The following is a 57,671-nucleotide window of genomic DNA, read 5'->3' on the forward strand; positions in this document are numbered from 1 at the left end:
GGAATATCAATGTAGCCGCGCTCCATCGCTACCGAAACAACATTTACCATACTGCGTCCAAGCAGGCAAAGCTTACGATGTGTTTTCTTTGAGGAATGGACAATTTGCTGAACCCGATTAATATTGGACGCGAAAGTAGAAATAATAATTTTTTGTTCAGCTTTCATAAAAGCTTCTTCGATATGCCCGCCTACTAGCATTTCTGAAGGAGTTAATCCAGGACGCTCTGCATTGGTACTTTCGGAAACAAGCGCGAGAACACCTTGATTCCCAATTTCGGCCATCTTGTGGATGTCTGAATACTGCTTATTGACTGGAGTTAAATCAAATTTGAAATCGCCTGTATGTACAACATTTCCTTCTGGCGTATGAAAAACCACACCTAAGCAGTCGGGGATACTATGACTGATACGGAAAAAGGTCGTAGTCATTTGCCCAAATTCAAGTTTTGACTCTGAATCAATTGGAATCAGCTTTGTGTCGCGCAGAAGCTTATGCTCATCTAATTTTAATTCAATCAACCCTAATGTAAAACGAGTACCGTAGATAGGCACATTTAATTTCTTTAAAAAGTAAGGAATTCCACCGATATGATCTTCGTGTCCGTGTGTCACGATTAAGGCACGGATATTTTCTTTGTTTTCTTCCAGGTACGCTATATCAGGGATGATTAAATCAATGCCTAATAAACTTTCATCAGGAAATTTTCCGCCGCAGTCAATGACAACTATATCATCGCCATACTGAACCACATACATATTTTTTCCTATTTCATTAATTCCACCTAAGGCAAAAATGGATAAAGTATTTTCGTTCATATTGAATCGCCCCTCTAAAGAATAAGTACTATTAGTATTTCCTTCTTTTGTGCAATAAAATGTATGAAAAAAGTTAATAGGTTTATTTTCGGAAGGGTAAAGTATTCATTATCAAAGGAATCGGGAAGAAGTGAGGAAGTTCATATGGCTGATAAAATTACACAAGCAATGACGAAAGAAATGAAAAGATTAACTGAACAACAAATAATCGGAATGACATTTACAAAAAACTTCCGCTCAGCTACAGCGGAAGAGTGGTATGTTTTTTTGCCTGGTTATCATGACCCGCGGACTGGCGGAGCTGTGGGAAAAGTAATCGTTCATTACAATCTCTATGGAAATCGAGATGTCTTCATCAATACGACCATCATCTTGGATGACCCTGCTCTATTTCAGCCGGAGCTGTCTCCGCTTGTATATGCGATTGCAGATGAAATAGTAAATCGAATCGTCGGTTATGCAGATACATTATTGTCTGTCCATGCTGGTGAAAATTCTTATGATGCTGAGTATAAACAATAGATATTGAGAAACTTTTTACCTTTTTTATTTAATTTAAGATAACCTGTCCTTCTTATCTGCTTTGCTGCATATATTAGAGCAAGCAAAGTGTTTAGGAGGAAAAATATGTTTCAATTTTTAGAAAAGGCAATTATTGGGATGGCATTACTGCGAATGCTCTCTGGCAGTATAGAAATTTTCGTTGCTTTTTTGTTTTTGAAATATAATGATATTGAAAAAGCGCTTATGATAAATAGCTCACTTGCGTTAATTGGCCCGATTATCTTAATTATTACAACTACCATTGGTTTAGTTGGAATAGCAGATAAAATTTCATTCATTAAGTTACTATGGATCTTTGGAGGAGTCGCTTGTATTCTCTATGGCGTTAGAAGCGGTTAATGAGAATGGAATACATAAACATAAAAAAAGCGCTAAAATGCGCTTTTTTTATCGATCGGGATCCTTTGGTTTTAGAATTCGCGGGCGCCGATTTTTTAAAGGAATAGGCGACCTTAATAAAACATCACGGAAGGCCCGTAAATTAAACGGTATGAACGGCCATAAATATGGAACTCCAAACGAATTCATCCGAGTAAGGGAAATAACAAACAGAACAATTCCGATTATGTAACCATATGTATGGAACAAAGCAGTTAATAGTAATAAAGCAATCCGAACGAGCCGATTTGCTAAACTAAGTTCATAACTTGGAGTGGCAAAGGTTCCGATGGCGGCAATCGAAAAATACAAGATTACTTCGTTTGTAAATAGGCCAACCTCAACTGCTATTTGGCCGATCATTAATGCTGCAACAAGACCGAGGGCAGTTGCGAGTGAAGTAGGGGTATGAATGGCGGCCATTCGCAGCATATCCAACCCGACTTCAATTAATAAAAATTGCAGAATTAATGGAATTTGTCCAGGTTCATTAGGTCCGATAAAATCAATCGCCTCTGGCACAAGTCCTGGCTCGACATTAAGTAGGTACCATAGCGGCATTAAGAAAATAGAGCCAAAAATTGCCAAATAACGAACAAAACGTAAATACGCGCCGGCTATTGGATTGTTACGATATTCTTCGGCATGTTGTACATGATGCCAATAGGTAACAGGCGTAATCATGGCTGATGGAGATCCATCCGTAAAAATAACGACATGCCCTTCAAATAAATGAGTCGCCGCTGTATCAGGACGTTCAGTATAACGGACAACTGGGAAGGGGTTCCAGTAACTGTTCGAAATATATTCTTCAATTGTTTTATCAGCCATTGGCAGACCGTCGGTATCGATTTTACCTATTGTATCTTTTAACTTTTTAATCATTTTTGGATTGGCAATGTCTTCTATATAACAAATGACAATATCTGTTTTAGAGCGGCGGCCAACCTGCATAAATTCCATTCTTAATGTCCGGTCTCGAACTCTTCTCCTCGTTAAGGCAGTGTTGAAAACAATGGTTTCAACAAAACCATCTCTGGAGCCTCTGACGACCCGCTCTGTGTCAGGTTCTTCCGGTCCTCTGACTGGATATGTCCGTGCATCAATTAAGATGACTTCATCAATTCCGTCGACAACAAATGCAGTTGGACCTGATAGCACCGTGTCAACCACTTTATTTAAATCATCGGTTGTATCAATTTCCACATATGGGATATACGTTTTAAGCAGTTTTTTTAATGTGTTTTTTTCTAGTTCTTCTTTTTTGACCTTTGCTAAAAACTTCATTAATAAATGAAGAAGATCGTCTTTGATTAAACCATCGACGAGAAAAAGCGCCATTTTTACTTCCGCATACTCGACATCTAGATGGATAATATCAAAACTTTTACCAACGCCAAGCTCCTGGCGTAAATAGGCTACGTTGTCTTCAATATTGGTTGTAACAAGTTTTTTGTTCGTTTCTTTTTCTTCCATAATTCACCTCAAAAACAACCTCTTCTTTTTTCCTATTTCCAGTAGGCTATTTCCATGATAGACATTAGAAAGAAAAATAATACTATCTTCTTGGGTTTCTCTTTTTATTTAAAGCTTTGTTAAACATGGTTGTTGATTTCCGTTCCGGGCACTTCGCGCACCTTAGGGCGACCGCCGAGCCTCCTCGACACTTTGTTCAGCAGGATCACTTCTATCCCGCTTCTCCCGCAGGAGTCTTCGTGCCCTCCACTGCAATCAACCTGCTAATTAAAACTCAATATTATGCTTTAACAGAGCCTTTATTTAAAGCAAGGAAATATTTAAAAAGAGCCCAGCTCTATATGCTGGACTCGTATGAAGAAAGGATACGCAGGTTATTTTTCGTTTTCTTTTTCTTCGTTCAATTTAATTTGTTTACAACCAACATATAGGCAGGAGAGAATATCCAGTTCAGGCTTTGCCTTTGCCAGTCCTTTTATATATGGTGTGACCAAATCTTTAAAATCTGCGCCAACGCCCTCTTCTTCCAAAATGCCATAAACATATAGTTTCTTTTCATCAAATAAAAAAGCAACATTCCCTACGGCCTTGTCAGCTGAATCGAGCACATTAAGTACTTGAAATTGCGATGTGATCACTTCTGGTGAGAAATAGATTTGCAACTTTTTCCAGCTCCTTACGTAAACTGTAATTTTTCAAACAGTGTATCTTTTTCTTTTTCATTTCCTTTAGAAGATTCTTTTTTACCTACCTGAATAAACGCGACACACAATAATCCAACAACGAACGTTAATCCAGCTGTTGTTAAAAACATTCCTGTTCTTGACCATTCCATTAAGGCACCGTATATTGGAGGACCGACAGCCACACCTAAAAAGCGAACCGAGCCGTACAATGAAGTGACAAAGCCTCTTTGGTCCATCGAAACAGAACCTGTAATAAAGCTGTTGATACAAGGTAAGGCAAGTCCCGTTCCAATACTGCTGATGACTAATATCGCGAAAAAGGGAATCAACTTTGTAAAAAACACGAGAACACCAAAAGATACCGTCATCAGAAGCATTCCTAAAACGATTAATTTCTTCATCAGCTTCATATTCTTCCCAATTTTGCTGCCGGTGAAATAAGACGTTGTTGTCATAAATAACAATGGAATTGCTAAAATACACCCTTTTATTACACCATCAATTTTATGTTCTTTTTCTAGGATATCGGAGATGTAAAATAAAATTCCGAATAAAGTAAATAAACAAGTGGCTCCTGCTAGATAGGCAACAAACAGCCATCGTCCTTCTGTTTTAAACACAGAGACAAGACCTTTAACATAATTCCCAAATGAAGGCGGTTCCTTTTTCTTTTTCTTTTCCTTGATAAAGAAAATCGTTAACAGGATAGAAATTAGGCAAAAAATTGGGAAGGCAAAAAATGCTGCGTACCAAAATAAGAGAGCCAAAAGTGAACCAATGATTGGACTGACAACTTTACCAAATCCGTTTGATGCTTCCACTAATCCTAGTACCTTGCTTTGTTCTCCTCCTTTAAATAAATCCCCCGTTAATGCCATTGCCATTGATGTCGTACCTGCAGCACCAATCCCCTGCATAATTCTCCCAGCAAGAATCCATGTATAGGCATTTGAAAACCAAGCGGCAGCGGCCCCCGCTAATATACCCCCGCATCCGTACATAATAAGAGCTGGGATCACCACTGCCTTTCGTGAAAACCGGTCGGAAAAGTAACCTAGAATCGGAATCATAATAGCTGCGGAAATCGAAAAGACGGTAATGATTAAACTTGTCTGAAATTGGGATAATGCTAATTCTGATTTCATTTTTGGAAGTATGGGAATTAACATGGAATTTCCTAAAACCAGAATAAGCGGTATGGAACCAATTGCAGCAATGGTCATACCTTTGTGTTTGTGCTTTGGCAATGAATATACACCCCCAACAAAAAGAATAAGCCTTTCTATTATTAGATAGGACTCACCTGTTTATTCAAGGGCAGATGCCTATTTATACTAGGTAAAAGCCCATAATCTACACATTCACCCAATTTTTGAATAATCTAGTTTTAGACAAAAAGAGAATTTTTTCATTTAGATATGGCTGTTTTACATGATTGAAACAGGGGAGGAAAAGGCCGTGTATGAAAATAAACCGCATGGCGGGAAATTAGTTAATCGCATAAAGCATAGGAGAAAAATTGATTCTTCTCATAACAGTGTGGAACTAAGTAAGATGGAACTAAGTGATCTGGAATTAATTGCAAATGGTGCCTATAGTCCCCTTGAAGGGTTTATGGATCAAAAAGATTATCAATCAGTTGTACAAAACATGAGACTTTCTAATGGACTTCCCTGGTCTTTACCGATTACGTTAGCCGTTTCTAAAAAGAAAGCAATGGAGCTTAATCGTGGGGAGACCATTAATCTTATCGATAAAGGAACTGTCTATGGTGTCATGGAAGTAAAGGAAATTTACATTCCGGATAAAAAGGAAGAAGCTGTAAGAGTATATAAAACAACAGATTTGAACCATCCGGGTGTAAAAAAATTATTCGAACGTCCTGAAGTGTATATATCCGGTCCCATTACTTTAGTGAAAAGACCGGAAAAAAATAAATTTAACTCCTATTATTTAGATCCGATTCAAACAAGAGAGTCTTTTAAAAATCTTGGTTGGAAGACAATTGTTGGCTTTCAGACTCGCAACCCGATTCATCGAGCCCATGAGTATATTCAAAAAACAGCTTTAGAAATAGTGGATGGCTTATTTTTAAATCCGCTTGTAGGGGAAACAAAATCAGATGATATTCCCGGTGAAGTTAGAATGAAGAGCTACCAGGCACTACTAGAGAATTATTATCCAAAAGACCGTGTTTTTATGTCGGTATTTCCGGCGGCCATGCGGTATGCTGGACCAAGAGAAGCGATTTTTCATGCGCTTGTAAGGAAGAACTTTGGCTGCACGCACTTTATTGTTGGCCGGGACCATGCTGGTGTAGGAAATTACTATGGCACCTATGATGCCCAAAAAATCTTTAGTCAATTTAATGAAGAAGAGCTGGGAATCCAACCGTTATTTTTTGAGCACAGTTTTTTTTGCAAAAAGTGCGACAATATGGCATCAGAAAAAACATGTCCGCATACTCAAGAGGATCGAATCATTTTATCAGGGACAGCTGTAAGAGCAATGTTAAAAAATGGGCAGCATCCTCCAAAAGAATTCAGCCGAAAAGAAGTAATCGAGATTTTGATCGAAGGCATGAAGGAAGTCTATACAAACTCATAAAGGATGTTGGTTTATGAAGCTCAGTAATAATATCATCTGGCATTATATGACTGTAACAAAGAAAAATCGTCATGATTTAAATGGTCATAAAAGTTGTGTGCTTTGGTTTACAGGACTTTCAGGCTCTGGCAAATCCACGTTGGCTAATGCCGTTGATTATGCTTTATTTCAGCAAAATTGCAGAACCTATGTCCTTGATGGCGATAACATCCGTCATGGATTAAATAGTGACTTAAGTTTTGAGGAAAAAGACCGGAAAGAAAACATCCGCCGCATCGGGGAAGTGGCGAAGTTGTTTGTCGACAGTGGAATCATTGTATCCTCAGCCTTCATTTCTCCTTTTCGAGATGACCGCCAGCTAGTGCGGAATATGTTCGAGAAAAATGAGTTTATTGAGGTTTTTGTTGATTGTCCAATCCAGGTTTGTGAGAACCGTGATCCAAAGGGGTTATATAAAAAGGCAAGAAGTGGAATGATCCCTGGTTTCACAGGGATAGACTCACCTTATGAAAAACCTAATCATCCAGAAATACTGATTGATACCAAACAAATGACGATTGAGCAATCGGTCCAAAAAATAATGGATTATTTAAACGAAAAGCAGATCCTATCATAGGCTCTGCTATTTTTTACGCCAATGTGGCGCTAATCCTTTTACATGTTGAAGTTGAATGTTATAAATAATGTCAATTATGTTTGTGGAGATTAATTGACAAATGATGGCATATACAACAATTTTGTAATCAATCACAAGAGATGTAATGACAAAAATGCAAAAGTTAATCGCCATCATGACTTTTCCGGGACTCCATTTTTTATAGGATGCAATCATAACAGCAGGAATTGCCATACCGCCGCTCGAGGCACCTACTCTAATCAAAATACCAACTCCGATACCAAAGAAAAAACTGCCAGCAACAATATCAAACAGTATATTTATATGCGGAATGGGAAGCCCCGCGGATAAAATAGTTACAGTCGTAGATGTTGTTGCAACGGCAAGAATGGTTCTTACGGTCCATGTAAAGCCAAAATAATGTAGTGCAAAAATTAAAAAGAAAATATTTGCCAGCCATAAAGAAAAACCAAGGGATATGCCAAACCAATGATTTAACAGGATGGCAATCCCTGCTCCTCCTCCAGAAGGGATTGAGTGTGGAAATAAAAATAAGGACATGGCCATGCCTTGAATAATAGAACCAAATAGTAAATACGTATAAATAAATAGGTATCTTCTCATATTTTATTTTATGAAGGAAAGGGATAAATAAGGACAAGTTCTTGCCTAAATAATTAAACTTCTTGGTTAAATCCTTTGAATAAACATTATTAAAAGATGCATGAAACTTTCACACCTGGAGAGTATAGGGTTGAAAGGAGTGTCAAGTGAATGAAAAAACAACAACAAACAAATGGACCAACACTTGCTGAAGGAATTGATACAGAGGATGAACTCTTAAAAGATGCAAATGAACAGGAAATCAGCAAGGGGGAATCTACAAAAGTATTTACCTTATCGTTAGATGAAAACGATCCTAGTTAACTCTCTACACCGTTTTGGAGATGGTGTTTTTTATATAAATATGCAAAAAGAAAGACGGCTAGTTGTAGGTAACAGACTAGCCTTTTCTATTTATCTGAAGTCCGAATAATAAGGGGAAGACAATCGAATAATAAAGGTATGTAAAAAACTAATCAATGATACTTGATAGTGAAAATGTAGACGATACGGTTAAAGGGAGAATCACTGTAAATAAACATAAAAGGGTTGATAATATGCCGTTAAATCAACAGCAAATAACTAAATTTCGCTCGACATTATTAGCAATGAAGCAGGATATTGATGAAAGACAAGAGAGTAATGATATGTTTGGTTTGAATAGAGGTCATACCCATGAATCAATGGGGGAATTATCAAGCTATGATAACCATCCAGCAGATGAAGGTACTGACTTGTTTGAGCGGGAAAAGGATGTTGCTTTACATCAACATCAGGATTACGAGCTTGAAAACATTGAGTCTGCACTGAAAGCAATTGACAATGGGACATATGGAAAATGCCTAACCTGCCAACAGGAAATACCGCTTGAGAGGCTGGAGGCATTACCGAGTACTTTATATTGTAAGGAACACAGCCCTGATCAAACCATTTCGACGAACCGCCCAATTGAAGAAGGTGTATTAATGCCTCCGTTCGGCAAGTTTGTGATGGATGAACAGGATGAAACAGTCGCCTTTGATGCGGAAGATTCATGGCAAGAGGTTGCTCAATGGGGTACTTCTGAAACTCCTTCAGATTTTGAATTTCCGTCAGAAAGTTACCATGATACGTTTATGGATTATGATGAAAATGTTGGCTATGTGGAGGATTATGAAAATTTTGTCGGAACAGATATAGAAGGTAAAAACATAACCATTTATCCGACTGAAAAGCATCAACAATATGAAGAAGCTTTAGATGAGGAAGGGATTATGACAACTTTTGGCGATCTGCCTGCATTTGAACATGATCCATATGTTGAAGACGATATTTCTAAAGAAAAATGAGCATCCAAAAAACAAGTTTGTTCTATATATACCGGAATAAGGAGTGTCATGAATGGATCAATCACTTGAATATTTACGGGAGATTTTATCCGGTCACACAGAAACTGATGATGTTGGAAAAAAACTCTATCAAAAAGTTTCCACACATAATTTTTCTTCAGATGGGAAATTTGTTAGAGTATTAACTCAAGAGGAAAATCAATATCTTAATCAAATTTTGATGGAGGCCATTGACTATTCTAAACAAGAAAAGGACTACGTTAGAGCCCGTCATTTAAATGAAGTGTATGAGCTATTATTTGTTTAATTAATTTTGTGGGTATACACATTATTCTATAGCCAAAAAGGATGCCTATGCAGTTTTCCTTTTTGGCTATTGTTTTTTGTAGAAGGTATAATAACTTACATTAAAGGAGAGTGAGTGATTTTATGTATGAGCTAAAAACGAAAGAAAATGATAATAATGTAATTGAGTTTATAGAGCAAATTGACAATCCTAAAAAGCGCGACGATGCATATAAATTACTGGATATTTTCACGGAGACAAGTGGCTCTCCAGCTAAAATGTGGGGGCCCAGTATAATTGGTTTTGGGTCCTATCATTATAAATATAAATCCGGTCATGAAGGTGATGCGCCGCTTGTCGGATTTTCGCCGCGAAAAGCAAAAATCAGTTTATATTTTGCACCTGGAGATGAAAAACGAGAAGAATTGTTACTTGACTTAGGAAAACATACAACCGGAAAAGCATGTGTCTATATCAATAAAGTAGATGATATCGATGTAGAGGTCCTAAAAGCTTTAATAAAACAATCAATATCCTTTCTGAAAAATGCGTATCCCGAATGAAATGATTAAAACAGGTTAAAGTAAAATAAGATGCTTAATATTACGTTTATTGATAACTATGATATGGTAGATATTATTTTATAAGAAAATTTTTAAAAAGATTCTAATCTTTTCAATAGAAGAATAATAGCATTCTATAGACCTATTATTCTGCTAATCTATTTATCACAAATTCTGTTAACTTAATACTTTCGAGGGATTTTGTCGCTTTAAATCGAAATTTGACTAAAATCCATGTATAATATGTAGTGCAGAAAAAGAAATGCATTTAGGGAGGATTACGAAAATGGAATGGGCTATTGCCATTTTGTTTGTTGCAGCTATCATTTTATTAATTATGTCGTTTCGAAAAGCGAAAGATTCTTCAAAAGCATATGAACAACAACTAGAAGAAATGTCCTTTACTTTTATGAATGAAGTTAATAAATTACAGCAGCAAATTCGAAACGTCGAGCTTGATACTGAAATAACCATACAGGAAGCAGGTATACAGGTTGGGTCTGCTTCGCATCGGTATTTGTTACGGGAAATACTAGAATTACACCGCCGCGGCTATTCTTTTGAAAGTATTGCAACGAAAAAGCAGATGAATGTAGAAGAGGTTACTCAATTACTTACTCCCTATATAAAAGCGAATGATGAAGGAGGGAAAGTATCAAATGACTTCTAATTCATTGCGCAGCTTTGCCGGAGGTCTATTCGTTGCAGCCAGTGTCTGTGCTGCTGTGTATTATCTTAGTCCAGGTGAAGTAAAGAGTAGTGAGAAAGTAGATCCAGCAGAAAATACAGCTGCTTTATCGGTAGATGAAATGAAAAGCAAGCTTGCGGCTGAAGGTTATGTTATTCATACAGAAGAGGAATGGAATCAACAGACGTCTGCATCTGAAAAAAAGGAAAAGTCCCAGGAAGCACAGCCAGAAAAGGTTATCTACCGAACGATGCTGTCTGTTTCATCTGGAATGACGAGTATTGATGTTGGAAATGCTCTAGAGCAGGCCAAAATTATCCCGGATGGCTGGGAGTTTGCACAGGAAATTGAAAAGCGCGGCCTTTCAAATGCATTACGTCCCGGCATGTATGAAATAGAAAGCGGAAAATCAGTAGATGAAATCATAGCAATTATTTATCAATAGCGGACTGTTATGGCAGTTCGCTTTTTTTATTGTGCTCATTTTTAGCAACCCATTATCATCATTAACATTGTGCTAAATACATAATAGTTAAAGTTAACCTCGTGCCATACATAGCAAAGGACTATTTAATAAGATGCTCGATAGCAGCTGTTAAAAACAAATAGGGAAATATAGAAGCTTAAAATCTAACTAACATAATAGCGAATGAAATATCACTATAACAGTTTTTTTGGATAACACAAAATAATTATAGAAATATTTTATAGTGAATGAAAAAATAAACCTATATTGAAGGTATATTATACTTGTTGTTTATTTCACAATACCAAAATTGCATCCATCTAGACATTGAGAATTAGTAGAAAAAGCTTAATAATATTAGGGAAATTCAAAACATATAGGCTGTTTTTGGTTTTTTAATATGAAAATAGATATAAATTTTTATCAGAAATTTACTTTTTCTTTTTAATATTTTCATCATGAATATGTTAAAAAAATTTATTGACTACAATAGAAAATATTAATATACTGAAAATTAGAAAGGATCAAATGCAGGAGGTGATCGATTTGGTATTAAACTACAATAACTTTTTAATGAACAGGGCTGGACCTGTTATATAAAAAGAAATAAAATGATTTAATTTAGATACAAGTACCTCCACTTAAGAACTAGAACAGAAAAGGTCAATCAATAGGTCTCCACTCTGGATCTGTTGGAAGGTAAAGTGTATCTAATAACCGAAGTAGTCTTGAATTTTTGCAAGAGAACTGCATCAAAATTTGAAAATGTCGACACAGAGAATACGGCAGACAGAACGAATGGTACTTCAAGAAATACCGACAATGATCAAAATTTTACGAAATTATACATTTAATATTTAAAAAATTCAGATTCAATAAAAAATACTGAATATTTAAAAAATGATATCGATTTCAATTAGAAGGAGAGATTGTAATGGCTAAAGTTAATCCAGCTGCAATAATTGGTGACAGTAAATTTAACCGGTTTCACTTAGTACTATTTTTATGGAGTTTCATGATTATTTTGTTCGATGGTTATGATTTGTCCGTATACGGAACGGTTCTTCCAATTTTGATGGAGGAATGGAATATGACTTCTGTTGAAGCAGGAACGATTGGAAGTTATGGATTGTTTGGTATGATGTTTGGTGCAATTATTTTTGGTATTATGGCAGACCGGATTGGAAGAAAGAAAGTAATTATTATTAACGTACTGTTATTCAGTGTATTTACTTTATTATGTGCGTTTGCCGGTGATGCAACTACTTTTGCAATCTATCGTTTTATTGCAGGATTAGGACTAGGAGGCATCATGCCGAACATAGCAGCTCTAGTAACAGACTATGCTCCAAGATCTATGAAAGTTAAATTAGTGTCTATTACATTAGTAAGCTTTGCAGTTGGCGGTGCGCTTGCTCCAACGGTTGGTGTTCTATTAATTAATAATTTTGGCTGGCAGTCTGTATTTTGGGTAGCAGGATCTCCGCTTTTGGCTGTTCCATTCATGTTGAAGCAATTACCAGAATCAACAAGCTATCTGATTAGAACAGGTAAAAAAGAACAACTATTTGCTACACTTAAAAAGATTAACTCTCAATTAACATTCAATAAAAATGATGAAATTGAAGAAGTAAAAGTAACAGAAACAAAAGTACCTGTTGTTGGATTATTTAAAGAAAACCGTGCTGTAAGTACAATTGCGTTTTGGGTTGCGTTCTTCTGTGCCTTATTAATGGTGTATGGATTAAATACTTGGTTGCCGAAGTTAATGATTGAAGCTGGATATGGATTAAACGGAAGTTTATCTTTCCTTATTGCCCTTCAAGGTGGAGCAGTTATTGGGATTCTTGGACTTAGTCAACTTTGTGAGAAATATGGATCTAAGAGAGTTATTATTCCATCGTATATTGCAGGTGCAATTGCCCTAGCTTTACTTGGTTTTGGTGGAAATACAGTCTACATTTTCATATTAGTAGCGATTGCAGGTGCTGCTACAACTGGTTCTCAAGTGTTTATTCAAGCTTATGTAACATCTTACTATCCTTCACAAATGAGATCAACTGCTTTAGGCGTAGCATCTGGTGTTGGAAGATTAGGCGGAATGGTCGGCCCAATTTTAGGTGGATTCCTATTAACTCTAACTGTACCAAATTTCGTGAATTTCTTAATATTTTCTGGAGTAGGTGTTGTAGCTGCGATTGCGTTATCAATAGTTGCAGATAAATACTCAGCAATGAACATTCTTGCAAGTGAAAGCAAACAAACAGATTCAGCTAAAGGAAAAGAAGTAGCAGCATCAATTGAATAATGCTATTATTAACTATCCTTATTTAATAAATTAGCTAAAAAGAAAAAATCCCCGCCATATAATAGCGGGGATTTTTTCTTTTTATAGCAGTAAAGTGATAAGGATAGCATCTAAATGGATGGGACTTGATGGGATTTCAACCCACAAGATACGCAACAGTTTACGATGTAACTGCTGGCCGCTCTAAGCATTGAGCTACAAGTCCCTAATGGTAGTATGTGTTAGTTGCTGATTGCTATGCATTGTTTTTAATTTAAAGTAAACTTTGTGTCGTATTTATGTATTTCCCGTATAAAAGAAGGGAATTGTCGAAAATAATAGAAATAGTATAATAAGTATGAAATTACAAAATACTAAAAAATCTACTGCCTGTTTGGAATCATTGCTCCTCAAGTTAAACAAGAATTGAAAATAAAAAGGAGATGATACAGATGTACAGAGGAATGACTTTTTTAGAGTTTGTAGAAATGATTAAGGAAAGTGCAAGAACGTTACCTGCTGTAGAGATTGACTGGCATAGAATTACTCCAGATGGTTTCGCTGTTTGGCAAGATCCGCAAATGACACATGAGGATGTCATATTAAATGTTCGGTTGAATAACTATTATCAAAACAATAGCGAAAATGAGTTTTTACCTCATATCGAAATTGCTGTCCAGCGATATACAAACTCTCAATGGGAAGGACCTAGTAGGATCATTCCACTGTATAATTTAGTCGGCGGCAGTACGGATGGGTTTGAAAGTGCTACAGAATTTGTCTCTAATTTAAGCTGTGAGGATTTGCCTGCTGCCTACAAAACAGAAATCTTAAAGTGTGCCGGCATCTTTGATGAAGTGTTTTTCCAAAATCGAGTTTACTATCGGAGATATGATTTTGTTAAATAGTAGTGATTTTAAGGAGTAGCGAGAGCTTCTCCTTTTTAATCCCCTTGACTTTTTGAGAAATATTTAATAAAGTTACAGACAAACTGGTCCGTTTGAATATGGGGGTGTATGAAGAGAATGGATACTAAATCACTGATTATTGATACAGCGACAAAGCTTTTCCAACAAAAAGGCTACATAGGTGTAGGTTTAAACGAAATACTAAAAGAATGTAATATTTCAAAAGGTTCGCTTTACCATCACTTTCCAAAGGGAAAAGAAGAGCTGCTAATTGCTTGTCTGCAAAACTTGAAACAAGCAATTACGATAGATATCGAGAAAATTTTTGAACAGTACCCAACTACACAGGATGCTGCAATTGCAATGATTGAAAAAATAATTAAGAATCTGGAGACAGAAGGAACACTTACAGGATATACATTTAGCAGTATTGTCAGTGAAATGGCCTTATTAAGTGATGCTGTAAGAAATGCATGTGGAGAGCTATATCAGGAAATAGAAAGCATTTATTTTAATAAACTGACAGCTGATGGCTTTTCAGAGGAATCAGCCTATTCAATTGCGCTTATGATGACTGCTTCCATCGAAGGTGGAATCATGCTTTGCTTAACACAAAAAACAAGTGAGCCGTTAAAAACCATTTCTAAGGCTCTACCCAATTTATTAAATAGCAATATTCATTTAGTAAATGCCTAAATGAATATATATAAGAAATCAAATGTAAGTATGTGAATATTTGAACATTTTTTTGCTGGTTTTGTGACTGCATAAGCTGCCTATCCAACTATTCAATAAAAAGAAAGAGGAAGGGATTCTGATTCATTTTTTTCCAGGAGGCCAGAATGGAAAGCTGCTAAAAAGATTCAAACAGGCGGCGTGATCATTAATGACACTTCATCCTATCGTGCAGACATTATGCCATATGGCGGTATCGATAAGAGCGGCGCCCGGCAGAGAAGGTCCAAAGTAAGCTGTTGAAGAAATGACAGAAGTTAGAATGGTTGTTTTATCTGCAAAACTAATTATTTGCCTATAGGAATTCGTTCCTATAGGCGTTTTTTATGAAAAGAGGAGTTGAATTGAGAGGAATAGGAACTGAAAGGGATACGAAAATGTTCACAAAATAATCATAATACATGTATTAGGTGTTTTTACTCTATTTAGAGATATCAATCTATGATTAGGAATTTAAGAGGGGGAACATGTTATTAAAAGAATTTGCGGTAAATTACGGGAAGAAAAAATCATATAAAAAAAACCAGAGCATTTATATAAATGCAGATCAAAGCCTGTTTTACATAAAGAGCGGAATCGTAAAACTATTATATGGAAATCATAAGAATCAACTTGCCATTGATATTTATAAGGATGGGGAACTTTTTGGATATGTAGATAGTATGTGTTCATTTGATGAATGTCAATTGAAAGCAGTATTTATTGAAGATACGGAACTTACTTTTTTGAATAGTGAAACATTTCTGCTTCATGCTGGGATGAATAAAGAGATTAGAATCGTTTTTAATAGGACAATTGAAAAATTATTATATGATGCCACTGAAAGAATCATCAATCTATCTATATTGAAGAAAAGAGAAACTATTTTCTCTATATTACACTATCTTACTACTAAGTTTGGAAAAGTTTTAAATAACGGAAAAATCTTGTTGAAAGTGAAGCTAAATGATACAGATATCAAGAAATTATGTAATACTTCGCGGGAGCATGTCAACCGAACATTATCGGTTCTTAAAAATGATGGAATATTGGAAAAGGAGAATGGATACTTTATTTTTTAAGTAAAGAGGACCTTAATCGTTTGGTTAGTTAAAACTTATTTTTTTTCGAAAACGTTTAGATATTAGTAGATGACAGAAGATTCTGTTAATATAAAATAAATAGATGGGTTAAAAAAGGCATATTTTGGAGGTGTAACATGGTAACAGATACAAAATCGATGATCATTGACATCTCGACAACTCTTTTCCAGCAAAAAGGATATAAGGGTGTAGGGTTAAATGAAATTTTAAAAGAATGTAAGATTACGAAGGGCTCACTCTATCATCATTTCCCAAATGGAAAGGAAGAATTGCTTATTGCATGCCTCGATTCCATGAGTCGAGCGATAACGACGGACATTGAGGATATTTTCAAACGAAGCCTATCTACTAGAGAAGCCTTGCAGGTGATGATCGAACAATTAATTGGGGACTTTGAACGACAAGGTACGATTGCTGGTTATACTTTTACCAGCATCGTTAGTGAAATGGCATCATTCAGTGAACCAGTTCGGAATGCCTGTTCAGATCTTTATACAAAGATGCAAGGGATTTATGTTATAAAATTACATGAAGATGGTTTTTCGAAAGAAACGGCAGATTCATTGGCACTTATGATGACTGCTTCAATCGAAGGCGGAATTATGCTTTGTTTAACGCAAAAAACTAGTGAGCCACTTAAAACCATTTCACATGTATTACTTAATCTTTTGAAGGAGCGTCAATGACATTACGTTTAGGAAAAGAATAAAAAAACGCTGATTATAAGCTATTATCTCATCGGTACTAGTATGGATGAATATGGATACATCAGCGTTTTTAATTTTGTCAGGTACAACTTATGATGTTCTTATTGTGGGAAGCGAACCTGGAGGCGTAGCCTATTTACAGAGGCCCTGTTAACTGTGGAAAAATCAAGGAGCTAAAAAGATTGGTATGCTTAAAATGTCAGATAGGTTAAATAATGAGAATTAGTTTTTTATATATTCGGTTACTACAAGTTTATTTTCTCATATTATAGGAGAAGACTAGTTCAGCATGAAATTCAGAGATCCATAAAAAATACTTTTAATTCGAGATATTTTTCTTGTATTTTCTTCACTTGAGGTGTAAAGTGATAGCAACGAAAGGAAATGAGTCAATTGAGAAAAAATACACTTGGTTCACTTATTTGGTTGCGGATTGCTCGTTTTACACATCAAAGTAATTTACTATCGAATGAATTCTTAAAACAGTTTGATATTACGACTGCACAGTTTGATGTACTAAACCAGGTTTCGACTTATCAGCCGATCACACAAAGTCAACTTGCCACTAAAGTAACGGTGTCGGAGGGTGGAATTTCGCGTATGCTTACTCGACTTGAGCAAGAGGGATATATACAGCGTAAGCAGGATTGGAAAACCAAATGGATTACCCTTACTTCAAAAGGGGAAGATAAAATGCATGAAGTTTTTGAACACCAACTTACTTTCCAAACGTCCATTGTCAATGAGTGCTTGACAGAGGATGAGCAGAAAACACTATATATGCTCTTGACTAAGTTACAAAAAAATACCGAGAATAAAATGGATAATTAAGATTCCTATTACTTAGATAAATGCTATGCTACTAATTTTTTTAATTATCACTTGACTAGTAAATTGAAAATGGAGGAATGATTTATGTATAAAATTCCAGGACATCATCATATTTCAATGATTACAAAAAATGCAAGTCAAAAATAATCATTTTTATCGAGAGGTGCTTGGTTTGCGTCGTGTAAAAATAACAGTGAACCAAGATGATCCGTCGATGTATCACTTATTTTACGGGGATAAAACAGGCAGCCCAGGGACTGAACTATCATTTTTTGAAATTCCACTAGTTGGTCATACACACCGTGGTACAAATGCCATCACAAAAATTGGGTTACTGGTCCCATCAGAAGCAAGTTTAGTCTATTGGAAAGCCCGTTTTGAGGAACATGGTGTGGAACATAGTGATATTACAACGTATGCCAATCACCCAGCATTACACTTTGAGGATCCTGAAGGCTTACGTATGGTACTTCTTGTCTCAAACGGTGCGAAAGTAGAACACTGGGAAACGTGGGAAAAATCTGAGGTACCTGCTGAGCATCAAATTCAAGGAATGGGCTCTGTGGAAATGACGGTACGAAGACTTGATAAATTAGCAAACACCCTTACAGACATGTTTGGTTATGCAGAGATAAGCCGTACAGATGACGAAGCGATTTTTCAATCAATCAAAGGAGAGGTTTTTGGAGAAATCGTTGTGAAATATTTAGACGGTCTATCTGAAAAACCAGGCCGTGGCAGTATTCATCATTTAGCCATTCGTGTAAAAAACGATACAGAGCTCAGCTTTTGGGAAGAAAAAGTGAAACAAAGAGGCTTCCATTCCTCAGGAATTGTCGACCGTTTCTATTTTAAGAGCTTATATTTCCGTGAATCAAACGGAATTCTATTTGAAATTGCAACAGATGGACCAGGATTCACCGTCGATGGAGATGATATCGAAACATTGGGCGAAAAATTAGTTTTACCGCCATTTTTAGAAAATCGTAGAGTTGAAATTGAAGAAAAACTAAAACCCATTGAGGAGTATTAATGAACAAACGAATAGTATCACTTTAATTTAAATTTTCTAGGAGGAATATAAAATGAACGAATTAAAAGGAATACACCACGTAACAGCTATTACAAGTAGTGCAGAAAAGAATTATGAATTTTTCACCTATGTTTTAGGTATGCGTTTAGTTAAAAAAACAGTCAATCAAGACGATATTCAAACCTATCATTTATTCTTTGCTGATGATAAAGGGAGTGCAGGAACAGACATGACTTTCTTTGACTTTCCAGGAGTTCCGAAAGGTGTACATGGTACAAACGAGATTTCAAAGACCTCTTTCCGTGTACCAAGTGATGCAGCATTAGAGTATTGGGTAAAACGTTTTGATCGTTTAGAAGTCAAGCACACTGGAATTAAAGAGCAATTTGGTAAGAAAACTCTCTCTTTCGTTGATTTTGATGATCAACAATACCAATTTATTTCAGATGAATTCAATAAAGGAGTGGAATCTGGTACACCTTGGCAAAAGGGTCCTATCCCACTGGAATATGCCATTACTGGTTTAGGTCCTATTTTTGTTCGTATGGCGAACTTTGATTACTTTAAAGAAATGATGGAAAAAGTCCTATTATTTAAAGAAATAGCTAAGGAAGGATCATTTCATTTATTTGAAGTAGGAGAAGGCGGCAATGGTGCCTCTGTCATTGTAGAATATAATACGATTCTTCCTCAGGCCAGACAAGGTTTTGGAACGGTTCACCATGCGGCATTCCGAGTTGAGGATCGCTCAGTATTAGATGAATGGACCCGCCGAATGAGTAGTTTTGGATTCCCTACATCCGGTTATGTCAATCGTCACTTTTTTGAGTCTTTATACGCAAGAGTTGCACCACAAATTTTATTTGAGTTTGCTACGGATGGTCCTGGTTTTATGGGAGATGAACCCTATGAAACGCTTGGGGAAAAATTATCTTTGCCTCCATTCTTAGAGCCTAAACGTGCAGAAATAGAAAAATTAGTTCGCCCGATTGATACAGTGAGAAGTACAAAAGAATTTGTGAAAGAATGAATGATTTTTAAAGTCTGTTGAAATAAGAGAAATTGTACTAAATAGAAATTGAATGTTAAAGACCGATTTTAGAGATAAAAGAAAAAAGTAATCTTATAGGTTGACTTATATCTTAGTTTAATATATTCTTAATTCGAGATAAAATAATTCAAGATAAAAAGGAGATTTTAATATAATGAATGTATTAGTTGTAAAAGCAAATAACCGACCAGCCTCAGAAGCTGTATCAAGTAAAATGTATGAGACTTTCATGGAGAATCTAGAGGGCGTTAACGTCACAACGTTTGATGTTTTTGCTGAAGACATGCCATACTTTGGCCAGGATTTATTTAATGCTTTTGGTAAAATAAGCTCAGGCAAAGAATTAACAGACCTTGAACAACGTATTGTATCTGCTAAACAAAAGGCGAAGGATGCCTTATCAGCAGCAGATATCGTAGTGTTTGCCTTCCCATTATGGAACCTAACGATCCCTGCGAAATTACAAACGTTTGTTGACTATGTGTACGAAGCAGGGTATGCATTCAAGTATGATGAAAATGGACAAGCTGTACAATTAATGACAGATAAAAAAGCGGTTATTCTAAGCGCACGCGGAGGAATCTATTCTACTCCTGAAGCAGCAACAATGGAAATGGCAGCTACTTATATGAAAAACGTATTTGGTGGAGTATTCGGAATGGAAATCATTGATGAAGTTATTATTGAAGGTCATAATGCTATGCCAGATAAAGCCCAAAGTATTATTGCTGAAGGGTTAGAAAAAGTGGCAACTGCAGCAAAGAATTTATCAGCAGTAAAGGCTTAATTAACAGTAAATATAAGCAATATGTCAGATTTATATAAAATGGAGTAAAGTCTAATTAGACTTTACTCCATTTTAGTATATTCAGAAATATCAACTTGGATAAACGATTCATTTGAAAAACCTCAAGATTCTACAGTTTTTTTCCGAGTTCCTCATATCGTGCCCTTAAAAAATACAAAATAATCTTTATCAGGTAATTGATAGACAATTTCATGTCAAATGCCTTTATTGGCACCTCTTACATAAGCGAATTTTGACATATTTTTTCTCCTCCTTATAAAACAGGATGCAACCTAAATCTTAGTTGAGGTCAAGAGAATTACTATTAATTATTGGGAAATTAAGTTGAAAGACCCTCGCTTCCTTAATAAAGAGATTGTCTGTTTTTTATATAAATCAACAATTGATATAAAATGAATATTTTATGCATAACTTTAACTGATGTGAGATGTTTGAGAAAGTGGGTGTAAATTATGGTGGTGAGATACAAGAATAATTGGATCCCAACAAAAACATTGGAAGAAATGTCAGGTACAACTTATGATGTTCTTATTGTGGGAAGCGGACCTGGAGGCGGAGCCGTCTTACAAAGGCTCTGTGAACTGTGGAAAAATCAAGGAGCTAAAAAGATTGGCATTCTTGAAATGGGAGATAAGCTATTTCATTCTCATTCCCTTAACATTCCCACACAGAATGTAAATACTGCCCGGGATGTACTTCTTCCTGATAATTCAACTGTTATAGGGGAACGTTTACCACAATTTTCAGGAGCCAGAATGATATACGCCCTTGGAGGAAGATCCTTGTTTTGGAATGCGGCTACACCGAGGCCGATTCAATCCGAACTAAATAAATGGCCAATTCATCGTCAGGAATTAAATGTCTATTATGGGATGGCCGAGAAATTATTGCATGTAACAACTGATTTTGCTAAAGGTTCATCAATGCAAGATAGGATGTTAAGACGACTCCATGCAGGTGGTATTTTGGAAGCAGCTGATATGCCGCTTGCTTTTGATATGACACCTTCTAGGCAAGGAGAAGTTCATTCGAATCCTTGGTATAGTTCAATTAATGCTCTCGCTGCCGCCCAGTTTGATCGCCCGTATGATCTTGCAGTAAATGCTTATGTCTCACGAGTACTAACAGGGAATGGGACAGTTTCTGGTGTCGAGGTTTTCTCAGCAGACAAGAAAAAGCATACGATTCGTGCAAAGAATGTAGTCGTATCGGCAAGTACTTTAGAGACTCCGCGTCTATTGCTTAATTCTGGGATTCAGGGGCCTGCTATCGGCCGTTATTTAACAGGTCATGTATCCATTATTGCTATTGGTACGGTAAGTCGAAGACAGTTTTCTGATAGATTAGGAAACCTAGCCATTTTAAAATTTGAGACAGACGAGTCTCCTTATCAAATTCAGATTCTTGGGCCTGATCAATATTTTTCTTACCAGCAATTTGAAGATAAGGTACTGAAAGATCAGCTCATGGTTGTCTACGCATCGTTTGGAAGAGTGGAGTCTCGCCCTGAGAACAGAGTGTATATTGATCCGTCTGCAAGGGATGAATTCGGTGTGCCGTTACAACAAGTTCAATATTCTCTAAGCAACAGTGACCGTCAAACAGCTGATAAAGTGGCACAAGGCATCAGACGATCTGCCGCGGCTATGGGTGTGACTTTGGATGAGTCTACTTTAACGCTAAGACCGCCTGGATCAGATATGCATGAAGCTTGTACATGCAGAATGGGGGAGGATCCCGCAACGTCATCAACCAATCGATATGGTCAAATTCATGGAGTTCAAGGTTTATATGTAGCTGATAATAGTGTTCTTCCTACCTTGACAGCAGCTGGCCCTGTTCTATCTAATACAGCGTTGGCTATTAGACTAGCCGATAACATTGCTCGTCAGTAACGTTAAGGTGGTCTTTAATATGGTATTATTTTTTGTTTAATGGTAATTATTATAGCGTAATAGGATGATAAAGAATGGTCTTTCTGATGTTGCTTTATCATTAATAGACTTATTATATAAATATCAAAAGATTAGTTTTAATCATATAAAAGCCTAATTTCTCAGTATTCAATGGAATTTAGGCTTTTTATGTTTAAATATATAGGAGCAAAACTGCATTGATATGATTTATTTGTTATAACAAAAAGTTAATGTGAAATAATACCATCTAAATCGTATACTTCTTATCAATTACACAGAATTAAAATCTACAGAAGACGTAAAGAATTCATAATTTTTTTATATTGTTTAACTTGATGGAGCAGATAAGGGCTACTTCATGTAACTCGTCATACGTTTGTTCAATTAAACTTTTTGATTGCATAATTAATTCTGTTCAAAATTCCTTTTAAATCAAACAACAGATCTTGCTAAGAGTCATTCATTCAGGTACAGATTTCAAGCTTTTTAAGAAAATGAGGGGGATTTTTAATGAGTGGTGTTAAAGTAGGTATTATAGGGATGGGAAATATAGGAAAATCTCATGCGATTCCATTGGATAAAGGACTTGTTGAAGGAGCTGTATTAACGGTGGTTTGTGGTCGGGAACATCAAATAAATTGGGTAAAAGAAAATCTGTCCGATCAAGTACAATTTTATCAAAATGAAGAAGCTTTTTTTCATGAATCAGATATTGAGGCAGTGATTATCGCAACACCACATTACAGTCATCCTGAATTAGCCATCAAAGCGTTTAATAATGGATTGCATGTTTTACTAGAAAAACCGGCTGGAGTATTTACGAAGAATGTAATGGAAATGAACAAAGCCGCAACGTCAAGTGGAAAAATATTTTCTATGATGTTTAACCAACGTACAAACCTGTTATTTCAAAAACTACGTCATCTTATCCACTCAGGTGAACTTGGTGAAATTAAGCGGACAAACTGGGTGATTACAGATTGGTATCGGCCTCAAAGCTATTACGATTCAAGTAAGTGGAGAGCGACATGGAAAGGTGAGGGAGGCGGTGTCCTATTAAATCAAGCACCCCATCAATTAGATTTATGGCAATGGACCACGGGTTTGATGCCAAAAAGTGTACATGCTTTTTGTCATACTGGAAAATATCACAAGATTGAAGTGGAAGATGATGTGACCGTCTATGTTGAATATGAAAATGGTGCAACAGGGGTATTTATAGCATCGACAGGAGAGGCACCTGGAACCAATCGTTTTGAAATTGCTGGTGATCGAGGGAAAATCTTGGTTGAGAATAATACTCTGGCCTTCTACCAGTTAACTCAATCAGAAAGGGAATTTAATTCAACATTTACAGGTGGCTTTGGATCTCCTGAATACATTAAAATCGATATTCCGATAGAAGGAGAAAACACAGGACACGTAGGAATTATCCAAAATTGGGTTGATGCCATCACGAAAGGCACACCATTACTTGCTCCTGGTGAAGAAGGATTAAAAGGGGTAGAATTGGCTAATGCTATATACTTATCATCATGGTTGAATCAAACCGTTGAATTGCCTATTGATGCAGATCTTTATTTGGAAAAATTACAAGAAAAAATAAATCAATCAACATTTTAAAATCATTTTAAAATGTAAACTGTCAGAACTACGCCACCTTAGTAATTTTGTTGAGTGGGGATCCGATTTTTTTGATGGTTTGTTTTTGGTGATAAGAAGTATTGCGTATCTTTAACTATATGTAAATAGTGTAATAAATTACATTTTTGATGAAATATTTAAATAATTAGATACTACATTTTAAAATAAGCATCAACCTATTAGTATTGATTACTTTATTCCCGCTATTTTAGGCATATATCCATACCCACTAATGATGAATGCATATATTGCTATTGATTAATTTGAGGAGGAGATATGAAAAATGGAAAGACAAAACTTTGGGGGAATTGACGGCAGCATAGGATATAGAACTTACCCATTACCATATGGTTTTGGTAGTTATCCAACTCAACATGGCACCGGTGGTTATCCGTCTCAATACGTTGGCGGTTATCCAACCCAAACAGGAGCAGGCGGTTATCCAACCCAAACAGGAGCAGGCGGTTATCCAACCCAAACAGGAGCAGGCGGTTATCCAACCCAAACAGGAGCAGGCGGTTATCCAACCCAAACAGGAGCAGGCGGTTATCCAACCCAAACAGGAGCAGGCGGTTATCCAACCCAAACAGGAGCAGGCGGTTATCCAACCCAAACAGGAGCAGGCGGTTATCCAACCCAAACAGGAGCAGGCGGTTATCCAACCCAAACAGGAGCAGGCGGTTATCCAACTCCATATGGAGCAGGCGGTTATCCAACTCCATATGGAGCAGGCGGTTATCCAACTCCATATGGAGCAGGCGGTTATCCAACTCAAACAGGAGCAGGCGGTTATCCAACTCAAACAGGAGCAGGCGTTTATCCAACTCCATATGGAGCAGGCGGTTATCCAACTCAAACAGGGGCAGGCGTTTATCCAACCCAAACAGGGGCAGGCGGTTATCCAACCCAAACAGGAGCAGGCGGTTATCCAACTCAAACAGGAGCAGGCGTTTATCCAACCCAAACAGGAGCAGGCGGTTATCCAACCCAAACAGGAGTAGGCGTTTATCCAACCCAAACAGGAGCAGGCGGTTATCCAACTCAAACAGGAGCAGGCGGTTATCCAACCCAAACAGGAGCAGGCGGTTATCCAACTCAAACAGGAGCAGGCGGTTATCCAACTCAATCTGGTTCTGATGATCATGGCACTGATCGTGAAGCAATTCCTCCTCTCTATGAAATTGAATAGCAGTTTACTCAACTGTATATAGAGTAGATCTGGTTTGTAATGAATGATGCATCTAAAGGTAACTATTATCTAAAAAGTATGAATAAAAATGGATAAAATGAATTTTTAAGCCCTTTTTTAAGTGAGTTTTTATTGAAAACTGCATTTTAAGGGCCTAAAGTTCATTTTTATGTTATCAAAATTCAATTTTGTGATTTAACATTTTAGTAGATTGACAAAAATAATTATACGTATTATTATTATCTTGAATTCGAGATATCTTAATTGAATATTTTCAGCGGGTGAAATAAATGCTTTATTGCCGCTGGTATGCTTTAATTGGACATGGTCAATGTGCTTAGGAAGCATTTTTATTCTAATATATCTCGATTTAGAGATATTTGAATTAAAATGATTTTTTATCTGAAATAGGAACAAAATTAGATATTAGATTCGTTTGATAGCTGAATTTTAAATTAAAAGGAGTATAAAAAAATGAGTAAAAAAACAATGGGTATTCATCATATCACGGCAATTGTGGGTCATCCACAAGAAAACGTGGATTTTTATTCTGGGGTATTAGGTTTGCGTTTAGTCAAAAAAACGATCAATTTTGATGATCCAGAAACCTATCACCTTTATTTCGGGAATGAAGGTGGAAAACCCGGAACGATCATAACATTCTTTCCATGGCCAGGAGCTCGTCAAGGAATTATTGGAGATGGTCAAATAGGAGTTACATCTTATGTTGTTCCTAAAGGTGCTTTGGAGTTTTGGGAAAAGAGACTTGAAGAACTCAATGTTTCTTACACAAAGTTAGAGCGTTTTGGAGAGCAATATTTAGAGTTTGATGATCCACATGGACTACATTTGGAAATTGTTGAAAGAGAGGAAGGAGAGGTCAATACATGGTCTTTTGGAGGGATTACTCCGAATGTTGCTATAAAAGGCTTTGGCGGAGCTACTCTATTATCGACCCAGCCAAATAAAACGGCTGAATTGTTAGAGAAAGTAATGGGACTTGAATTAGTCGGTAAAGAAGGTGATTTCGCTCGTTATCGTTCTACTGCTGATATTGGGAATGTTATCGATCTTAAATTAACTTCTATTGGAAGCGGAGAAATGGGTGTAGGTACTGTGCACCACATTGCATGGCGGGCTATTGATGACCAAGATCAACTGGAATGGAAAAAGTATGTTGAAGCGCATGGATATGGTGTCACTCCTGTACAGGACAGAAATTATTTTAACGCCATTTACTTTAGAGAGCATGGGGAAATTCTATTTGAAATTGCAACAGATCCTCCAGGATTCGCACATGATGAATCCGAAGCGACAATGGGAGAAAATTTGATGTTGCCGGAGCAATATGAACAATATAGAGAGCCGATAGCACAAGGTTTAGTACCATTTGAAATCAGAGAATTAAATTGATAGTTTGGATTCACCGGGGTGCGATCTGATTATAGGGAAAGTAGTACAATTTCACGTGACATTTATGAAATGGAAGGATTGATCCAAGGGGTCTTGCTGTCGTGAGTCGTTTAGCGGGAAATAATTATGCCAAAATTGGTGAGATATTTGAAATCGAAAGACCAAAATAGTTTCACTAAATCTCTTGGTGAAATTGCCATAAAGAATAAGAAATAAAATAGATTAAATACTAGATACTGAAAATGGAATTTATAATAACGGAGGTAAGATGAATGACAAACGTAAAATTAGCAGTGATCTATTACAGTGCAGGCGGAACTAATTATCGTTTAGCTGGGTGGGCTGAGGAAGCAGGAAGAGAAGCCGGTGCTGAAGTGAAGCTATTGAAGATACCTGAAACCGTTTCTCAAGAAAAAATTGAGGCAAATCCAGTATGGAAAGAACATGCAATAGAAACAGCATGTATTCCTGAAGTGACTCTTGCTGATTTAGAATGGGCGGATGCCATTATTTTTAGTGTACCAACACGCTTTGGTACTATGGCTGGACAAATGAAATCATTTTTAGATACAACGGGCCGTCTATGGGCTTCAGGTAAAACTGTAAACAAAGTAGTAAGCGCCATGACTTCTGCGCAAAATCCACATGGCGGTCAAGAAGCAACTCTTTTATCACTGTATACTTCTATGATGCACTGGGGTGCCGTTATCGCAACACCGGGTTATACAGACCCTTCTATCTTTGGGGCAGGTGGAAATCCTTATGGAACAAGTGTAACTGTAGGCCAAGATGGTAAAATGATTGAAGATGTAAAAGCAGCTGTAAAGCACCAAGCGAAACGTACGGTGACTGTAGCTGAATGGGTGAAAAAAGGAAACCAATAATTTACAGTGAGCCAATCAGAATTAATTGATTGGCTTGTTTTTTAATATAAGTAAAGAGCAACCTTGTTAGGTGAAAGGAGAACTAATGATTAATAGCACTAAAGCCATACCAAAATTGGGCTATGAAGCGTTTGAACTAATCTGGAATAATACAAATGACGCTATATTTACGATTGGCTATGACGGGGCAATCCTAACCATTAACCGTGCTTTTACAGATATATTGGGATGGGATATGTTAGAATTGAAAGAGGTATCCATGCCACCTTTCATTATTCATAATGAAGTACAGCAAAAACAATTAGATTTATTTAAACAGGGAAAAAACCTTCCTTATTTTGTTACCAAAAGAAAAAGGAAGGATGGGAAAATCATCGAAGTTTTAGCATCCTATAGATCTATTAATAATGGAGAGGTTCTAGCGATAGGTATGTATAAGGACTTTACAGAACAAATGGAAATGCAAAGGAGACTTCAATCAAGTGAAGAATGTTATCGAAATTTAATTGAATTCTTACCTGATGCAATTTTTGTGAAAAATAAAGAACATATTGTCTTTGTAAATTCAGCAGGTGTTAGATTATTTGGGGCAGAAGATATTGAAGATATTATCGGTCATTCCTTTTGGGAGTTTATTTGGACAGAGAAAAAAGATGAAATCGAAAATAATATGAATTTAATAACTAATCAAAACCAGGAAGTGATGGTAGAAAGATTTGTTCGATTTGATGGGAAAGTCATATGGGCTGAAATGATGGTCATGCCGATCACATATAAAGGTGAACCAGTTATCCAAGTTCAAATTCGTGATATTACAGAAAAGAAAAATTATGAAATGCAATTAGAATATTTGGCTTTTCATGATCCATTAACAGGATTAAGCAATCGAAGATATTTTATTGAAATGATGGGTCAAATGATGGAAAAGGCAGAAGATCTAGGACATATGTTGGCCATCATGTATATTGATATCGATAAATTTAAACAGATTAACGATTCATTAGGTCACGGTATAGGTGATGAACTACTCAAACAATTTGCAAAGAGGCTGAAAGAAAATGTTAGAAAAAACGATATCCTTTGTCGAATTGGCGGAGATGAATTTCTAGTATTATTAAGTAACATTAAAGAGAAAAAATGTATTGGGGAAATTGCGGAAAGATTGTATGCAGCTTTTCAAATACCTTACAAATTTAAAGATCAGGAGATTGTCGTAACTTTAAGTATTGGTATTTCTATTTTTCCTGAAAGTGCAACAGATTCTAGATCTTTAATACTCTATGCAGATCAAGCGCTATATAAAGCGAAAGAAAAACGAAATCGGATTGTATTTCATCATTGAAAGTTTATTTTATACGAATTCAGGATATGTGGAACGCTATTATTTTGGTTCATTATATACCAAAGTTGTACCACAAATTTTCTTTGAAATTGCAACAGATGGTGCTGGATTCATGGGAGATGAACCCTATGAAACGCTTGGGGAAAAATTAGTACGCCCAATTGATACAAAGGCAAGTTGATTGACAATAAATCCTGTTTGCTTTAATATTACCTTGAAGTCGAGATATATCGTTTGAAGATATATAAATTAAAGACTTGAATAATGGAGGAATACTTATAATGACCATTGCATTGACAACAGATTTTTATACTGTACTTAAAGAAAGACGTTCATATTACGGAATTAATAAAGATGTACAAGTATCTGATGAAAGAATTAAAGAAATTGTTGAATTTGCTGTAAAATATACTCCATCTGCTTTCAATTCTCAAACGGCACGTCTTGTTGTATTGACAGGAGAAGCACATGATAAATTATGGGACATTACAACTGAAACGTTAAGAGAAGTGGTTGGAGAAGGTGATTTTACTGGAACTCAACAAAAAATGGATACCTTTAAAGCTGGATATGGAACTGTACTATTCTTTGAAGACGAAGCAATAGTGAAATCTCTTCAAGAACAATTCGCTTTATACGCTGAAAATTTCCCAATCTGGTCAAACCAAGCATCAGGTATGCACCAATTAGTGGTATGGTCAGCATTAGAAGCAGAGGGACTAGGGGCATCTTTACAACACTATAATCCGCTAATTGATGATGAAGTGAAAAATGAGTGGAATATCCCAGGTAATTGGAAATTGATTGCACAAATGCCATTTGGAAATCCAACAGCTCCAGTTGGGGAAAAAGAATTCCAACCATTGGAGGATCGTGTTAAATTTTATAAGTAAAATAAAAAGTAAGAGAAATGCGCTTTAGATAAGCTGTATCGTACTAATCATAAAGTTTGAAAAATGATTCTCTTATAGTTCAAGAAAAATTTGATGTACTAAAGGTCTGGTGAGCGTTTTCATCAGACCTTTTTCATTGATAATATATTTTTAATTTCTTCGCTTGTTTATAATTTCACGATATCAAACAGTTTGAATTTAATGACTTCAACCATATCGAACAGAACAACAGAATATATGGATAATAGACTTACTAGATGTTCAATGAGAAAAGGAAAATGTGAAATACTAGGAAATTTTCTTTTCGCAGATGAAGTTCATTGCCATCATTACTTGCCCACATCTTTAGGGGGAACTGATGTTTATAATAATCTAAGGATCCTCCATAAAAACGTTCATAAACTTATTCAAGCAACTAACCAGTTAACCATCGACTATAATCTGAAGTTAATTAGCCCAGATAATAGTTAGTTAAAGAAAATTAACCAATTTAGTAAAGTCTGTAATCTTCTATTAATTTAATTTTATCATTAAGATGGAACGCCGTGAGCGATGAAAGTCGCATATACGGTGTGTGGAACGGGGGAAAAGGTCAGACAGAAATGTCTGTTTGCGGAGGGAATCCAGCAGTATCCAAAGACTTACCTATCGTTATCATATGTTTTGGTTATCAACTTACAGGAAAGAAGTGTATGAAATGGAATGGCAGCAGCTTGAATATTTTCGTGTAGTCGCCAAAACAGAACATTTTCATAAAGCAGCAGAGTTATTGAACATTTCTCAGCCAGCCCTAAGCCGTTCAATTATAAAGCTAGAAGCAGAATTAGGAATTTCCCTTTTTGAGCGTGTTGGACGTTCTGTTAAGCTAAATAAATTTGGAAGTGTTTTTTTAAAACGTGTTGAAAATGGATTAAATGAGATTTCAAATGGAGTGCAGGAAATCAATCAACTGAAAAACCCTTACACTGGAACCGTTTCCATTGCCTTTCTACAGACATTCGGCATTTCTATTTTGCCAGAAATCGTCAGGGATTTTAATGAACAATATCCCCATGTGGAAATTCAGCTTTATCAGAATAATATTTTTTCCAGTATTCAGCAGCTTCTAAACAGAGAAGTGGATTTATGTCTAATCACACCTGTTAAGGGTCATCCAGAAATCAACTGGCAATCATTATTTGATGAGGAGTTGTTCTTATACGTACCTGCTAACCATCGATTGGCAGAAAGGTCTTCAATATCTCTTAGTGAAATAGGTAAAGAAAATTTTATTGCTTTTAAGAAGGAGCTGGGGATGAGGGAGGTTATTAACAACTTTTGTGAAGAAGCAGGCTTTACACCAGTCATTAAATTTGAAGGAGAGGATGTTCCCACTTTAGCAGGTCTTGTTTCTGCGGGCCTGGGAATCACGATTATCCCTGAATTTGCTGGAATCAGTTCTGGAAAAATTAAAAAAATATTCATTTCGGAACCATATTGCCATAGAGAAATCGGTCTTGCCTGGTTAAAAGGTAATAATCTTACACCTTCGGGAGATTTATTTCGAAAGTGTGTAATTGAACTATTTAAGTGAGTATGTCACACACTTCTAACTGTTAAAATTATATACAGTGTTTTATTTGAATGAAAGAGGTTTTAGCGATAGTTGATAGTATTAAAATGATTGTTTTTTTGATATTAGATTACAAAAAGTTATTATTTTGATAATTATAATATATTGGACGTTATTAATATTTGGGAGTACACTACAAGTGAATATTCGCATTCTAGAACAAAGGGGGAATTAACTTGTCACGGTCTTCTTGGATGGTATTATGGGCAGCGTTTTCAGCAGGTGTCATTGCAACACTTGTTCAATTTTCGATCCCACCAATCCTTTCTTTAATTAAAGATCAGTATGGATTAAGTTACACAGATTCTGCTCTGTTAATGTCACTATTTGCTTTAGCCACTCTTTTATCTGCAGTACCGGGTGGATTTATTGTACAAAGGCATGGGGTACGGAAAATTGGTTTATTAGGGATAGGGATTATGTTTATTGGTGTTCTTACATGTCTCTTAGCAAATAGTTATGGGGTTATTCTATTTGGTAGGATTATTGAAGGAATCGGTTTTGGATTAGTTTCTGTTGCGGCGCCTTCAGCCATTGGTCAATATGTTGCCCCAAGGATGATGAGTATCGCAATGGGGATCTGGTCTACTTGGATTCCTGTTGGCAGCTTATTGATGTTTTTATTTGCACCAAAACTTGTATTAAATTACAAATCCGATGTATATTGGATTTTTCTCATGATTGTGATCGCGCTATGTTTTCTATTTTATGCTATGGTCATTCCAAAACAAGTATTAGTTAAGTCAAGAAAGGGCGCAGATACCTTAGAAACTAATACGCCTAAACTGAAGAAAGAAGTTTTGCTAAGTGAGATTAAAAATAAGAATGTATGGTGGGCGGCTCTTGCTTTCGCTTCTTTTACTTTTGCGTTCTTCTCCTTTAACACATGGATTTCTACTTACTTAACGGAAACAACTTCTATGAGTCTTGCAGCTGCTTCGTTAGTTCCAAGCCTGGTAGCGTTGCTAACGATGACAAGCAATTTATTTTCTGGGATACTTTTAAATAAATTAGGAAATCATTTATACGTCTTTTTGATACCTCCACTTATATTTGTCCTTGCATGGCCTTTCTTTACCAACAGCTCGCTAGCAGTTTTGTATGGAGTAGCTGCCATCATGGGATTATTTAGCGGATTTATGCCAACAATTATCTTTGCTTCTGCACCACTTTTAGCAAAAAGGAAAGAGACCATTGGAATTGTTATGTCCATCATCATTATTGGTGAAAATACTGGTATCTTAATAGGACCTGAAGTATTTGGCTTACTCCGTGAATGGACTGGTCAGTATACAGCTAGCTACTGGATTCTATCGATTGCGAGTCTATTAATGTTGGTGTCTAGTCTGAAAATCTGGAAATCAGGGGTATTTAAGCCAAAAAATTCTTCAAATATAAATATACAAGACAATGCCGCATCAATGGATTAAAAAGAATAGAAAGTCTTACTTATTAACACATACACTGCTGGCTAGCTCTAGGTGCCAACCCCAACGGCTCTTTGGTCAATGGAAAATAGGCAGGTAAAGAAGTTTGACTTTACAACCAGCTATTTATTCCAACTTGTCTTTTGTCTAAAATAGAAAATATCTCCTTACCTTTTGGTAGGAGATATTTTCTATTATTTTAGTTATTTACCTTCTTTAGCATTGAACATATCTTCAGCATATTGGGCACCTAATCCGTATGCTCCACCATGTTCTTTAGCAATAGATAATACTTCATCATAAGTTTCTTGGTTTGCCCAGTCACGTTGTAATTCTAACATATATTGCATCCAAGTAATTGGTGTTGCACCAGCTTGAATCATGCGCTCAACCGCCATATCATGTGCTTCTGTAGTTACACCGCCTGAAGCATCGGTTACTACATAGACTTCATAACCGTCTTCAAGTGCGTCTAGTACTGGCATAACGACACAAACCTCGGTCCAAAGGCCCGCAACGACCAATTTTTTATTGCCAGCCTTCTGTACTTCATTCACAACATTTTTATCATCCCATGCATTCATAGATGTACGATCAATAATTTTTTCATCAGGAAATACTGCTTTAATTTCTGGGAAGATTTGACCACTAAATGTATCAGCAGCTACTGTTGACAATATAGTTGGTACATTAAATACTTTTGCTGATTTCGCTAATGCTTCTACGTTGTTACGAACTAGAGTTACATCATGTGATTTAGTAGCAAAAGCCATCTGTGGCTGGTGATCAATCATCAATAATGTATGATTCGAAGGTGTTAGAATGTCATCTGATGTCTTTGTATTTACTTTTACTTCTTGGGCTGCTTCTGCTGTTAAATTTAAACTATTACTTGTTACTGCTCCAGCTCCTAATGCCATAGATAAGGCCATTCCTGCTATTGTTAATTTTTTGTATACCTTGTTCATTTTATTTACTCTCCTATTGTGATTAATTTTTATTTGTGATTCTTATAAACTATAAATTGCTATACCTAGCAATTATTTAATTTTTACTAAATTACCCTCCCTTATTATAGTTTTGAATTCGGGATTACTTTAATACTTTGATAGATTAATTAAACATTTAATTAATAAATCTTCAATTAATAAATCTTTAATTAAAAAATATTGATTTAATTAATCTTGAATTCGAGATAAATATATTATACTCTTGTTATGTTGTCAACTACCTTCAATTTGAATATTTTTAATTCGAGATATTTGTTGGCTTGTTATCTTATATTTTGCAGGTGAAATGACCTACATAAAACTGGACCTCAACGTTACAATTTGGGTCCAGTTTTTCTTTATTTAAAACTACATAGATAGTAATTATTTAAAATTTAGCAACTTTTGTAATTTGTAAATGATCTTTTAAACTTAGTAAAAAAGTCTTGATTAAATAATTTTAAAACGAGAAGAAAGATCTACCTAATTTTTGAAGATTAAATACAGCGTGAGCCCTAAATGCCAACAGTCCATACCGGCTAATCTATGGAGATACGAATTCCAGAAAAGAAAGAAAAGCTTTAGCAGCAATTGCAAGTGTTGGTTTGGTTATCACACCTTCGGATGTTTCCATAGTCCGTTGTACAGTGTAGGCTCTACCTGATAAGTACCGCTAACGATCATCAGTGGGGGATGAAGAAAAACACTAGCTGATGGAAGTCTTTTTTGTAAAGAAGCGAATTAAACGTTTCTTTGCTCTTTAAGAAATTGACAATTTTGATTAATAATTTTATAGTTATCTTGAAATCGAGATATATTGAGGTGAGAGATATGATTCAAATTATTCGTTTCCATTAAAAATGATTGGTTAGAGAGTAATTTTAGTTTTTCATTTGGTAAAAACTATGATGAATCTAATATCCGATTTGGTTCTCTTCGTGTTTTTAATGATGATATTGTCCAAGCTGGAAAGGGATTCTCCATTCATTCGCGTAGGGAAGCAGAAATTGTATCTATTGTATTGAAGGGCCAATTTAAGCATGAGGATAGTTAGGGGAATAGTGGAATTTTGCGATTTGGAAATGTTCAGCTCTAGGAGGATATTACATATGATGTAGACGCCATGCATAATCTGCTGCTACCTATTGTTTCCTCAACTCCAACCGAAGGAATGAAAAAAATCCATAGTGATGATACATTATTTTTATCGAAATTAGATTCCGGAGAAGAACTTTTCTTTCAACAAAAACAAGGAAGAATGGTGTATGTCTTTGTCATTGAGGGTGAACTAGTCTTAAATCATGCATTTGTCGTTGGTCAAAGAGACAGTGCACGTATTTCTGATTTAGATGAACTTACAATAAAAGCAAAGAAAGAAACCTTCTTTTTATTTATTGATTTAGCAGGTGGTGAATAGTTTGTTATTGATTCGTCATTCAGTCGGAAGTCGCCTTTTTTATCAAACAGATCATTATGGTATTCAGCCAAAAGAAGATAAGTGGATCATTTCTGTTTCAATCCCAGAAGAACAGGCGAAAGAGATTATGAAATTTAAAGAAGAATTAAATTTATTTGAAGTTGAGGAAAACCAAAAGACATGGTATCACTCATCAGATGCTGATATTGTGTTTAATAAGGAGCATAATCAGCTTACAGTTTTTGCAGATCATAAGACAGTGTATCCAGTTTAAATGAAGAAATTACTAGCAGATTCCTGTGACTCTAAACAATTGGTAATAGATGATTATTGTATTTAGTATATAATAGATAAGATAAATGTCTGACTGGATTACTGACACTCTATTCATGATGAATAGACTGTCTCTTTTAGTGTGCGCCCGGCATGGGCGATAACTTGGTGGTGAAAGTCCACTACAGACTTAGCCGTAGGAACTTTTAGCCAAGGGCAAGGGGGGCAAGGAAAAGAAATAACCTTTCCATTGAAGAAGTCAGACAGGCTTTTTTAGTTCAACTAGAAGGAACTTCGATCATAAATGATATTGAGCTCACTGATAGAGATGGAATGGAAATTGTTAAGGAAGATATTATGAAGAAGTCTGGTGGAATATTATCCCACCAGATTTGTTAATCATTCAACTTTAAGCCCGAATTACATTCAATTTGCAAGTACAGAAGGATACTCCCATTAGTATTCTAGAATCATTAAATAAATAGATTAATTAAATTCACAAAATGGACACAAATTTATTGACGAACTTATATAAATGGGTTTATTATAAGTGCATAAAGTTACTTGGTAACAATAATATTTTTTCTAAAATAGTTATCTTGTAACGAAGAAAATAATTATTTTAAAGTGGTAAGGAGGAATTAAATAGATTAGTTTACCATACTAATATATAGGAAATTTATGATGTCTAATATCTTGAATTCGAGATATACAAATTAAAAGTTATTTAAATTTATATAGAATTATAAATAAATTTTTTTATAAAATATCTCGAATTCGAGAAAATATAATTCGAGATAAATGATTGCAATATTTACACATATAGAGGAAATGATAGAAGGGAGAAGTAAACGATGATTGAGGTAATGGTAAACGTTGAATATAAAGGAAGGAACTACCGAACAAATGTTATTGCATATAAAGGTACTCCAGAAGACGAGATTCTACGTTTAGCTAAAAAGCAAGTTATTGAACAATGGACATAGTAAAAGATTTCATTGATAAATAATGGCTTTTCCAAAAGGAGAGAATCAAAAGTGGGAAGAGAAGGACAATACTTGAATGAAAAGAAAATCGTTGGTGAGAAGGCAGTAGATTTCATTAAGGATGGGATGGTGGTAGGGCTTGGCACAGGATCAACCGTCTACTATACGATTCTTAAACTTGGACAACTAGTCAAAGATGGACTTTCGATTCAAGGAATCCCGTCATCGATTCAAACAAAGGAATTAGCCCAAAAATTAAAGATCCCATTAGTTAGTTTTAAAGATATTAATCAAATCGATGTGGCGATAGACGGAGCGGATGAAGTAGATTCGGATTTTAATTTGATAAAAGGTGGAGGCGGAGCACTTTTAAGGGAAAAAATCATCGCCAGTGGGGCCAAGAATTTTATTGTAGTGGTTACTCCTTCCAAAATGTCAAAAACATTGGGATCATTTCCACTTCCTGTGGAAGTTGTTCCTTTTGGATATGAAATGACAGCCAAACATATTAAAACATTAGGCGGTAAACCTAGTTTAAGGGAAATAAGTGGTACACCTTTTCAAACTGATAATGGTAATTATATTTTAGACTGTGTCTTTCCAAATCTATCACAACCAAAAGAAGTAGAAACATGTCTTAACCTTATTCCTGGGGTAGTCGAAAATGGCTTATTTACTGGAATGACTGATTTAGTCATTTCATTAGATGGGAGAAATCATGCGGTTTTATTAGAAAGTGGGGGAAGTAAATGGAAGCAATGACGTTTGTCTTATTCGGGTCAACTGGGGATTTAGCAAAACGAAAAATTTTCCCGGCTTTATATAATCTATATCTTGATCAAAAACTGCCTTCAGCGATTTCAATCATTGGATTGGGCAGAAACCAAATGTCCCATCAAAAGTTTCAACATGATGTAGAACAATCAATCAAAACTTTTTCAAGAAGGATGGACAATGACCATAGCCATTTGGATACTTTTCTTGAGGCTTTTCGATACAGTGTTCTTGATGCGACAAAAGCGGATGACTATAGAAATCTGCTAAACCTCGTAAGAGAACGTGAAATGGAACTAAATATTCCAGGAAATCGAATGTTTTATCTATCTGTCGGACCTGATTTATTCGGCCCTATCGCTTTGAATATTAAAGAAAGTGGTTTAGGTTCTACAAATGGCTGGAAACGATTGATTATCGAAAAACCATTTGGACGTGATTTAGAGTCAGCGCGTGAATTAAATGCTACTCTAACAGAAGCATTTGAAGAAGATGAAATCTATCGAATTGATCACTATCTTGGTAAATCAATGATTCAAAATCTCGGGTCACTTGAATTTTCAAATCCCGTTCTGCAAACATTATTGAACAATCGGCATATTGCTAATGTACAGATTACAGCTAGTGAAACGGTAGGAGTGGAAGAACGCGCTGGATATTATGATAAATCAGGGGCTATCCGTGATATGTTCCAAAATCATATGTTGCAAATCTTGATGATGACAGCCATGCATATACCTAAAAGTAATAGTCCTTATGATATTCGTAATGAAAAGAGAAAAGTCATAGAGGCTGTTCGTCCAATTAAAAAAGATGAAGTAAGCTTAGAAATCATTCGAGGCCAATATCGTGCTGGAGAAATCAATGGGAGTTCAGTTGTTAGTTATAGAAAGGAGCCAGGAGTTGATGCTTCTTCTCAAAATGATACCTTTGTGGCTGCACGTCTTTGGATTGATAATCCATATTGGCAAGGAGTTCCATTCTATATTCGAACAGGAAAAAGAATGGCAAAAAAATCTACCCGTATCGTGATAGAATTCAAAAATTCCATAAAAACGGGAAAATCTAATAGAATGGATCCCAATTTATTGATTATCGAAATTAATCCAAATGAAAAGGTATCATTACAGATTAATAGTAGAAATCCAATCAATGGGAAAATCGAACCTGTCAATATTAGTTTTTCTACCCAGCAATCAGATATACCCGAGGCATATGAAAGATTAATCCAGGATGCCTTACGTGGGGATTCTACTTTCTTTGCTCATTGGAAAGAAGTGGAAAAGTCTTGGGAATGGGTACAACCGATTCTTGATGCTTTTAGAGAAGAACTTGTTCCACTTTATCTATATCCCGCTGGCTCGAATGGTCCTGAGGCTGCAAATGCCTTACTTAATAAAGACGGATTCAAATGGTGGTTGGATGAATTGCAACATGCACTTGAGCATAAAAAAGAGTTCGTAGCACTATAACATAATAATGTCTTAGAAGGAGATTAAATCGTATGAGAGATAAAATTGCAAATTTGGCTGTTAATACAATTAGAACACTATCAATTGATGCAATTAATAAAGCGAATTCTGGTCATCCTGGTCTACCAATGGGAGCTGCATCTATGGCTTATGCATTATGGGCTTATCATTTGAAGTATAATCCCGTTCATTCCAAGTGGTTTGATCGTGATCGTTTTGTACTTTCCGCTGGTCATGGTTCAAGTATGCTGTATAGTTTACTTCATCTTGCTGGCTTTAATGTCACCATTGATGATTTGAAAAATTTCCGCCAACTAAATAGTAAAACACCAGGACATCCAGAATTTGGGCATACAGATGGTGTAGATGCCACAACTGGTCCATTAGGTCAAGGAATTGCCAATGCAGTAGGGATGGCAATAGCAGAAGCACATTTAGCAGCTAAATTCAATAAAGAGGAATTCCCGATTATTAATCACTATACATACGTAATCGTTGGTGATGGTGATTTATCCGAAGGAATTTCCTATGAGGCTATGTCAATGGCCGGTCATATGAAACTGGGTAAGCTGATTGTTTTATATGATTCAAATGATATTTCCTTAGATGGCGAATTAAATCTATCTTTCTTTGAAGATATCAAGAAAAGGGCAGAATCTGTTCACTGGCAATATCTTCGTGTAGAAGATGGAAACAATATAGAAGACATTACAAAGGCTATTGAAGAAGCGAAAATGGATCAGGAGCATCCAACATTGATCGAAGTAAGAACCATTATCGGTTACGGAAGTCCTAACGTTGCTGGCACCAATAAAGCTCATGGTGCACCACTTGGTGTGGAGGAAGCGAAAGCAACGAAGAAAGCCTATGGATGGGATTATGAACAGGACTTTTATGTTCCTGCAGAAGTGAAAGCTCACTTTGATGAATTAAAGCAATTTGGAATCCAAGATGAAAAGAACTGGAATGAATTGTTTGAAGCTTATAAAGAGGCCTATCCAGAATTAGCTAAAGAACTTGCAGCTTCTATTGAAGGAAAAATATTAATCGAAGAAAAAGATATATTAACTTTTAATCCTGAAAAAGCCGTTTCAACCCGTGTAGCGAGTGGGAATGCAATCAATCATTTTGTGAAATTGGTCCCTTCAATTTTTGGCGGCAGTGCAGATCTGTCACATTCTACAATGACTGATATTACAGGTGAAGCAGCCTTTGCTGTTCAGTCCTATTCTGGTCGGAATGTCTACTTTGGAATTCGTGAACATGCAATGGGAGCAGCAGCTAATGGCATGGCTCAACATGGTGGTGTTAAACCATTTGTCGGTACATTCTTTGTTTTTAACGATTATCTTCGACCATCCATTCGTTTAGCAGCCTTACAAAAACTACCTGTAACCTATGTGTTTACACACGATTCAATAGCAGTCGGTGAAGATGGTCCAACACATGAGCCGGTTGAACAATTAATTGCGCTACGAGCGATTCCTGGTCTTAAAGTCATTCGTCCAAGTGATGCGAATGAAACTGCAAGTGCTTGGGCTTATGCTCTCCAAAATACCGAGGGTCCGGTAGCTTTAATATTAAGCCGTCAAAACTTACCGGTTTTTGAAGAAACAAAAGCCAATATTGAAAAACTATCTAAAGGAGCCTATGTTTTCACGGAAACTAATGACAATCCTGATGTTATCTTAATCGGGACTGGTTCTGAAGTAAGCTTAGCTGTAGAGGCTAAAACTGAACTTGAAAAAGATGGGGTATCTGTTCGAGTTGTGGCTATGCCAAGCTGGGAACTTTTTGATCGTCAACCGGAAAGTTATAAGGAGTCTGTTCTTCCTTCTAAAATAACGAACCGTGTTTCTCTTGAAATGGGAATCGCTCTTGGCTGGGATCGTTATGTTGGGCCTCAAGGAAAAATCCTATCAGTTGAAACATTCGGGGCTTCCGGTTCAGGACAGGCTGTTATGGAGTTGTTTGGATTTACTACTGAAAATGTTGTTGGAACAGTGAAAAGTCAGTTAAATGTATAAGCAAAAAACTTAATTTCGTTATTTAAAATCTAATGTTTAAAGGAAAAAAAAACATTTTTCTATTCTATACATCATGTAAGAGAAGACACAATAGGAGTGAAGAAAATGCAAGTAGGATTAATTGGATTAGGAAAAATGGGATTTAACTTAGGTCAAAATTTACTGGATCATGATCATCAAGTCGTGGCATATGATTTGAATCCAAATGCAGTAGAAGACATGAATCAACTTGGAGCTAAAGCAACAACTAATCTAACAGAATTAGTACAGAATTTAGAGACTCCTAGAATATTGTGGATCATGGTTCCACACACAGTAGTGGATTCTGTTCTTGGTGAACTGAAACCATTGCTAGAAAAAGAGGATATTGTAATTGATGGTGGCAATTCTCATTACAAAGAATCGATTCGTCGATATGATGAGTTCAAAAAGTTAGGCATTTACTATATGGATGCAGGTACATCAGGCGGTACATCAGGAGCCCGCAACGGCGCTTGTTACATGATAGGCGGAGATCAAGAAGCGTGGGATGTAGTTGAACCCCTTTTCCGTGACACAGCTGTCGAAAACGGCTATTTCTATGGTGGAAAAAGAGGCGTCGGACATTTCATGAAAATGATCCATAATGGCATCGAATACGGTATGATGGCTGCGATTGGTGAAGGCTTTGAAGTATTAGATAAGAGTGAATTCGAATTAGATTATGAGAAAGTAGCAAAGGTTTGGAACAATGGATCTGTTATCCGTTCATGGTTAATGGAGTTAACAGAACATGCATTTTCTCAAGACCCGAAATTAGATGCTATTAAAGGCGTAATGCATTCATCTGGTGAAGCAAAATGGACCCTTGAAACAGCTCTAGATCTTCAAGCAGCAACACCGATTATTGCTATGTCTTTGCTATCCCGTTTTCGTTCTCTAGAAACCGATACCTTTAATGGAAAAGTTGTTGCGGCCTTACGTAATGAATTTGGCGGACATGCAGTAGAAAAAGCATAATAAACTTTTGATACTAGAGTTATATTAATGAATGTTGAAAAATTTTATAAATTATTAAAATATATTTGGAGGAAAATCACCATGAAATTTTTTATTGATACAGCAAACCTTGATGAAATTAAAAAAGCATACAGAATTGGTATTTTATCCGGTGTAACGACGAACCCATCTTTAGTAGCAAAAGAAGGAGTTAAGTTTGAAGACAGAATCGCAGAAATTTTACAAGCAGTTCCAAAAGTTGAATCCGTATCTGCGGAGGTAACACCACATGCTGTAACAGCTGAAGAAATGATTGCAGAAGCAAACGAATTAATCAAAATCAATGGCGGCGATAAAAATATTACCATTAAAGTACCGATGACTTTAGATGGTTTAGAAACGACCCGTTATCTTGCAGATAAAGGAGTAAAAGTAAATGTTACCCTTATATTTACAGTAAACCAAGCACTATTAGCAGCTCGTGCAGGGGCAACCTATGTCTCTCCATTCCTAGGACGTTTAGATGACATTTCAGAAGATGGCGTGCAACTGGTAACAAAAATAGCAGAACTCTTCCGTGTTCATAACCTTGATACACAAATCATTGCTGCTTCTGTTCGTCATCCAGACCATGTAACACGAGTTGCGATGGCTGGTGCAGATATTGCAACGGTTCCTTACAAAATAATTGAGCAAATTGCAAAGCATCCATTAACAGATCAAGGTATTGAAAAATTTGCAGCGGATTGGGTAGAACCAAAAAAATAAGCCTTAATCTATGGCGTTAGCAGATCAAAATACTTTGCTAACGCTCATCTTTATAAAAGTAAATGAAAAATGTTATTAAAGGAGCTCTAAAAAATGACACTATCTTTTGACTATACAAACGTAAAACCCTTTATGAATCAAAGCGAAGTTGGCAATCTGGCACCATTTGTACAAGTAGCACACGATATGCTACACAATAAAAAAGGTCCTGGATCCGATTACTTAGGATGGGTAACACTTCCATTCGACTACGATAAAGAAGAATTTTCAAGAATCAAACAAGCTGCCGAAAGAATCCGTAAGTCTTCTGATGCATTGATTGTAATTGGCATTGGAGGGTCTTATCTAGGTGCAAGAGCTGCAATCGACGCTCTTTCTCATACATTCTATAATCAAATGAGCAATCAAACACAAATCTACTTTGCTGGTCATAATATTAGTTCCACCTACGTTTCTCATTTAATAGAACTTTTAGAAGGCAAAGATATTTCGATTAACGTTATTTCAAAATCAGGAACAACAACAGAGCCGGCGATTGCTTTCCGGATTTTCCGTGACTACTTAGAAAAGAAATATGGAAAAGAAGAAGCGAAAAAACGAATTTATATTACAACAGACAAAGAAAAAGGGGCATTAAAACAACTTGCCAATGAAGAAGGCTATGAAACATTTGTGATTCCAGATGACGTTGGCGGAAGATATTCCGTTCTATCTGCTGTTGGTTTGTTACCTATCGCTTCTGCAGGACTAGATATTGATCAAATGATGGCAGGTGCAGCAGCTGCTGCTGATAAATACAATAATCCAGATCTTGCCACAAATGAAAGCTACCAATATGCAGCTATTCGTAATGTTTTGTACCGTAAAGGTAAATCAATAGAATTGTTAGTAAACTATGAACCAGCTCTTCACTATGTTTCTGAATGGTGGAAACAGTTGTATGGAGAAAGTGAAGGAAAAGACAATAAAGGGTTATTCCCAGCATCTGTTGATTTTTCAACGGACCTACATTCGATGGGACAATATGTACAAGAAGGTCGTCGTGATTTAATCGAAACCGTTATTCAAGTGGCTAAACCAAAAGTTGAATTAACTATTCAACCAAATGCAGCCAATCTTGATGGATTAAACTTCTTAGCTGGTAAAACAATGGATGAAGTGAATAAAAATGCGTTCCAAGGAACGGTATTAGCCCATGTGGATGGCGGGGTTCCCAATATGGTAGTCGAACTTGATCAATTAAATGAATATACTTTTGGTGAAATGGTCTACTTCTTTGAAAAAGCCTGTGGAATCAGCGGGCATCTTATGGGAATCAATCCATTTGATCAACCAGGAGTAGAAGCCTATAAGAAAAATATGTTCGCTTTACTCGGTAAACCAGGTTTTGAAACAGAAAAAGAAGCTTTATTAAAACGTATTAGTAGATAATTCGAAATTTCTTTAATGAGTTAGGATAATATATATTTCAAGATAAACCTGAGTAAATTTTTTCGATAGATTTATTGAATAAAGAGGGGGGATGGAAAAGTGAATGTATTAGATGCAAAAACAATTAACACTCAAAATAGTTTAGAAATATATGTAGATCGAATGAATCATGTAATGGTAACAGATCTCCATATTCCTACAGAGGAAAATCCTTATTTCGATTTAAAAATAGGAATTAAATATTACCGTCTAAGAAATCAAAACTATTATGATAGTGATATTAACTATTTTTGGCTTCGGATTGACCTTGAAAAGAATTCAGTCTTTCTCTTAGAACCTGATACACAAAGTTTATTTGCTATAAAAGACGAAGAGGAACGAGAAGCCACACAGGAACTGATCGGGGAATGGCTAATCAACACTCTTATGTTTAAACATTCGATAAGGGAAATAATCAACCAAAAGAAAGCAGAAAATATTACATCTGAGGTAGAAATCCGGCCAATACTACGAACAATAGAATTATTAGAAAAAACGCTCGAACTAAGTACAGAGGATATTTTAAAAGCTACTGTGGAGAAGGCTAGTTAAATATATTAATCGTACATCTATATAACAAAAGAGCCTCAATGGCTCTTTTGTTTGTCTTTAATTAAGCATTTAAATTAATTTGAGACATGTTAGACGAGGAAGGTTTTCTCGGCTATTTTTTTCTAACTGAATGAAGGTATTTTAATATTTTTATGTAAGCATCTTTAGTCTGCTGGTCTTGGGCCTGCAGTCAATCCAGAGTTTTCAACGGTCATGATTGGGCGCACCGTCAAATCACCTGTCACACAAATTTGACAAGACAAACGTAAAAAATCATCAAACACCTCATAATTAATATCTTTACTTTCAAATGCAGTCTTTTCTTTATCGGTTAGCTCGAAATATTCACCAGCTAATATTTCTACTCTACACGTTGTACATTTTGCATGTCCGCCACAGTGATGGAGAATATGGACATCATTATCTTCTAATGCTAAAACAAGCTTTTTACCTCTATCTACTTCAAACGTTCCTTTACCCAAAACAGTTAAATAAGGCATTTTCTCCTCCTAATATAATGAAATGAGAAGTGATAAGCTTATGTTAAACACAAAATGGGAAATCATTCATACTAGCAGAGTTTAAAAGACACTTTCCAAAATAATTTTTATTGGTAAACTGAATAAGACAATAATATTGTTAATTAATAACAATATGTGCTAAATACACAAAAACTTAATTCACAGCTTGTCTCAAGTATTGGAACATAACAATGAATCCGGCTCGTAATAAACTACTATATCATAAAAAATTTGGCGGATTATAATTTTTTCAAATCTACCTGTTGATGAATACTCGACTTTTTTTCTTAAATGAATATGAATGAAAGTAATATAAAATTAAATGAACTTTTTTAAATTGAATAAACTGGAAAGTAATTTATAATAAATTTAGCATCTAGTATTATAGGTTAATCATAATTTATATATTAAACATAGATATTGAATATGTGAAAGGAATCTACATATGATGACAAACAAAGAAAAAGACATTCAACAAATTCTTAATTTAATTGAAAATGATACGGATATTATTATTCCGCTTGGAAATGGTGAACCCGATTTAGTTTTAACGGCAATTGACGAAAATCCTTATCATTTTACGTCCTTACGAATCCATCAAATGCTTGAATTAAAAGAAAGAAACTATATAAACGGCGTATATCCTCATATTCGTTATATTTCATATTTTATGAATTCATTTGCACGTAAGGCATATTTGAATGGAACATGTGAGTTAATTCCAAACCACTTCCATCAAATGCCTAAACTATTAGAGCAAACTGCGAAGAATCCGCTTGTTGTTTGTCAAGCATCTCCAATGGATGAGGAAGGATACTTTACTCTTGGAACTGAAGCTGACTATGCTGCTTACTTTATCGGAAAGGTTCCATTTATCTTGCAGGTAAACGAACACATGCCGCGAACTTATGGGGAAAACCGCATCCATATTTCACAAATCATAGGCTATATTCGTCATAATGCACCATTGTTTGAAATTAAACCGTCACCCGTTACAGATATCGATGTAAAAATAGCTGAATATATTGCCGAACGAATTGATCATGGTTCTACATTACAGGTAGGCATTGGTGGAATTCCGAATGCCGTGATTAGTCTTTTAAGGAATCATAGAGATTTAGGAATTCATACTGAAATGTTGACGGATGGAATTAGTGAGCTGTATAAAGCCGGAGTCATTACTGGGAAAAATAAGAATACACATGTTGGAAAAATTGTTGCGACATTTGGTTTTGGCTCGAAGGCTTTATATGATTTTATGGATCAAAATGATCAAATCGAAATGCTTCCAGTCAACTATGTCAATGACCCGCGTAACATTGCAAGAGAGGATAATATGATTGCGATTAATGCCACGACAGAGATTGATTTTTATGGTCAATGTGCTTCAGAAACCGTTGCAGGTAAGTATTATAGTTCAACAGGAGGACAGGTAGACTTTGGTATTGGGGTTCAATTTGCTAAAAACGGAAAAGGATTTATTTGTATACGCTCGACAACAAAGAACGATACAATTTCGCGAATTCGTCCTGTATTAGCACCCGGTTCCGTTGTAACCACTTCGAAAAATGATGTGGATTATGTTGTTACCGAGTATGGGATTACTCAATTAAAGGGGAAAAGTTTATCAGAAAGAACGGAAGCTTTAATTAATCTAGCACATCCTAAATTTAGAGATGAATTGCGATTTGAAGCGAAAAAGTTAGGGCTTATTTTTTAGGACAACATGTTTTTTGTTTAAATGTCGAAACATTAATAAATAACACTATGTGCAAATTACACAATTTAATCTATATACAGCTCGTCCCAAATATTGAGCAACAAAATAATAACCGCTCGTAATTAACTGCTGAATTATGCAAAGCCATGCCATTTAGACTTAGTCCAACCGTCATCGGAAGTAATTGCCCATACTGCTTGACGATGTTAAGTGATGGAACAAAGGCAAAAGAAGTCGAGGACCAGGTTAAAACTTTGGATATAGTTGAAATTGTTGAACGTTCATTAGAAATTTAATACTTATTTGGGGTTGCTCATATTATTGGCAGCCCTTTTTTCTTTTAATTTCTTTTATGTCACAAATTTATTAAGATTTCAATACTCACTTACCTTCACTGAGCGTTCCTAAATTTATTTAGTAAATCGAATTAACGATTCTGTCATAACTCTGAAATCACTTCCTTAAAGAGTTCTCTAAATTTCTCACGATCTTCTGATGTAAATGGTTTTGGCCCTTTTGTACGTTTTCCACCTTTTCGAGCCATTGCACTTAGATAACGTGTTTGTAATAATTGGTCAATATTTTCGTTTGTATAAATAAACCCTTTATGATGAAGAACGGTACACCCTTTAGCTAAACCTAGTGAAGCAAGACCATAATCTTGCGTAATGATTAGATTACCTTTTTCGGCTAACTTCATAATCCGATAATCTGCAGCATCTGCTCCGGAATCAACATAAATAGTTTCTACACCAGAAGGTTGTTCAGTGGTAGAAAAATGAGAAAAGCTTGTAACAAGGATAACAGGAATATGAGCTTTTGTCCCTTCAGAGATAATGATATCTTTCACTGGGCAAGCATCTGCATCTACATAAATTTTCATCTTAAACCTCCCATAAATAAGTTTGAATCGATGATAATGCTATATGTGGATATTGTCAAACCATAATGATGCTTTAACTTGAATCTCTTTATAGTCGATTTATGCTATGAAGAGCAGTTTTTTTATGAAGTTTTTAGATGGGTTTAATGGATGTTATATATTATTGATTAATTAATAACAATATGTGCTAAATACACAAAAAGATTAATGAAAGCTCGTCTCAAGTATTGAAAATAACTAATCAATCCAGCTCGTATTTTACTGCTATAGCACATCTATCGGAAGGTTTGTTCGGTGGTACCATGGTTGCTAGGTAACGTTCCAACTAAATTGTACATACTGCTTGACGATGTTAAGTGATAGCACTAAGGCAAAAGAAGTTGAAGATAAGGAAAATAATGGATATCGTAAAGCTTGTTGAGTGTTCACTGGTCTGAAAATTGTGCATGTATAGATTGCCTGTGTAAGAAAGAATTTGAACCTCAGAATTTAATAAACACAATTTTATTGATTTCATTATATAAAGGAAATATATCGAGCAAGCTCGATATATCTAGGTGCAAATTCGGAGGGACTAATTTGCGCCTGGTTTTTATATCTAATCTAAAATAACACTAAGTGCTAATTACACAAAATGACTTATAAACAGCTCGTCCCAAGTATTGAACATAGCAATCAATCCAGCTCGTAATAACAACTAAATCATAAAAAACTTTTCTAGTTTAATAAAAAGATAACACGTAATGAGGTTTTGAAAACCCCATCCAAAGCACTCCAAATCATGCAGGTGGAAGAATTTGTTTATTGATGATCGAGTATGTCCCAGAAGGTGTTGGAGATAACATTTTGCCAACGGCAATTGGGTAAGTTTTTATAAGTCTGTTTCCATCAAAAAGTTTTAATTGATGTTTTGATGTGGATACGTCAATCCATTTCACCATGAAGAACAACTCCTTTTTTAAATTTTGTATGAAGTAACCCAGGCATTTGTTAATTAAGTGAAATTGATTGAACAGTTAATGAGAAAAGAAAGCAAGACTGCTTAATGAACAGTTCGAACCTTTTATGTAAGATGAACCAGGCATAAATGCCTGGTGTTGAAAGAGTAATAAGATCAATGGCTTACCAACCAAATCTTATTAAATTTATAATAACAAAACTATTCTAATAATTCATTGGTATTTGTTGGTTTGTGTCTAATTATGTCGAAAAAGTAAAGATGGATAGGAGTTCAAACGGTTGCAGCTAAACACACATTTCGAATAATAGATACGTAATCGATACTCAGGGCGACATAAAAAAACAACTATCGGAGGAATAATAGTTGCTAAAAGATGCCCGTCACCTTAAAAGATACGGACAAAGGAGTGATTGTCCTCTCTCTTATTAATTTATGTGAAAGAAAACGAAGGGTTCTGGACAAAAAACATTCCAGCAAATAAATTAGGCACTAAATCGCAAGACGAAGATTTAGATAGACAACAACTATGCATTAAGACAAAAAAAGAAACGCCCTTGAACGCTTCAAAAGAAAGTGGTGTTAGTTTTTTTGGGGTTGTTGATTAATCTTATAATACAATCAGTATCCTCTCATAAAACTTGTTCCAACAATAATCTATAGGATGAAGAGAATAACGAACGATTAAACCAAAGTTAGTACGAGAGCCGCCTTCGTATTCCATAGTCTATCACCACTTTATTATAAGAGACTATTATATATTATGTAATGATAGTTAATTTGAGACGGACAAGCATGGAATTTTTAATAGAATAGCTATTTTAATAGTTATAAATTTAAATTCACAGTACGAACTTAACTCTGGTTCAGGGTGAATCAGACTATAAATGTGTAATAATTAAACTGTATTTGTATTATGAACAACAGGAAGAAGACACACAATCAATTTTTCTGCAGATGCAACGAACGGAAAAAGTACTCAATTTGTTTGGGGCGTTGCTTCAAAATAATATATTTTTGCTATATATAAAATATCTGTATCTTTTTGAAATCTGGGTACTAATTAGTGTTTAGATATAATTATTTCATTTGTCCTTATTAGATATTCGTACAATCATGGGGAACCTTTTTAACATAAAACAGTATTAATACTTTAAAAGTTGGTGGTTTTCATGACGGTCATTTCCGGGGAAGAATACCTAAATAGGATTAATCAAATGAATGCTGAAGTATGGATAGATGGAAAGCAAATGAAAGGCAATATATCAGATCATCCAGCTTTTTCCGGAGTAATGAAAAGTCAAGCAAAGTTATATGATCTTCAGCAAAAAAAGATGGATGCCATGACTTACACTTCTCCTAAAACAGGAGAAAAAATTGGATTATCTTTTCTGGAACCAAAAACAAAAGAAGATCTTGAAAAACGACGGATTATGATTCAGGAATGGGCTAGAAATAGCGTAGGAATGTTAGGACGGTCACCAGATTATATGAATACAGCTGTCATGTCGTTTGCAGCGGCAGCTGACATTTTTGCTGTGGAAGATAACAGGTTTGCTGAAAACATGCGTAACTTATATGAAAGGGCAAAAAACAAGGATTTATCATTTACACATACATTTATCAACCCTCAAGTAAATCGTTCATCCACATACCTCGAAAATTCGGCTAAAGTCATTTCAGCTCAAACCATTCAAAAAAATAATGATGGGATCGTTGTGGAGGGAGCACGTTTGTTAGCAACCCAGGGCGGAATAACAGATGAAATTATCGTTTTTCCCACACATCTTGCATCGGTTAATAAGGATTTTGCCTATGCGTTTTCGATTCCAAGCAATACACCAGGATTGAAGTTTATTTGCCGAGAGTCATTCCGATATAAAGATTCTGCATTTGACCATCCGCTTGGTTCACAGTTTGATGAAATCGACACCATCGTTGTCTTTGATCATGTCACAGTTCCATGGGACCGTGTCTTTTGCTATCAAAATCCGGAAGCCTCTTTAAAGATATATTCTGAAAGCAGTTTTTATCCGTTGATTGCACACCAAATTACATCTAGAAGAATTGTTAAAACTGAATTTATTCTTGGGGTAGCACAAATGCTTGTGAATACCATCAACGTTGGAGAATACCAACATATTCATGAAAAGATCACTGAAGTCATTTCAGGATTAGAAACTCTTAAAGCACTACTATTAACCTCGGAAATGAATGCAAAATTAGACAAATGGGGGACAATGGTTCCTGATTATCCACCATTATATACAGCTATTTCAATGTATTCCCATCTTTACCCTCGCTATTGTGAAATTTTGCAACAAATAGGAGCAAGCGGACTCGTATCCATTCCGAGTGAAATGGACTTTTTGTCTGACGTTAGAAGTGACCTGGAAACGTACTTACAAGCTGCTAATACCAATGCAAATGATCGAGTAAAACTTTTCCGTTTAGCATGGGACATTAGCATGAGTGCATTTGGCAGCAGGCAATCGCTATATGAGCGTTTCTTTTTTGGTGATCCAGTAAAAATGGCAAGCAGCATCTATCAAAACTATGATAAGGAACAATCGATTTCACTTGTAGAAACATTTTTAAAAAATAATTGTGAAAATGCTTCATTATTTAGCAAGACTCAAGAAGAAGATTCTTAAAAATAGTTATGAGTGTGTTTTATGGAGGAGACTTATGGAAAAGGGAACCAATTTAAATTCCGGAATAGAATTGGGTATTTACACATTAGGGGAACTGCTTTACGATCCGTTTACTAAAAAATTAGTAAGTGCAAAACAACGTATAGATGAAATTGTAGAGTCAGCTAAACTGGCAGATGATGCAGGACTTGACGTATTCGGAATTGGTGAACACCATCGTTTGGATTTTGCGGTATCATCTCCCCACGTTATATTAGCCGCTATTGCCCAAAATACTAGCCAAATTAGGCTGATAAGTGCCACAACCATTCTGAGTACAGTGGATCCTGTCCGTTTATTTGAGGATTTTGCAACATTAGATATTGTTTCAAATGGGCGTGCTGAAATAGTAGCAGGACGAGGGGCATTTTTAGAATCTTTCCCATTGTTCGGCTATAATTTAGATGACTATGATCGTTTATTTGCTGAGAATATGGACCTTTTATTAAAATTAAACGAGAATGAGCACATTACTTGGAAAGGTAATTTCCGCTCAGAGTTAAAAGATGCAGAAATTGCTCCCCGCCCCATTCAACAAAGACTCCCAATTTGGATCGGTGTAGGAAGTTCGGAAGCGAGTGCAAAACGTGCCGGTAAATTGGGCGAAGGGTTAATGTTAGCGGTGCTTGGAGGAGATCCTATTCATTTTAAGCCACTCGTTGATGCTTATCGAAATGCAGGATTGAAAGCGGGCCATCCTTCTAATAAACTTAAGATAGCCATTGGTTCTCATGGTTATATTAGTAAAACGTCTCAACAGGCTAAGGAAGAATTTTATTCTCATTATATCAATTATTTTAAATCCTTTATGAGAAATGGAAGGCAAATGAAGATTTCTAAAACAGATTTTGAACAAATGGCTGGCCCCAATAACAGCTTATTCGTTGGAAGCCCCCAGGAAATTATTGAGAAAATTTTGAGTCAATATGAATTGTTTGGTCATCAGCGTTTCCTTGCCCAAATGGATATAGGGGGTGTGCCTTTTAGTAAAGTTGCTAAAAGTATAGAACTACTAGCAACAGAGGTAGCTCCGGTAGTCCGCAGAGAAACTAAAAAAGCTGCTAAATAAACAACTTTAGCAGTATTAAAAAAACTAAAAAAACGCCCCAAACCCTTACATATCAAGGATTTGAAGCGTTTTTTCTTGGTTCAAATTTCTTTCGTTTTGAACCCCTTTACGTCCCAGAAGGGATTCGAACCCCCGACCTACAGTTTAGGAAACTGAGACGATATATTCCGTCATATCAAACGTTATGTCAACGGTGGTTTAGCGTTTTTCATAGTCTTACGTACGTTTTAATTTCCTACGTTCTAAATAGCATATGTACTACGTTATCATTATAACTTAACTGGGCGCGAGATTACAACGATTATTCGATAGGAAACGGTAAATATTTCCGGAAGTAATCACGTTAATATAATGTGTAAAGTAAAATCACTTGACTGAATTAGAAGAAACTTCTGCGACATTATATAGAAGAAACTCGGATAAATTAACGTTTTAACGTAGTAAAGCATTAACGTAAATAGTATACAATTGGTTACGTTATGCAATATGTAGGGCACAAGTAGAGCGCAGAGAGGTTGCGAACAGTTCGGAATAGACAACGGTGGAGATTGCGAAACATGGATAACGATAGAGGTAACGTAGTTTTATCGGACGGCACGTTCACGGCGGACAGCCTTCCGAAAACTCGAGGGGCAAGGACTATACCAGGCGGAATAGATTGCAATTGGATCCGAATACAAAAAACGGAAGCTATCGGGAAGCCTCCGCAGTAGTGAACCTAATTATAAACGGAAGTCCTTCAAACTGTCCGCTATTTCATCCTCACGTATTCCGATATATATCTTTGTAATCGATTGGTTCGAATGGTTGAATATCTCCATTAACGTTGCTACGTCCTTTGTACGGCGGTAATAATGATACCCGAATGTCTTACGTAGTGTATGAGTGCCGATGTCGTTACGTCCGATCAAGTCTGCAGCCTTAGTTAGGATACGGTATGCTTGGGTAGTCGTTATATGTCCGTCTCCTTTACGACTAGGGAAGAGCCATCCCTCAGAAGGCTTCCCGTCTAGGTATTCAGCTATGTCCGCCATAATAGCCGTTAAATGAACTGTACGAGCCTTTTCCGTCTTGCCTTCCAGTATCTTAAAGTTAGTCCGTCCTTTAACGTCTTCTATACGTAATTTAACTATATCGCCGATTCTAAGGCCTGTATTGATGCCGATATTAAATAGTAATAGGTTGCGTTCAGACTGTCCGCTAGACTTCCCAGCTACCGCTAGAGCCTCTCTAAACTCGGCTATTTCCGAAGCTGTACGTAATGGTTGTACGTCTACTGTCATTCCTTCTTTACTGTTAGTATTCGCCATGCTATCCCGTCCCCTTATCGTATGTATTCGTCACATTTAGAATGTATCGTTTTATATCTTAATTAAACAATAGCATACATTCATAACGACGTCAATCAAATAACGTTGGTATAACAACAAAACGAATGTATTCTTTTATGCAGAAGCATACATATAAAATAATATTCAAATGATAAACAGGTCACTCGAATTAATTAAGTACCAGGCGATAAGGATTAAATATTCGGAGAAAAGTTTTTGTACCACCGGGGGGCATGTTCGTTCGGGGCGGGCTGCCGGGTACGCAACAATTTCTTAAAAAATTTAAAAAGTCCGAGGTAATTTTTTCGTAAAATTTTCGCAAACTCGAACCCCTCATAACGCAAGCCTCCCGAAATAGCCAAATAACCTATTTAAGTCGATAAATACGTAAGATTAGCGGATCTTTTGCGTGTTTTCACGCGTTTTTAAACTTGACAAAACGGTTTTTACTCGATCTAAAGTCAATATGTTGTGGTATTGAAAGTATTTATAACACTATATATTGATATTGTAAGCAGTTGTAATATATAATCTCTTTGCAACCAAGTATTGGTAGTAATTCATTGCAAAGGGAGGGAACGCGTTGGAGTTGGAGCCGGACAAGTTAGTTACTATCATAATTGGAGTCATTAACGCAATATTTTCTGGTTTACGTTGGAATGAGGAGCGTAAACGAAACAATCCGCCAAGTCACAAAGACCAAGCGGATCGTAATGTAGGTAGTTAGGTTAATATTGAGACTTGCAGCTGCAACTGCGGGTCTCATTTCGTTTATAATGCTATAATAGTTCCCCGTCATTTTGAAGTCAAGAAGGCTGTTAATTCATCAGTCCTTTTCTACTGTAATCAGCTCGCTGATCCGATAAAGTGACGTGTTAAGTTATGAAACCATTAAAATAAAGAAAGATCACCTCACATGAGATAGTTTTCTGTTTTTCTGATTTCAACAATGTTACTACCCAATGAAGATTGCTTAACAGGTATTGAATCTAAATCATATCTCGTTAACATTGATTTTACTAAGTCTTTAATCCAACTTGGAGAATTAGGTGCTATATAGACCTTTTCAATAAGGGTACTAATATCAACTGGAATATTCTCGCCATAATCAACAATGGGGAATTTTCCCTCACCTAAGTTTCGCCATCCAAATTGACGACTGACTCTCCAGTGAATAGCTCTTATTTCTTTTTCATGTTCAAAGGATTTTCTTTTCACGAGAAAATTAGCAGTTAAATTACCTCTTAAAGGAAAAATATAGTTATTGAAATCTTCATAAATGACTTTACCTATATTGATTTCTGAATCGGTGAGACTGAAAGCCTCACATAATCTTTTAAATGTAGATTGGATTGCAATTCCTTCATTATTTTTCAAATAGAGTTTCCACATTGCATCAGACTCAACTTCATTCATGTGCCAACAATTAATTGTTGCTACTTTTCTTGATTCTTCGACTTCTTTCATAAAAGATTCAAAGGCTAAATCTGATTGGTCACTCGGAATACCTTTATTGAATTGCAACTTAAAGAAATCAATTGTTACTTGGTTTAATCTACCTTCATATGGATCTTCGAATTTATCAGACCTTGCAAAAAATAAACTTTTTGTTTCCAGTAGAGATATAAATTTAGTGAAATCCATATATCTCCAAATTTTAGTATTTTCATTTTCTGGTACTTCAAAATCCTTGTGTTCTCTATACAATAAAGAATCACCTCTCCTATATATTTCTAACACTTCAATATTATAACACTTTTGCAGAAAATCAGATTGAGGCAAATCTAATGTATCAGTACGATCTTAACCAATCTATGATAAATTTGTAGCCCAAAACACGGACACAAAGATATTTTTTACGCAATGGAAAAGAACGCAGCTACATTTATAACCGCGTCCAGTTCCTCGCTTATTCCTTCTCTAACGTCATCAGCTCGCTCATATCCTCGGCTCCAAACACGTCCGCAATCTTACTAAGTGTCCTAGTTTCGTCAATAATTCGTCTGAATTTCTATAGTTTACGTCGCTGGCAGTTTAAATTATAACGATGTATATTAACTATGTACGTAAATACATAATTAAATGAAGGGGAGAGGAACTATGACGTTTGAGGTGATTTCGCTTAATGTAAAACCAAGAAGTTTAGACGGATTATTAGAGGGGTATTATAACACGAAGAGTGAAAATGAATACTATAAGAAAAGGTTAATCAAGGCGTATATTCGTCAAAATTTTAATAATCCGCCTCGGTGGTTTGTGGAAAGTGCAGCAGAAAAGGACTGGACAGATAAGGAATTTGAGAAAATGCTAACTGAACTGGAACAATTCGAAAGAGATAATGGATAGAAATGTAGACGGAATTGGACGAAATACCTATAAAAATGACAAAATATTTACTTTTTTATTGTGATTTCTGAAACTTATAGGTTATTCTTATTGTAGGAAGCTTATACCACTATAGGGAGGAATTACATATGAAAAAGTTTTTTATGTTTCTAACAGCTACTATGCTATTATTCTCGTTAGTAGCCTGTGGAACAGAATCAGCAACTGATGAACTAGAAGAGAAAGACACAGAGAAAGCAGAAGCGAAAACAGGCGAGGAAGCAACGCCAGCTGAGAGCGAAGAAAAGACTGCAGAAGAGGGATCAGCTAAAGAGGAAGACGTTTGGACGTATTATGACAACGCAAAATGGTCTGACAATTACAACGGATTAAAGATGGAAGTACAAAAGGTTGTTGTTACAGATAAAGCGCCAACAGTAGAAGATGAAAATGCAAATGCATCAGCCGTAGGCGTAAAATTTAAAATGGAGAACACAACTGACGGTAAGTTTACGTTTTACCCAGACCAAGCTGTATTAGTTACAAGTACGGGCGAACAAATAGAGAATCCGGATATGTTCGTTTCGGATCACATTGGCGGCGAAATCGATAAAGGAGTTATAAAAGAAGGCAATATTATTTGGTATCTAGAACGCGGAAATGCAGAAGCGATTGAATGGATTAAACTGAGTTTTGGCGGACATCAGGGCGCTGATGACGACTTCAATTCAGAAAGAAAAGAGTACGAGTTCGAATTACAGTTGAAATAATAAGTATCAAGCCACGGTTTTACATAGCCGTGGTTTTTTTATGTAAATCGTTACGGCGCTTTTTAAACTGAGGTCACATGTGTATTGAATTAATTGTTAATTATTTCACATTTTATTCTCTAAAAACGCGTTACAATTAGCATAAGTGTCAATCATATTATTGAAGTGGAGTGTAGCATAATGGAGGAACCTAAATGTACATTCGGTCTAAACCTCGTAAACTAGTAGATAATCAAACAGTAGTATTGGACTTCGTGCTCGCTAAAAGCATTAAGAGCGAAGATGGGAAATATAAGCAGCAGTTTATACAGCATCTCGGATCCATCAAGCTACATGACGCTAAACAACCTCATATTTTACGCAGTTTCTATGAAAGAGTTGAAGCGGTGTTACAAGCTGGAGGTTTTGATGACGCAGACATTCATAAGATGACAGTGACTTTACGATTTAAACTAGGCGATAAGCCCGATGATGTTTGAATAACGGCTTATTTGGGCGCGACTTACAATAAATATATACGAAAAAGGCTCAACGTATTGGCGTACGGTGGGCTTTTATCTTGCTTTCAATTATTAATTTAATATTGCGAATATTTATAGTGGTGTCCTATTTTTGAGCCTTCATGTGGTTTATAAGGGTAGATGGGCAAAAAGTTTGGTTTCGGCTACCATCTTTTACCCTCGTAGCTATACTATTATATGAAGGATAAAATTTTTACGGCAAGATACTTACCTTTTATGGCCGTAGTTATACTATATAGTAGAAGGATCCAAAGGAAATGAAGAAAGTTTGTTTCCGATACTTGTACGAAAGGTTCGTAGTTATACTATTATATGAAGAATATAGCGTAAGGG

Annotated in this window: 58 protein-coding genes, 1 tRNA gene and 4 pseudogenes (1 of these 63 only partly in view); 51 read left to right on the forward strand and 12 right to left on the reverse strand. The window is 35.9% G+C overall.

All coding sequences use genetic code 11. The annotated features are described in order from the left end of the window. A protein-coding gene (locus tag R4Z09_RS10480; RefSeq protein WP_338452267.1) for a ribonuclease J crosses the window boundary here: on the reverse strand, positions 1 to 818 show its beginning. Its footprint begins 853 nt before the window's first position; the window shows 818 of its 1,671 coding nt (coding positions 1-818); it begins with the start codon at positions 816 to 818; the stop codon falls past the left edge of the window. 144 nt (positions 819 to 962) lie between these two features. On the opposite strand from R4Z09_RS10480, the gene R4Z09_RS10485 reads away from it, so the two are divergent. After that, on the forward strand, positions 963 to 1,340 hold the full coding sequence (locus R4Z09_RS10485) for a hypothetical protein (RefSeq protein ID WP_338452268.1): 378 nt from the start codon (positions 963 to 965) through the stop codon (positions 1,338 to 1,340). A gap of 105 nt (positions 1,341 to 1,445) precedes the next feature. Beyond that, on the forward strand, positions 1,446 to 1,721 hold the full coding sequence (locus R4Z09_RS10490) for a DUF2619 domain-containing protein (RefSeq protein ID WP_338452269.1): 276 nt from the start codon (positions 1,446 to 1,448) through the stop codon (positions 1,719 to 1,721). A gap of 48 nt (positions 1,722 to 1,769) precedes the next feature. Here the strand turns inward: R4Z09_RS10490 and R4Z09_RS10495 are convergent, their stop codons facing one another. The 3 genes from R4Z09_RS10495 to R4Z09_RS10505 form a co-directional block, all read right to left on the reverse strand. Next, positions 1,770 to 3,236 carry a spore germination protein gene (locus R4Z09_RS10495; protein ID WP_338452270.1) on the reverse strand — a complete coding sequence of 489 codons (1,467 nt, stop codon included), beginning with the start codon at positions 3,234 to 3,236 and terminating at the stop codon, positions 1,770 to 1,772. A 374-nt stretch (positions 3,237 to 3,610) separates the two neighbouring features. Continuing rightward, positions 3,611 to 3,898 (reverse strand): hypothetical protein, encoded by a 288-nt coding sequence (locus R4Z09_RS10500; protein WP_338452271.1) that lies wholly within the window; start codon positions 3,896 to 3,898, stop codon positions 3,611 to 3,613. 14 nt (positions 3,899 to 3,912) lie between these two features. Further along, positions 3,913 to 5,145 carry an MFS transporter gene (locus tag R4Z09_RS10505; RefSeq protein ID WP_338453245.1) on the reverse strand — a complete coding sequence of 411 codons (1,233 nt, stop codon included), beginning with the start codon at positions 5,143 to 5,145 and terminating at the stop codon, positions 3,913 to 3,915. A gap of 235 nt (positions 5,146 to 5,380) precedes the next feature. On the opposite strand from R4Z09_RS10505, the gene sat reads away from it, so the two are divergent. Together sat and cysC are read left to right on the forward strand one after the other, a co-directional pair. After that, positions 5,381 to 6,529 (forward strand): sulfate adenylyltransferase, encoded by a 1,149-nt coding sequence (gene sat / locus R4Z09_RS10510; protein WP_338452272.1) that lies wholly within the window; start codon positions 5,381 to 5,383, stop codon positions 6,527 to 6,529. 13 nt (positions 6,530 to 6,542) lie between these two features. Beyond that, positions 6,543 to 7,145: an adenylyl-sulfate kinase gene (gene cysC / locus R4Z09_RS10515; RefSeq protein ID WP_338452273.1), complete on the forward strand. Its 603-nt coding sequence runs from the start codon at positions 6,543 to 6,545 to the stop codon at positions 7,143 to 7,145. A 6-nt stretch (positions 7,146 to 7,151) separates the two neighbouring features. Here the strand turns inward: cysC and R4Z09_RS10520 are convergent, their stop codons facing one another. Further along, positions 7,152 to 7,769: a YitT family protein gene (locus tag R4Z09_RS10520; RefSeq protein ID WP_338452274.1), complete on the reverse strand. Its 618-nt coding sequence runs from the start codon at positions 7,767 to 7,769 to the stop codon at positions 7,152 to 7,154. Positions 7,770 to 7,919: 150 nt separating this feature from the next. Between R4Z09_RS10520 and R4Z09_RS10525 the strand changes: the two genes are divergently transcribed. The 27 genes and pseudogenes from R4Z09_RS10525 (at position 7,920) to R4Z09_RS10655 (ending at position 32,844) form a co-directional block, all read left to right on the forward strand. After that, the gene (locus R4Z09_RS10525; protein ID WP_338452275.1) at positions 7,920 to 8,072 is read left to right on the forward strand and encodes a hypothetical protein; all 153 of its coding nucleotides are present in this window, start codon (positions 7,920 to 7,922) and stop codon (positions 8,070 to 8,072) included. Between the two features lie 233 nt (positions 8,073 to 8,305). Next, positions 8,306 to 9,076 (forward strand): TraR/DksA C4-type zinc finger protein, encoded by a 771-nt coding sequence (locus tag R4Z09_RS10530; protein WP_338452276.1) that lies wholly within the window; start codon positions 8,306 to 8,308, stop codon positions 9,074 to 9,076. A gap of 52 nt (positions 9,077 to 9,128) precedes the next feature. Next, positions 9,129 to 9,383 carry a sigma-G-dependent sporulation-specific acid-soluble spore protein CsgA gene (locus R4Z09_RS10535; protein WP_338452277.1) on the forward strand — a complete coding sequence of 85 codons (255 nt, stop codon included), beginning with the start codon at positions 9,129 to 9,131 and terminating at the stop codon, positions 9,381 to 9,383. 122 nt (positions 9,384 to 9,505) lie between these two features. Continuing rightward, entirely contained in the window at positions 9,506 to 9,925 is a 420-nt protein-coding gene (locus tag R4Z09_RS10540; RefSeq protein ID WP_338452278.1) for a DUF1801 domain-containing protein, read from the forward strand. Positions 9,926 to 10,211: 286 nt separating this feature from the next. Beyond that, positions 10,212 to 10,595, forward strand: coding sequence for a hypothetical protein (locus R4Z09_RS10545; protein ID WP_338452279.1), 384 nt, complete (start codon positions 10,212 to 10,214; stop codon positions 10,593 to 10,595). Beyond that, positions 10,585 to 11,058: a hypothetical protein gene (locus tag R4Z09_RS10550; protein WP_338452280.1), complete on the forward strand. Its 474-nt coding sequence runs from the start codon at positions 10,585 to 10,587 to the stop codon at positions 11,056 to 11,058. The genes R4Z09_RS10545 and R4Z09_RS10550 overlap by 11 nt, the downstream gene beginning before the upstream one ends. A gap of 955 nt (positions 11,059 to 12,013) precedes the next feature. Further along, positions 12,014 to 13,387, forward strand: a complete 1,374-nt coding sequence (locus R4Z09_RS10555) for an MFS transporter (protein WP_338452281.1) — start codon at positions 12,014 to 12,016, stop codon at positions 13,385 to 13,387. Positions 13,388 to 13,818: 431 nt separating this feature from the next. Continuing rightward, positions 13,819 to 14,274 (forward strand): hypothetical protein, encoded by a 456-nt coding sequence (locus tag R4Z09_RS10560; protein ID WP_338452282.1) that lies wholly within the window; start codon positions 13,819 to 13,821, stop codon positions 14,272 to 14,274. Between the two features lie 117 nt (positions 14,275 to 14,391). Next, positions 14,392 to 14,970 carry a TetR/AcrR family transcriptional regulator gene (locus R4Z09_RS10565; protein WP_338452283.1) on the forward strand — a complete coding sequence of 193 codons (579 nt, stop codon included), beginning with the start codon at positions 14,392 to 14,394 and terminating at the stop codon, positions 14,968 to 14,970. Between the two features lie 180 nt (positions 14,971 to 15,150). Then, positions 15,151 to 15,252 (forward strand): hypothetical protein, encoded by a 102-nt coding sequence (locus R4Z09_RS10570; protein ID WP_338452284.1) that lies wholly within the window; start codon positions 15,151 to 15,153, stop codon positions 15,250 to 15,252. A gap of 224 nt (positions 15,253 to 15,476) precedes the next feature. Beyond that, on the forward strand, positions 15,477 to 16,070 hold the full coding sequence (locus R4Z09_RS10575; RefSeq protein WP_338452285.1) for a Crp/Fnr family transcriptional regulator: 594 nt from the start codon (positions 15,477 to 15,479) through the stop codon (positions 16,068 to 16,070). A gap of 137 nt (positions 16,071 to 16,207) precedes the next feature. Further along, positions 16,208 to 16,777, forward strand: coding sequence for a TetR/AcrR family transcriptional regulator (locus R4Z09_RS10580; RefSeq protein WP_338452286.1), 570 nt, complete (start codon positions 16,208 to 16,210; stop codon positions 16,775 to 16,777). 414 nt (positions 16,778 to 17,191) lie between these two features. After that, the gene (locus R4Z09_RS10585) at positions 17,192 to 17,629 is read left to right on the forward strand and encodes a MarR family winged helix-turn-helix transcriptional regulator (RefSeq protein WP_338452287.1); all 438 of its coding nucleotides are present in this window, start codon (positions 17,192 to 17,194) and stop codon (positions 17,627 to 17,629) included. 84 nt (positions 17,630 to 17,713) lie between these two features. Continuing rightward, positions 17,714 to 18,662: pseudogene (locus R4Z09_RS10590) on the forward strand (ring-cleaving dioxygenase). A 52-nt stretch (positions 18,663 to 18,714) separates the two neighbouring features. Beyond that, the gene (locus tag R4Z09_RS10595) at positions 18,715 to 19,692 is read left to right on the forward strand and encodes a ring-cleaving dioxygenase (protein WP_338452288.1); all 978 of its coding nucleotides are present in this window, start codon (positions 18,715 to 18,717) and stop codon (positions 19,690 to 19,692) included. A gap of 175 nt (positions 19,693 to 19,867) precedes the next feature. Next, positions 19,868 to 20,500, forward strand: a complete 633-nt coding sequence (locus R4Z09_RS10600; RefSeq protein WP_338452289.1) for an FMN-dependent NADH-azoreductase — start codon at positions 19,868 to 19,870, stop codon at positions 20,498 to 20,500. A 473-nt stretch (positions 20,501 to 20,973) separates the two neighbouring features. Then, positions 20,974 to 22,416, forward strand: a complete 1,443-nt coding sequence (locus tag R4Z09_RS10605) for a GMC family oxidoreductase (protein WP_338452290.1) — start codon at positions 20,974 to 20,976, stop codon at positions 22,414 to 22,416. A gap of 531 nt (positions 22,417 to 22,947) precedes the next feature. Next, complete coding sequence (locus R4Z09_RS10610) at positions 22,948 to 24,060, forward strand: Gfo/Idh/MocA family oxidoreductase (protein WP_338452291.1); 1,113 nt, start codon at positions 22,948 to 22,950, stop codon at positions 24,058 to 24,060. A 304-nt stretch (positions 24,061 to 24,364) separates the two neighbouring features. After that, positions 24,365 to 25,270 carry a hypothetical protein gene (locus R4Z09_RS10615; RefSeq protein ID WP_338452292.1) on the forward strand — a complete coding sequence of 302 codons (906 nt, stop codon included), beginning with the start codon at positions 24,365 to 24,367 and terminating at the stop codon, positions 25,268 to 25,270. Positions 25,271 to 25,744: 474 nt separating this feature from the next. Then, positions 25,745 to 26,683 (forward strand): ring-cleaving dioxygenase, encoded by a 939-nt coding sequence (locus R4Z09_RS10620; protein WP_338452293.1) that lies wholly within the window; start codon positions 25,745 to 25,747, stop codon positions 26,681 to 26,683. Positions 26,684 to 26,690: 7 nt separating this feature from the next. Continuing rightward, positions 26,691 to 26,853, forward strand: a pseudogene (locus tag R4Z09_RS10625) (flavin reductase family protein); the annotation flags it as partial. Positions 26,854 to 26,955: 102 nt separating this feature from the next. After that, entirely contained in the window at positions 26,956 to 27,567 is a 612-nt protein-coding gene (wrbA, locus tag R4Z09_RS10630; protein ID WP_338452294.1) for an NAD(P)H:quinone oxidoreductase, read from the forward strand. An 85-nt stretch (positions 27,568 to 27,652) separates the two neighbouring features. Next, positions 27,653 to 28,909, forward strand: coding sequence for a sensor domain-containing diguanylate cyclase (locus tag R4Z09_RS10635; protein WP_338452295.1), 1,257 nt, complete (start codon positions 27,653 to 27,655; stop codon positions 28,907 to 28,909). After that, positions 28,908 to 29,090 (forward strand): annotated as a pseudogene (locus R4Z09_RS10640) (ring-cleaving dioxygenase); the annotation flags it as partial. The gene R4Z09_RS10635 and the pseudogene R4Z09_RS10640, both read left to right, overlap by 2 nt. Positions 29,091 to 29,202: 112 nt before the next feature. Further along, entirely contained in the window at positions 29,203 to 29,802 is a 600-nt protein-coding gene (locus R4Z09_RS10645) for a nitroreductase family protein (protein WP_338453246.1), read from the forward strand. 697 nt (positions 29,803 to 30,499) lie between these two features. Then, positions 30,500 to 31,375, forward strand: coding sequence for a LysR family transcriptional regulator (locus tag R4Z09_RS10650; RefSeq protein ID WP_338452296.1), 876 nt, complete (start codon positions 30,500 to 30,502; stop codon positions 31,373 to 31,375). Between the two features lie 215 nt (positions 31,376 to 31,590). After that, entirely contained in the window at positions 31,591 to 32,844 is a 1,254-nt protein-coding gene (locus R4Z09_RS10655; RefSeq protein WP_338452297.1) for an MFS transporter, read from the forward strand. Positions 32,845 to 33,044: 200 nt separating this feature from the next. Here the strand turns inward: R4Z09_RS10655 and R4Z09_RS10660 are convergent, their stop codons facing one another. Next, complete coding sequence (locus tag R4Z09_RS10660; protein WP_338453247.1) at positions 33,045 to 33,635, reverse strand: hydrolase; 591 nt, start codon at positions 33,633 to 33,635, stop codon at positions 33,045 to 33,047. A gap of 1,048 nt (positions 33,636 to 34,683) precedes the next feature. Between R4Z09_RS10660 and R4Z09_RS10665 the strand changes: the two genes are divergently transcribed. From R4Z09_RS10665 to R4Z09_RS10720, 12 genes are all read left to right on the forward strand, one after another. Beyond that, the gene (locus R4Z09_RS10665) at positions 34,684 to 34,884 is read left to right on the forward strand and encodes a pirin family protein (protein WP_338453248.1); all 201 of its coding nucleotides are present in this window, start codon (positions 34,684 to 34,686) and stop codon (positions 34,882 to 34,884) included. 69 nt (positions 34,885 to 34,953) lie between these two features. After that, positions 34,954 to 35,247 carry a hypothetical protein gene (locus R4Z09_RS10670; RefSeq protein WP_338452298.1) on the forward strand — a complete coding sequence of 98 codons (294 nt, stop codon included), beginning with the start codon at positions 34,954 to 34,956 and terminating at the stop codon, positions 35,245 to 35,247. Beyond that, on the forward strand, positions 35,240 to 35,521 hold the full coding sequence (locus tag R4Z09_RS10675; RefSeq protein WP_338452299.1) for a hypothetical protein: 282 nt from the start codon (positions 35,240 to 35,242) through the stop codon (positions 35,519 to 35,521). Before R4Z09_RS10670 ends, R4Z09_RS10675 begins: the two co-directional genes overlap by 8 nt. A gap of 248 nt (positions 35,522 to 35,769) precedes the next feature. Further along, on the forward strand, positions 35,770 to 35,919 hold the full coding sequence (locus R4Z09_RS10680; protein WP_422392295.1) for a hypothetical protein: 150 nt from the start codon (positions 35,770 to 35,772) through the stop codon (positions 35,917 to 35,919). 455 nt (positions 35,920 to 36,374) lie between these two features. Beyond that, positions 36,375 to 36,506, forward strand: a complete 132-nt coding sequence (locus R4Z09_RS10685; protein ID WP_338452300.1) for a BA3454 family stress response protein — start codon at positions 36,375 to 36,377, stop codon at positions 36,504 to 36,506. Between the two features lie 72 nt (positions 36,507 to 36,578). Then, positions 36,579 to 37,268, forward strand: a complete 690-nt coding sequence (gene rpiA / locus R4Z09_RS10690; RefSeq protein WP_338453249.1) for a ribose-5-phosphate isomerase RpiA — start codon at positions 36,579 to 36,581, stop codon at positions 37,266 to 37,268. Next, complete coding sequence (gene zwf, locus R4Z09_RS10695) at positions 37,256 to 38,752, forward strand: glucose-6-phosphate dehydrogenase (RefSeq protein ID WP_338452301.1); 1,497 nt, start codon at positions 37,256 to 37,258, stop codon at positions 38,750 to 38,752. Before rpiA ends, zwf begins: the two co-directional genes overlap by 13 nt. A gap of 32 nt (positions 38,753 to 38,784) precedes the next feature. Beyond that, positions 38,785 to 40,779: a transketolase gene (gene tkt / locus R4Z09_RS10700; RefSeq protein WP_338452302.1), complete on the forward strand. Its 1,995-nt coding sequence runs from the start codon at positions 38,785 to 38,787 to the stop codon at positions 40,777 to 40,779. 105 nt (positions 40,780 to 40,884) lie between these two features. Then, positions 40,885 to 41,778: a phosphogluconate dehydrogenase (NAD(+)-dependent, decarboxylating) gene (gene gnd, locus R4Z09_RS10705; protein ID WP_338452303.1), complete on the forward strand. Its 894-nt coding sequence runs from the start codon at positions 40,885 to 40,887 to the stop codon at positions 41,776 to 41,778. Positions 41,779 to 41,859: 81 nt separating this feature from the next. Further along, positions 41,860 to 42,525, forward strand: coding sequence for a fructose-6-phosphate aldolase (gene fsa / locus R4Z09_RS10710; RefSeq protein WP_338452304.1), 666 nt, complete (start codon positions 41,860 to 41,862; stop codon positions 42,523 to 42,525). A gap of 93 nt (positions 42,526 to 42,618) precedes the next feature. Then, positions 42,619 to 43,956, forward strand: coding sequence for a glucose-6-phosphate isomerase (locus tag R4Z09_RS10715; RefSeq protein WP_338452305.1), 1,338 nt, complete (start codon positions 42,619 to 42,621; stop codon positions 43,954 to 43,956). A gap of 99 nt (positions 43,957 to 44,055) precedes the next feature. Continuing rightward, positions 44,056 to 44,547 carry a hypothetical protein gene (locus tag R4Z09_RS10720; RefSeq protein WP_338452306.1) on the forward strand — a complete coding sequence of 164 codons (492 nt, stop codon included), beginning with the start codon at positions 44,056 to 44,058 and terminating at the stop codon, positions 44,545 to 44,547. 164 nt (positions 44,548 to 44,711) lie between these two features. Here the strand turns inward: R4Z09_RS10720 and R4Z09_RS10725 are convergent, their stop codons facing one another. Further along, complete coding sequence (locus tag R4Z09_RS10725; protein WP_338452307.1) at positions 44,712 to 45,047, reverse strand: 2Fe-2S iron-sulfur cluster-binding protein; 336 nt, start codon at positions 45,045 to 45,047, stop codon at positions 44,712 to 44,714. A 466-nt stretch (positions 45,048 to 45,513) separates the two neighbouring features. On the opposite strand from R4Z09_RS10725, the gene R4Z09_RS10730 reads away from it, so the two are divergent. Further along, complete coding sequence (locus R4Z09_RS10730; RefSeq protein ID WP_338452308.1) at positions 45,514 to 46,788, forward strand: acetyl-CoA hydrolase/transferase family protein; 1,275 nt, start codon at positions 45,514 to 45,516, stop codon at positions 46,786 to 46,788. Between the two features lie 146 nt (positions 46,789 to 46,934). Beyond that, on the forward strand, positions 46,935 to 47,084 hold the full coding sequence (locus R4Z09_RS10735) for a hypothetical protein (protein ID WP_338453415.1): 150 nt from the start codon (positions 46,935 to 46,937) through the stop codon (positions 47,082 to 47,084). Between the two features lie 143 nt (positions 47,085 to 47,227). Here the strand turns inward: R4Z09_RS10735 and R4Z09_RS10740 are convergent, their stop codons facing one another. Then, entirely contained in the window at positions 47,228 to 47,671 is a 444-nt protein-coding gene (locus R4Z09_RS10740; protein ID WP_338452309.1) for a YaiI/YqxD family protein, read from the reverse strand. Positions 47,672 to 48,453: 782 nt separating this feature from the next. Next, positions 48,454 to 48,612: pseudogene (locus R4Z09_RS10745) on the reverse strand (L,D-transpeptidase); the annotation flags it as partial. 1,189 nt (positions 48,613 to 49,801) lie between these two features. On the opposite strand from R4Z09_RS10745, the gene hpaB reads away from it, so the two are divergent. Continuing rightward, positions 49,802 to 51,283: a 4-hydroxyphenylacetate 3-monooxygenase, oxygenase component gene (gene hpaB, locus R4Z09_RS10750; RefSeq protein ID WP_338452310.1), complete on the forward strand. Its 1,482-nt coding sequence runs from the start codon at positions 49,802 to 49,804 to the stop codon at positions 51,281 to 51,283. Positions 51,284 to 51,317: 34 nt separating this feature from the next. Then, positions 51,318 to 52,391: an LLM class flavin-dependent oxidoreductase gene (locus tag R4Z09_RS10755; RefSeq protein WP_338452311.1), complete on the forward strand. Its 1,074-nt coding sequence runs from the start codon at positions 51,318 to 51,320 to the stop codon at positions 52,389 to 52,391. Between the two features lie 107 nt (positions 52,392 to 52,498). On the opposite strand, the gene R4Z09_RS10760 is transcribed toward R4Z09_RS10755, so the two are convergent. Together R4Z09_RS10760 and R4Z09_RS10765 are read right to left on the reverse strand one after the other, a co-directional pair. After that, positions 52,499 to 52,574: transfer RNA gene (locus tag R4Z09_RS10760), tRNA-Arg, on the reverse strand. A 539-nt stretch (positions 52,575 to 53,113) separates the two neighbouring features. Beyond that, positions 53,114 to 53,701: a tyrosine-type recombinase/integrase gene (locus R4Z09_RS10765; RefSeq protein WP_338452312.1), complete on the reverse strand. Its 588-nt coding sequence runs from the start codon at positions 53,699 to 53,701 to the stop codon at positions 53,114 to 53,116. Positions 53,702 to 54,305: 604 nt separating this feature from the next. On the opposite strand from R4Z09_RS10765, the gene R4Z09_RS10770 reads away from it, so the two are divergent. Then, on the forward strand, positions 54,306 to 54,449 hold the full coding sequence (locus tag R4Z09_RS10770) for a hypothetical protein (RefSeq protein ID WP_338452313.1): 144 nt from the start codon (positions 54,306 to 54,308) through the stop codon (positions 54,447 to 54,449). Between the two features lie 185 nt (positions 54,450 to 54,634). Here R4Z09_RS10770 and R4Z09_RS10775 read toward each other — a convergent pair whose 3' ends face one another. Then, complete coding sequence (locus R4Z09_RS10775; RefSeq protein ID WP_338452314.1) at positions 54,635 to 55,429, reverse strand: hypothetical protein; 795 nt, start codon at positions 55,427 to 55,429, stop codon at positions 54,635 to 54,637. A 393-nt stretch (positions 55,430 to 55,822) separates the two neighbouring features. On the opposite strand from R4Z09_RS10775, the gene R4Z09_RS10780 reads away from it, so the two are divergent. The 3 genes from R4Z09_RS10780 to R4Z09_RS10790 all read left to right on the forward strand — a co-directional run bounded on the left by R4Z09_RS10780 (position 55,823) and on the right by R4Z09_RS10790 (position 57,296). Beyond that, a complete protein-coding gene (locus tag R4Z09_RS10780) occupies positions 55,823 to 56,068 on the forward strand; it encodes a hypothetical protein (protein WP_338452315.1) in 246 nt (81 codons plus the stop codon). Between the two features lie 128 nt (positions 56,069 to 56,196). Further along, the gene (locus tag R4Z09_RS10785; protein WP_338452316.1) at positions 56,197 to 56,817 is read left to right on the forward strand and encodes a hypothetical protein; all 621 of its coding nucleotides are present in this window, start codon (positions 56,197 to 56,199) and stop codon (positions 56,815 to 56,817) included. Positions 56,818 to 57,011: 194 nt separating this feature from the next. After that, positions 57,012 to 57,296 (forward strand): hypothetical protein, encoded by a 285-nt coding sequence (locus tag R4Z09_RS10790; RefSeq protein WP_338452317.1) that lies wholly within the window; start codon positions 57,012 to 57,014, stop codon positions 57,294 to 57,296. Positions 57,297 to 57,671: the final 375 nt, after the last annotated feature.

Source organism: Niallia oryzisoli (genome assembly GCF_036670025.1).
GTDB lineage: Bacteria > Bacillota > Bacilli > Bacillales > Cytobacillaceae > Bacillus_BD > Bacillus_BD oryzisoli.

Bases quoted from the DNA above. Each gene is read 5' to 3' on its own strand.
- R4Z09_RS10485 (WP_338452268.1), top strand. From the start codon at position 963: ATGGCTGATAAAATTACACAAGCAATGACGAAAGAAATGAAAAGATTA.
- R4Z09_RS10490 (WP_338452269.1), top strand. From the start codon at position 1,446: ATGTTTCAATTTTTAGAAAAGGCAATTATTGGGATGGCATTACTGCGA.
- R4Z09_RS10495 (WP_338452270.1), bottom strand. From the start codon at position 3,236: ATGGAAGAAAAAGAAACGAACAAAAAACTTGTTACAACCAATATTGAA.
- R4Z09_RS10505 (WP_338453245.1), bottom strand. From the start codon at position 5,145: ATGACCATTGCTGCAATTGGTTCCATACCGCTTATTCTGGTTTTAGGA.
- cysC (WP_338452273.1), top strand. From the start codon at position 6,543: ATGAAGCTCAGTAATAATATCATCTGGCATTATATGACTGTAACAAAG.
- R4Z09_RS10520 (WP_338452274.1), bottom strand. From the start codon at position 7,769: ATGAGAAGATACCTATTTATTTATACGTATTTACTATTTGGTTCTATT.
- R4Z09_RS10525 (WP_338452275.1), top strand. From the start codon at position 7,920: ATGAAAAAACAACAACAAACAAATGGACCAACACTTGCTGAAGGAATT.
- R4Z09_RS10530 (WP_338452276.1), top strand. From the start codon at position 8,306: ATGCCGTTAAATCAACAGCAAATAACTAAATTTCGCTCGACATTATTA.
- R4Z09_RS10535 (WP_338452277.1), top strand. From the start codon at position 9,129: ATGGATCAATCACTTGAATATTTACGGGAGATTTTATCCGGTCACACA.
- R4Z09_RS10540 (WP_338452278.1), top strand. From the start codon at position 9,506: ATGTATGAGCTAAAAACGAAAGAAAATGATAATAATGTAATTGAGTTT.
- R4Z09_RS10545 (WP_338452279.1), top strand. From the start codon at position 10,212: ATGGAATGGGCTATTGCCATTTTGTTTGTTGCAGCTATCATTTTATTA.
- R4Z09_RS10550 (WP_338452280.1), top strand. From the start codon at position 10,585: ATGACTTCTAATTCATTGCGCAGCTTTGCCGGAGGTCTATTCGTTGCA.
- R4Z09_RS10555 (WP_338452281.1), top strand. From the start codon at position 12,014: ATGGCTAAAGTTAATCCAGCTGCAATAATTGGTGACAGTAAATTTAAC.
- R4Z09_RS10560 (WP_338452282.1), top strand. From the start codon at position 13,819: ATGTACAGAGGAATGACTTTTTTAGAGTTTGTAGAAATGATTAAGGAA.
- R4Z09_RS10565 (WP_338452283.1), top strand. From the start codon at position 14,392: ATGGATACTAAATCACTGATTATTGATACAGCGACAAAGCTTTTCCAA.
- R4Z09_RS10575 (WP_338452285.1), top strand. From the start codon at position 15,477: ATGTTATTAAAAGAATTTGCGGTAAATTACGGGAAGAAAAAATCATAT.
- R4Z09_RS10580 (WP_338452286.1), top strand. From the start codon at position 16,208: ATGGTAACAGATACAAAATCGATGATCATTGACATCTCGACAACTCTT.
- R4Z09_RS10595 (WP_338452288.1), top strand. From the start codon at position 18,715: ATGAACGAATTAAAAGGAATACACCACGTAACAGCTATTACAAGTAGT.
- R4Z09_RS10600 (WP_338452289.1), top strand. From the start codon at position 19,868: ATGAATGTATTAGTTGTAAAAGCAAATAACCGACCAGCCTCAGAAGCT.
- R4Z09_RS10605 (WP_338452290.1), top strand. From the start codon at position 20,974: ATGGTGGTGAGATACAAGAATAATTGGATCCCAACAAAAACATTGGAA.
- R4Z09_RS10610 (WP_338452291.1), top strand. From the start codon at position 22,948: ATGAGTGGTGTTAAAGTAGGTATTATAGGGATGGGAAATATAGGAAAA.
- R4Z09_RS10615 (WP_338452292.1), top strand. From the start codon at position 24,365: ATGGAAAGACAAAACTTTGGGGGAATTGACGGCAGCATAGGATATAGA.
- R4Z09_RS10620 (WP_338452293.1), top strand. From the start codon at position 25,745: ATGAGTAAAAAAACAATGGGTATTCATCATATCACGGCAATTGTGGGT.
- wrbA (WP_338452294.1), top strand. From the start codon at position 26,956: ATGACAAACGTAAAATTAGCAGTGATCTATTACAGTGCAGGCGGAACT.
- R4Z09_RS10635 (WP_338452295.1), top strand. From the start codon at position 27,653: ATGATTAATAGCACTAAAGCCATACCAAAATTGGGCTATGAAGCGTTT.
- R4Z09_RS10650 (WP_338452296.1), top strand. From the start codon at position 30,500: ATGGAATGGCAGCAGCTTGAATATTTTCGTGTAGTCGCCAAAACAGAA.
- R4Z09_RS10660 (WP_338453247.1), bottom strand. From the start codon at position 33,635: ATGATTGATCACCAGCCACAGATGGCTTTTGCTACTAAATCACATGAT.
- R4Z09_RS10670 (WP_338452298.1), top strand. From the start codon at position 34,954: ATGCATAATCTGCTGCTACCTATTGTTTCCTCAACTCCAACCGAAGGA.
- R4Z09_RS10685 (WP_338452300.1), top strand. From the start codon at position 36,375: ATGATTGAGGTAATGGTAAACGTTGAATATAAAGGAAGGAACTACCGA.
- zwf (WP_338452301.1), top strand. From the start codon at position 37,256: ATGGAAGCAATGACGTTTGTCTTATTCGGGTCAACTGGGGATTTAGCA.
- tkt (WP_338452302.1), top strand. From the start codon at position 38,785: ATGAGAGATAAAATTGCAAATTTGGCTGTTAATACAATTAGAACACTA.
- gnd (WP_338452303.1), top strand. From the start codon at position 40,885: ATGCAAGTAGGATTAATTGGATTAGGAAAAATGGGATTTAACTTAGGT.
- fsa (WP_338452304.1), top strand. From the start codon at position 41,860: ATGAAATTTTTTATTGATACAGCAAACCTTGATGAAATTAAAAAAGCA.
- R4Z09_RS10715 (WP_338452305.1), top strand. From the start codon at position 42,619: ATGACACTATCTTTTGACTATACAAACGTAAAACCCTTTATGAATCAA.
- R4Z09_RS10725 (WP_338452307.1), bottom strand. From the start codon at position 45,047: ATGCCTTATTTAACTGTTTTGGGTAAAGGAACGTTTGAAGTAGATAGA.
- R4Z09_RS10730 (WP_338452308.1), top strand. From the start codon at position 45,514: ATGATGACAAACAAAGAAAAAGACATTCAACAAATTCTTAATTTAATT.
- R4Z09_RS10735 (WP_338453415.1), top strand. From the start codon at position 46,935: ATGCCATTTAGACTTAGTCCAACCGTCATCGGAAGTAATTGCCCATAC.
- R4Z09_RS10740 (WP_338452309.1), bottom strand. From the start codon at position 47,671: ATGAAAATTTATGTAGATGCAGATGCTTGCCCAGTGAAAGATATCATT.
- hpaB (WP_338452310.1), top strand. From the start codon at position 49,802: ATGACGGTCATTTCCGGGGAAGAATACCTAAATAGGATTAATCAAATG.
- R4Z09_RS10755 (WP_338452311.1), top strand. From the start codon at position 51,318: ATGGAAAAGGGAACCAATTTAAATTCCGGAATAGAATTGGGTATTTAC.
- R4Z09_RS10765 (WP_338452312.1), bottom strand. From the start codon at position 53,701: ATGGCGAATACTAACAGTAAAGAAGGAATGACAGTAGACGTACAACCA.
- R4Z09_RS10780 (WP_338452315.1), top strand. From the start codon at position 55,823: ATGACGTTTGAGGTGATTTCGCTTAATGTAAAACCAAGAAGTTTAGAC.
- R4Z09_RS10785 (WP_338452316.1), top strand. From the start codon at position 56,197: ATGAAAAAGTTTTTTATGTTTCTAACAGCTACTATGCTATTATTCTCG.
- R4Z09_RS10790 (WP_338452317.1), top strand. From the start codon at position 57,012: ATGTACATTCGGTCTAAACCTCGTAAACTAGTAGATAATCAAACAGTA.